We start from the raw sequence: 49,276 nt of genomic DNA on the forward strand, positions 1-49,276 counted from the left end.
CACCGCCCAGGAGGAGTTGATCTGGGCGATGGCCCCGCCGTCGAGCTCGAAGACGCCGTAGGCGGCGTCGTCGGCGGTGGCGTCGTAGGGCTTGCCGTTCTCGTCCCAGCGCTGCGGGATGTGGGTGGTGGCGACGGCCTGGACCGACTTCACCCGGCCGAACAGCTCGTGCAGGACGTACTCCCAGTGGGGGAACATGTCGACGACGATGCCGCCGCCGTCCTCGGCGCGGTAGTTCCAGGAGGGGCGCTGCGCCTCCTGCCAGTCGCCCTCGAAGACCCAGTAGCCGAACTCGCCGCGCACGGACAGGATGCGGCCGAAGAAGCCGCCGTCGATGAGCCGCTTGAGCTTGAGCAGGCCGGGCAGGAACAGCTTGTCCTGGACGACGCCGTGCTTCACGCCCTTGGCCGCGGCCAGGCGGGCCAGTTCCAGCGCGCCCTCGAAGCCGGTGGCCGTGGGCTTCTCGGTGTAGATGTGCTTGCCCGCCGCGATCGCCTTCTTGATCGCGTCCTCGCGCGCGGAGGTGACCTGCGCGTCGAAGTAGATGTCGACGCTCTCGTCGGCGAGGACCGCGTCCACGTCCGTCGAGACGTGCTCCAGGCCGTGCCGCTCGGCCAGCGCCCTGAGCGCGTGCTCACGGCGGCCGACCAGGATGGGCTCCGGCCACAGCACGGCGCCGTCGCCCAGGTCCAGGCCGCCCTGCTCACGGATGGCCAGGATCGAGCGGACGAGGTGCTGGCGGTAGCCCATGCGCCCGGTCACGCCGTTCATGGCGATACGCACCGTCTTGCGTGTCACGTCATTCCCTTCGTACGCGTCGTACGCGATCCGCGCGCCGCACACATCCCACCGGCCACTCGATGACTGATGAGACCACAGCAAGCGCTTTCTATCTGGTACGAAGCTAGCCTGTGCACGGTGGTCTGGACAAGACCGCCGCACGGAGCGAGTTGTCCGGGCGGCGGACGAGGCCGGCCGGGGGCCGTAGGGTCTGACCGGGAACAGCACCGCGGCGGAGCCGGCCGGCCGCGCCTGGTGATCGCTGGCGTGCGGATAGGGTCTTCCGTTCGGATCAGGCGAGGAACAGGCGGGATCGGGGAGCGGGGGCGGGCACCGTGCGTCGCGAGGCGGAGGAGGGCGCCATGGCGGAGCCACGGCGACCGGTGACGACGCGGCGAGGCGCGGTGCCGCAACCGGCGGGCCCGGCATGATCCGAACGAGAGGCCCGAGGGGCCCGAGAGGCGCGACCGGAGACCGGAGGACGAGGACATGACGGTGACCCTGGCGGACGTGGCGGCCCGCGCGCAGGTCTCCCCCGCGACGGTGTCGCGCGTACTGAACGGGAACTATCCCGTGGCCGCATCCACCCGCGAGCGGGTGCTGAAGGCGGTCGACGAGCTGGACTACGTGCTCAACGGGCCGGCGAGCGCCCTGGCCGCCGCCACGTCCGACCTGGTGGGGATCCTGGTGAACGACATCGCCGACCCCTTCTTCGGCATCATGGCCGGCGCCATCCAGTCCGAGATCGGCGGGCCCGGCGGGCGGGCGGGCGGCGAGCGCCTCGCCGTCGTCTGCAACACCGGCGGCTCCCCGGAGCGTGAGCTGACCTACCTCACCCTGCTCCAGCGGCAGCGGGCGGCGGCCGTCGTGCTCACCGGCGGCGCGGTGGAGAACGAGGCCCACAAGGCCGCCGTGGCGGCGAAGCTGCGCAAGCTCGGCGACGCCGGGACCCGGGTGGTGCTGTGCGGGCGCCCGCCCGCGCCGGACACCGAGGCGATCGCGCTGACCTTCGACAACCGCGGCGGCGGGCGGGAGCTGACCGAGCATCTGATCGGGCTGGGACACCGGCGGCTCGGCTACATCGCGGGCCCCGAGGAGCGCACCACCACCCGGCACCGGCTGGAGGGCCACCGGGCCGCGCTGGCCGCGCACGGCATCGAGGACGATCCGCGCCGCACGGTCCACGGCCGCTACGACCGCCGGTCGGGCTACGAGGCGACGCTCGAACTCCTGCGCAGGGATCCCACCCTGACGGCGGTCGTCGCGGCCAACGACTCCGTCGCGCTGGGCGCCTGCGCGGCGCTGCGGGAGTCCGGGCTGCGGATTCCGCGGGACGTGTCGGTGGCCGGGTTCGACGACCTGCCGTTCAGCATCGACGCGGTGCCCGCGCTGACGACGGTACGGCTGCCGCTCGCGGAGGCGGGCGCGCGGGCCGGGCGCATCGCGATGGGGCGCGAGGAAGCGCCGCCCGGGGGGATCGCCACGGTGCGGGGGGAACTGATGGTGCGGGGGTCGACCGGGGTGCCTCGGGGGGAAGGGGAGGCCGGGCGGGGGGCGGCTGCCGGCGGGTAGGGATGATCGGATGCCGGCGGGCGGGGGCGGACGCGCCGGGCGGGGGGCGGCTGCCGGCGGGTAGGGATCGGATGCCGCCGGACGGGGGCGGATGCCGCCGGTTCGAAGTCGGCGTCCGCCGGACGACCGACGCGGCCGGTCGCCTGCGGCCGGTGCCGGGAGCAGCCGCCGCGCCAGGGCGGAACCCCGGCGCGCGGCCCCCTTCGCGGCCGGTCCTCGGGTGGGCGCGACGCCCCCGGAGACCGGTGCGAGCGACGCGGGCGGTCACCGGCGCCCGGTGCCGGGGGCGGGCGCCCGGCACCGGCGGGTCTCAGGGGCCGATGGGCAGGCGGCGCTTGTGGTCGGTGAGGCGGTAGCGGCTGACGATCTTCTCGAAGGCCCGCTCGTCGACCGGCTTGCCTTCGAGGAAGTCGTCGATGTCGTCGTAGCGGACCCCGAGCGCGTCCTCGTCGGCCTTGCCCGGGTCGAGGGTCTCCAGGTCGGCCGTCGGGGTCTTCCACACCAGCTCGGCGGGGGCTCCCAGCGCCTCCGCGACGGCGCGCACCCGCCGCTTGGTCAGGCCGGCCAGCGGCACCAGGTCGGCGGCGCCGTCGCCGAACTTGGTGAAGAAGCCGGAGACCGCCTCGGCCGCGTGGTCGGTGCCGACGACCAGGCCCTCGTGCGCGCCGGCCACCGCGTACTGGGCGATCATGCGCTGCCGGGCCTTGATGTTGCCGTGGACGAAGTCCTCGTGGCCGGTGTCGCGGAAGCTCACGCCGGCGGCCCGCACGGCCTCGAGGGCGGCGTCGCTCGCGGGCTTGATGTCCACGGTCAGCACCTGGTCGGCCCGGATGAAGGAGAGCGCGAGCTGGGCGTCGTGCTCGTCGGCCTGGACCCCGTAGGGCAGCCGCATCGCGTAGAACCGCGCCTCGTGCCCGGCGGCCCGGGCCCGCTCGACGGCGAGCTGGCACAGCCGGCCGGCCGCGGTGGAGTCGACGCCCCCGCTGATGCCGAGCACCAGGCAGCGCAGTCCGGTGGAGGTGAGCCGCTCGGCGAGGAAGGCCACCCGGCGTTCGATCTCCCGCTCCGCCTCGAAGGTCTCGGCGACCTCCAGCTCCCGGGCGATCCGCTGTTGCAGGGCTATGGACGCCGGTTCGCTCACGTCTGCTCCTTGTTCCCGTCCGCGATGAGTCTGTGCCGCTCAGCGTACCCAGCCGGTCCCCGGCGATTCCCGGGAGCCGAGGGCGTCGAGGCGGTCGGCGCCGGCACCGAGGGCCACGGCACCGACGATTTCCGTGCCGCCCGCCGGTCTTCCTGACCGCAACACCCCGAACGGCAACACCCCGAACCGGGACGTCCCGGCCGCGGCATCGCGGCCGCGACGTCCCCACCCCGAAGCAGTGAGCGAGGAAACGAGTCCCATGCGCATCGTGATCAGCGAGTTCATCAGCCTGGACGGTGTCGTGCAGGCCCCCGGCGGTCCCCAGGAGGACACCGACGGGGGGTTCGCGCACGGCGGCTGGTCGCACGCGTTCTTCGACCCGGAGGTGGTCGGCGGGGCCTTCGACGCGGCGGTGGCGGAGGCGGACGCGCTGCTGTTCGGGCGGCGGACCTGGCAGGCGATGGCGCGGGCCTGGCCCGAGCGCGCCGGGGACCCGTTCGCCGACCGGCTGAACGCCCTCCCGAAGTACGTCGTCTCCCGCACGCTCGGCGAGGACGACCTGACGTGGGACAACACCACGCTCGTCCCCGGCGACGACCCGGTCGCCCGCCTGCGCGAGCTGCGCGCCTCGGAGGGCCGCGGCCTGCTGGTCATGGGCAGCCCGACCCTGGCCCGCACGCTGCTGGGCGAGGGCCTGGCCGACGAACTGCGGCTCATCGTGATGCCGGTGCTCCTCGGCGGCGGCAAGACGATCTTCCCGGACGACGGGGCGCTGCGGGCGTTCGAGCTGGTCTCCGCGGAGCGGGCGGCCACGGGTGCGCAGGTGTGCGTCTACCGGGCCGCGTCCCCCGGCGCCTGACCCGGCACGGCACCCCGGGCCGCCCCGTGCCGCCCCTTCGGCGGGGAGCCGACGGGCGGGACGGACTGCCGTGCCTCCGCGTGACGCACGAGTGAGCGCCGGGTGAGCGGGTAGGGTCCGTCGACATGAAGCTGGCGTTCTCCACCCTCGGCGTCCCCGGCCTGCCCCTGCCCGACGTGCTGCGGCTCGCGACCGCGCACGGCTACCACGGCATCGAACTGCGCACCCACCCCGAGGAGCCGGTGCACCCCGGCCTGACCCCCGCCGAACGGTCCGACGTGGCCGCCGCGTTCAAGGCGGCGGGCGTCGAGCTCCTGGGTCTGGCGGGTTACACCCGCGTCGCGGCACCCGGCGACGACGGCCCCGTGCTCGCGGAGATCCGCACCCTGCTGGACCTGGCCCGCGACCTGGGCGCCCCCTACGTACGGGTCTTCCCCGGCGGCGCGGACGGCCAGAGCCCCGAGGAGGCCGACGCGACGGCCGCCCGGCGGCTGGGCACGGCCGCCGAGCACGCCGCCGACCGCGGCGTGCGCATCCTGCTGGAGACCCACGACTCGCACCGCACCGGCGCCGCCGCGATGCGGGTCCTCGGCCTGGTCGGCCACCGCCAGGTGGGGGCGCTGTGGGACGTGATGCACACCTGGCTCGGCGGCGAGCAGCCCTCGGAGACCTTCGCGGCCCTCTCCCCGCACCTCGGTTACGTGCAGGTCAAGGACATCGCCTCCGCCGACGACACCACCCCGCTGCCGCTCGGCGCCGGCGTCCTGCCGCTGGCCGAGTGCGTGGAGGTCCTCTCCCGGCACGGCTGGGACGGCTGGCTGTGCTGGGAGTACGAGAAGCGGTGGTACGAGGCCGCCGCGCCGCTGACCGGCCTGCTGGACGCGGGGCGGGACCACCTGGCGCGCCTCCTCAACGACTCGGCGTGAGACCGGCCGCGCCCCGGCCGTCCTGACGGCCCGCGCCCCGCCCGCTGCGCGGGCCGTCCGCCGGGAACGTCACCGGACGTATTCCTCCGCCGCCACGGGAACCGGCCGGACGGGCTTCCCGGCGCCCTCGGCGTCGCGGTCCGCGCGGCCCCGGGCCCGCCGCCGCGCCGGCACCGACGTCAGGGCCACGCCGCCCACCAGCAGCGCCGCCGCGCACCACCGCAGCGGGCTCACCGACTCGCCGAGGAACACCGCGGCCGACGTCACGCCGAAGACGGGGACCAGGAGCGAGAAGGGCGCGACCGTGGACGCCGGGTGACGGCGCAGCAGCCAGCCCCAGGCGCCGAAGCCGTCGCCCACGACTGGGACATCGCGCCGCTGCCCGCCCCGGCCGGGGTGGACCAGGCGGTCATCGGGGACGACCCGTGCGACCTGGTGGTTCCCGAGGGGCATCCCTTCGCCGGGCGCGCGGGCGTACGGCGCGCGGAGCTGGGCGGGCAGCGGTGGATCTGCCAGCCGCCCGGCCGGGTCTGCCACGGCTGGCTGGTGCGCACCCTGCGCACCGCCGGGCACGAGCCGGACATCGTCCACACGGCCGACGAGAACCCGACCCTGGTCGCCCTGGTCGCGGCCGGCCTCGGCATCGCGCTCATCCCCCGCCTGGGGCGCGGCCCGCTGCCCTCCGGGGTGGTGGAGGTGCCGCTCGACCCGATGCCCGTACGGCGGCTGTACGCGCTGTGGCGCGCGGGGGCCGCCCGGCGCCCGGCCATCGCGGAGACCGTGCGCGCGCTGCGGGAACACTGGCCCCGCGTATCGGCCCACGCGCCCCGCTGAGCGGCCTCTCCGTGTCTCCTGTGCGTTCCCTTGACTGGCAGAAACTTCCCGGATATTGGTGACCTCTCGGAAGTTTCCTTCAGCGCGACGACGTTCCCTACGGCCATACAGCGACACAGCGACACAGCGATACGCAGCGGTTCCTCAGCGATCCCCGGTGATCCCCGCGTTCTCGCGCGGGTCACGCACTCCGGAACTCCGGAAGGAGCGCACGTGCCCGACAGCAGCACGGGAAGCAGCGCACAGCCCTCCAGACGCACCCTCCTCGCCGCCACCGCCGGCGTCACCGCGGCCCTCGCGGCGGCCGGCACCGCGTCCGCCCGGGACGCCCGGCCCGTCCCCGGCGACGACGGGCTCCGCGCCCTGCTCTCCCGGATGACCCTGGAGGAGAAGGTCGGCCAGCTCTTCGTCACGCGGGTCTACGGCCACTCCGCCACCGCCCCCGACCAGGCCGACATCGACGCCAACCTCAAGGAGCTCGGCGTCCGCACCGCCGCCGAGCTGATCGCCCGGTACCGGGTCGGCGGCATCATCTACTTCGCCTGGGCCCACAACACCCGCGACCCGCACCAGATCGCCGCCCTGTCCAACGGCGTCCAGAAAGCCTCCCTGGGGCTGCCGCGCGGCCTGCCCGTGCTCGTCTCCACCGACCAGGAGCACGGCATAGTGGCCCGGGTGGGCGAACCGGCCACGCTGTTCCCGGGCGCCATGGCGGTCGGCGCGGGCGGCTCGCGCTCCGACGCGCGCACCCTGGGCCGGATCGCCGGCGCCGAGTTGCGTGCCCTGGGCATCCGGCAGGACTACGCGCCCGTGGCGGACGTGAACGTCAACCCCGCCAACCCGGTGATCGGCGTGCGCTCCTTCGGCTCCGGCCCCGAGGCGGTGGCGGCGCTGGTGGCCGCCGAGGTCACCGGCTACCAGCGCGCGGGAGTCGCGGCGTGCGCCAAGCACTTCCCCGGGCACGGCGACACCGCCGTCGACAGCCACACCGGTCTGCCGGTCATCACGCACACCCGCGCCCAGTGGGAGGAGCTGGACGCGCCGCCGTTCCGCGCCGCGATCGAGGCCGGCATCGACTCGATCATGACCGCGCACCTGATGTTCCCGGCGCTCGACGCCTCCGGTGACCCGGCCACCCTCTCCCGCCCCATCCTCACCGGCATCCTGCGCGAGGAGCTCGGCTACGACGGGGTCGTCGTCACCGACTCCCTCGGCATGGAGGGCGTGCGGACGAAGTACGGCGACGATCGGGTGCCGGTGCTGGCGCTGAAGGCGGGCGTGGACCAGCTGCTCAACCCGCCCCGCCTGGACGTGGCCTGGAACGCCGTCCTGAAGGCCGTCCAGGAGGGCGAGCTGACCGAAGCGCGCCTGGACGAATCGATTCTGCGCATTCTGCGGCTGAAGGCGAGGCTCGGGCTGTTCCGCGAGCCGTACGCCGACCCGGACGGCGTGGACCGGACGGTCGGCACCCGGAGCCACCTGGCCGCGGCCGACCGGATCGCCGAGCGGACCACCACGCTGCTGGTCAACGAGGGGAACCTGCTGCCGCTGTCCCGGCGCCGGACGCCGAGGCTGCTGGTCGTCGGCGCCGACCCCGCCTCGCCGTCCGGCACGACCGGCCCGCCCACCGCCGTGCTCGCCGGGGCGCTCACCGAACTCGGGTTCACGGCCACCGCCCTGTCCACGGGCACCTCCCCGTCCGCGTCGGCCGTCGCCCGGGCGGTGGCGGCGGCGCGGCAGGCGGACGCGGTGGTGGTCGGCACCTACAACGTCACCGCCGGCAGCGCCCAGAGGACACTGGTACGGGAGCTGCTGGCGACCGGGAAGCCGGTGGTGGCCGTGGCCGTCCGCAACCCCTACGACGTGGCCCACCTGCCCGAGGTGCCCGCCTTCCTCGCCGCCTACTCGTGGACCGACGTCGAACTGCGCGCCGCCGCACGGGTCATCGCCGGACGGGCGGCACCGCGCGGCCGGCTGCCGGTACCGGTGACGCGGGCCGGCGATCCGGCCTCGGTGCTGTATCCGGTCGGGCACGGGCTGACGTACCGGCGCTAGGCACCGGGCCCGGCCCGCCGCACCCGGCCGGCGTATCCGACACATCCGCCGCGACCGCCGTGACGTGTCTGCGGCACACGCCGGTGGCGGGCTTCACCGAGGTGGCCCGCACCGCTGAACGGGCCGCCGCGCCCGGCCGGTGGGGGCGGGAGCCCGCACCGGCCGGGCGCGCGTGCGTGGCTTACGGGCGCAGCGCCGGTTCGCGCTCCGCCGTCCGCCGGTCGAGCCGGGCGTCGAACGCGGCCAGCGGCCTGGCCGCCGACGGGTCCTGCTGGACCGCCGGGGAGGCGACGCCCGCCCACTGGAGGATGCGGGCCGTGGCGAGGGCCTTCTGCTCGGGGACCAGGCCGGCGACGTTGGCGCCGTGGTTCATGCCGGGGGCGGTGAAGACGTAGGAGTCACGCGCCCCGGGGCCGAGGCGGAACGGTTCGGCGCCCCACGGGTCGTTCCCGCCGTAGACGAACAGCATGTGGCGGGCGTTGTGCCGCACCCAGGTGTCGATGTCGCGCATCGCCGACGGCTGGAACCTCATCGGGATCGAGCGGGGCACGTAGTTGCGCGGCGGCTGGTAGCCGTAGCGGATGTACTCCTTCTCGATGTGCGGGAACCGGATCGTGGGCGCGCCCAGCTGCGTGCCCGCCTGGTAGTAGTACGGGGTGTACGTGCTGAGCCCCTGGTCGGTGTAGGCGGAGAAGCCGGAGATCGTGTCGACGGAGTCCCAGATCTCCTCGTCGCTGGCGTTCGGCGCGTCGGCCGGGATGGAGTCGCAGTCCTTCAGGGTGCTGTACTGCCAGAAGCCCCAGACGTAGTCCAGGACGACCGCCTCGTAGGCCCGGTCCAGGCTGCCGACGGTGTCGAAGGTGTAGCCGTTGTCGGCCGCGTACGCCGCGTACCTGTTCTTCAGCGGCTCGCGGCGCACCAGCGCCTCGCGCTGCACCCCGTTCAGCCGGTCGCGGCACTCCGCGGTGCCGACGGTGGCGAAGAAGCGGTCGTAGGCCGAGTCCTCCTTGTTCACCACGTCGTTGGGGGCGACGTAGGCGACCACGCCGTCCATGTCGCGCGGGTAGAACCGCTCGTAGTACGTGGCGGTCATGCCGCCCTTGGAACCGCCCGTGGAGATCCAGTTCTCGGTGTAGACCGGCTTCAGGGCCCGGTAGATGCGGTGCTGGTCACTGGCCGCCTGCCAGATGTCCAGCTTGGACCAGTCGGCCGGGTCGGGCCTGGACGGAGTGAAGAAGCGGTACTCCATGGAGACCTGGTTGCCGTCGACGATCTGGGTCGGCTCGCGGCGGCTGGGCGTGGTGGAGACGTTGTAGCCGCCGGTGTAGAAGACCGTCGGGCGGCTGACGTCCTTGTGCAGCACGGTGATGCGCTGCTGGAAGGTCCCCTTGGACGGGTGGTGGTGGTCGACCGGCTGGGTGTAGTTGAGGACGAAGAAGCGGTAGCCGGGGTACGGCTTCTCCTCGATCAGGCTCATGCCCGGTACCGCGAGCAGCCTGTCCTTGATGTCGGTGGCCTCCGGCTGAGCGGCGGTGGCCGCACCGGCCGTGCCGACGGTGCCTATGAGCACCACCAGCGCGAGCAGCCATCTGAGCGCCTTGCGCATGCACCCTCCCCTGTGAGTCAGATGTGCGCCCGGAAGCTATCGGAGCAACTCGGCCGCGCACCAGGGGAGATGGAGAAATGGAGAAAATCGCCGAGCGGGGCGGGGGGTTCAGCAGAGGATCCAGCCCGAGACGACCGCATGGCGGCCCACCCTGCCGGTCACCCACACGCACCGCTGCCCGGCGTGCACGGTGACCGGCCCGGCCCGGTAGGCGTACCGCCCCTCGTCGACGACCGGCCGGCCGCCGCGCGCCCGCAGGCCGACCGACATCTTCTGCCTGGTTCCGGGCTTCTTGGAGACGGTGACGGCGCAGACGTAACCGCCGCGCCGGTGGACGAGGACCGATCCGGTGGCGAAGGGCAGCGTACGGACCGTGCGGCCGGGGCAGTTCGCGGCCGCACGGGCGTCCTGCGGCGCCGCGAGGGTGAGCAGCCCCGACGTGGTGAGCACGGCCATGCCGAGCGCCAGCCGACGTATCGCACCTCTGCCCACCGAAGTCCCTCCCGTCACGACGGTCGTCGTACGGGTGTACGGACGCAGGTCGTATGACGGATGGTTGCACGGCCGTCACCAAGGCGCCGTAACGGGGCGGCCCGCCCGCGCCCCCGGCGGCGCGCCCCCGGCCACACGTCACCGTTTCGCGCCGACCGGCTCCTCCGGCTCGCCCGCCCCGATGAAGGTGCGCCACAGCTGCGCGTACCGCCCGCCGCGCGCCAGGAGTTCCTCGTGGGTGCCGTCCTCCACGACGCGCCCGTGGTCCATGACGACGACCCGGTCCGCGCGGGCGGCGGTGGTCAGGCGGTGGGCGACCACCAGGGTCGTACGGCGCCCCGCGAGGCGGTCGGTGGCCTGGTTGACCTGGGCCTCGGTGGCCAGGTCCAGCGCGGCGGTCGCCTCGTCGAGGAGCAGGACGTCGGGGTCGACCAGTTCGGCGCGGGCCAGCGCGATCAGCTGGCGCTGCCCGGCGGAGAGGTTCCGGCCGCGTTCGGCGACCTCGTGGAGGTAGCCGCCCTCCAGCGTGGCGATCATCTCGTGGGCGCCGACCGCGCGGGCGGCGGCCTCCACCTCGGCGTCGGTGGCGTCGGGGCGGCCGTAGGCGATGGCGTCGCGCACGGTGCCCGGGAAGAGGTACGCCTCCTGCGGGACGACGCCCAGGCGGTGCCGGTAGGAGGTCAGGTCGAGCTCGCGCAGATCGGTGCCGTCGACGGTGACCCGGCCCTCGGTGGGGTCGTAGAAGCGGGCCACCAGCTTCACCAGGGTCGACTTGCCGGCGCCGGTCTCGCCGACGAACGCGACCGTCTGCCCGGCCGGGACGCGCAGGTCGATGCCGCCGAGCGCCTCGTCCTCGCCGCCGTAGCGGAAGCGCACGCCCTCGAAGGCGATCTCGCCCCGCAGGGAGCCAACCGGCCGGGCCCGCTCGGCCGCCCGGGTGGAGGTGGGCTCCCGCAGCAGTTCCTGGATGCGGCCCAGGGAGACGGACGCCTGCTGGTAGCCGTCGAAGACCTGGGAGAGCTGCTGCACGGGCGCGAAGAACAGGTCGATGTAGAGCAGGTACGCCACCAGCGCGCCCGTCGTGAGCGTGCCGTCGTCGACCCGGGCGCCGCCCACGACCAGCACGGCGGCGGCCGCGGCCGACGACAGGAACTGCACGAAGGGGAAGTACACGGAGATCAGCCACTGGCCCCGGATCCGGGCCCGGCGGTAGCTGTCGCTGCGCTCGGCGAACCGCCGCCCGCCGTCCCGCTCGCGGCGGAACGCCTGCACGATCCGCAGGCCCGACACCGACTCCTGGAGGTCGGCGTTGACGGTGGACACGCGTTCCCGCGCGAGCTCGTACGCCTTCACGCTCGCCCGGCGGAAGAAGTAGGTGGCGAGGATCAGCGGCGGCAGCGTCGCGAAGACGACCAGGGCGAGCTGCACGTCGAGGACGAGCAGGGCGACCATGATGCCGAAGAAGGTGACGACCGACACGAACGCGGTGACCAGCCCGGTCTGGAGGAAGGTCGACAACGCGTCGACGTCCGTGGTCATCCGCGTCATGATCCGCCCGGTCAGCTCCCGCTCGTAGTAGTCGAGCCCGAGCCGCTGGAGCTGCGCGAAGATCTTCAGCCGCAGCGCGTACAGGATCCGCTCGCCGGTCCGTCCGGTCATCCGGATCTCCCCGCTCTGCGCCGCCCACTGGGCGAGCACGGAGACCAGCGCCAGCAGCGACGCCGCCCAGACCGCGCCGAGCGCGAGCCGGGTGACGCCGTCGTCGATGCCGTGCCGGATCAGCACGGGCAGCAGCAGGCCCATCCCCGCGTCGACGGCGACCAGGCCCAGGCTCACCAGCAGCGGCAGCCCGAAGCCGCGCAGCAGGCGGCGCAGGCCGTACGACTCCTCCGGGCGCACGGCGCGCGCCTCGTCGACGTCCGGGGTGTCGGTGGCCGGCGGCAGCGCCTCCACCTGGGCGAGCAGCTCGGGGGTGGCCGGGCTGCCCGCGCGGGCCGCGTCGCGGGGCTCCCGCTCCCCCGCCCAGAGCCGGGGTGTGATGCCGCGCTCGGCGTCGTACTCGGCGTCCAGCTCCTCCCTCACCGAGGTGTCCTCGTGCGGTGCGGCGGGCTGGGCGTGCCCCGGCGAGACGCCGCCCAGCTCGTCGGGGTCGGTGAGCAGGCGCCGGTACAGGGCGCAGCGCTCCTGGAGCTCCTCGTGGGTGCCGATGTCGGCGAGGCGGCCGGCGTCGAGGACGGCGATGCGGTCGGCGAGGTTCAGGGTGGAGCGGCGATGGGCGATCAGCAGGGTCGTCCGGCCCCGCATGACCTCCTTCAGCGCCTCGTGGATCTCGTGCTCGACGCGGGCGTCGACGGCGGAGGTGGCGTCGTCCAGGACCAGCAGCCGGGGGTCGGCGAGGATCGCGCGGGCCAGGGCGATGCGCTGGCGCTGGCCACCGGAGAGGGTCAGGCCGTGCTCGCCGACGGTGGTGTCGTAGCCGTCGGGCAGCTCGGCGATGAACCGGTCGGCCTGCGCGGCCCGCGCGGCGGCCCGGATCTGCTCGTCGGTGGCGCCGGGACGGCCGTAGGCGATGTTGTCGCGGACGGTGTCGGAGAAGAGGAACGAGTCCTCGGGCACCAGCCCGATGGCGGCCCGCAGCGAGTCCAGGGTCAGTTCGCGCACGTCGTGGCCGCCGACGAGGACGGCGCCGCGCGTGGCGTCGTAGAAGCGCGGCAGCAGCAGGGAGACGGTGGACTTGCCGGAGCCGGAGGCGCCGACGACGGCGAGGGTCTCGCCGGGGCGGATCTCGAAGGAGAGCCCGTCGAGGACGGGGCCGGCCGTCCCGGAGGCGGTGTCGTAGCCGAACGACACGTCGTCGAACTCGACGGTGGCCGGAGCGTCCGCGGGCAGCTCCTTCGTGCCGTCCCGCATCGCCGGCTCGGTGTCGATCAGCTCCAGGACGCGTTCGGTGCCCGCGCGGGCCTGCTGGCCGACGGTGAGGACCATGGCGAGCATGCGGACCGGGCCGACGAGCTGGGCGAGGTAGGTGGAGAAGGCGACGAACGTGCCGAGCGTGATGTGCCCGCGCACCGCGAGCCAGCCGCCGAGCGCCAGCATGGCGACCTGCCCGAGGGCGGGTACGGCCTGGAGGGCGGGGGTGTAGCGGGCATTGAGCCGGATGGTCCGCAGCCGCCCGGCGAACAGCCGCCGCCCGGCCTCCCGCAGCTTCCCGGTCTCCTGCTCCTCCTGCCCGAAGCCCTTCACCACCCGTACGCCGCCGACGGCGCCGTCGACCACGCCGGCCACGGCGGCGGCCTGCGCCTGGGCGTACCAGGTGGCGGGGTGGAGCCGGGTGCGGCTGCGCTTGGCGATCCACCACAGCGCGGGCGCCACCGCGAGGGCGACCAGGGTGAGCGGCGGCGACAGCCACGCCATGATCCCCAGGGAGATCAGGAACAGCAGGACGTTCCCGATGGTCATGGGGAGCATGAACAGCAGGCTCTGGATGAGCTGGAGGTCGCTGGTGGCCCGTCCCACGACCTGGCCGGTGGACAGCTCGTCCTGGCGCCGCCCGTCCAGCCGCATGATGGTCGCGTACATCTCGGTCCGCAGGTCGTGCTGGACGTCGAGGGCGAGCCGGCCGCCGTAGTAGCGGCGGATGTAGGTGAGGACGTAGACGGCGAGCGCGGCGACGACGAGGAGCCCGGCCCAGGTGGCCATGGACCTGGAGTGGTCGCCGATCACGTCGTCGATGATCACCTTGGTGATCAGCGGGACCAGCGCCATGACGGCCATGCCCGCCAGGGAGGAGCCGAGGGCGAGGACGACGTCCCTCGGGTGGCGCCAGGCGTACTCCGCCAGCCGTCGCGCCCAGCCCTGCTGCGTTGTCACGCGGGTGCCCTCCGTTCGTCCTGTTCTGCCGGAAGGCACCAACGCGGGCGGAAGGGGATTTCATCCCTCCGCAACAATCGGGCTCAGACCCGCACCCGGAGGCGGTAGAACCGGGTCGTCTGCGTGTCGCCCTGGTTGTCGTCGCTGACCAGCGCCACGTCGAGGCGGCCCTGGGTCCGGCCGGTGACGGCCATGCCCTCGATGTTGTCGAGCAGCGGGTTGGGCTGGGGCTGCTTGGCGGTGGCGCCGAGGGAGGGGCAGGCGGCGAGGTCGGCGAGGAGCGTCTTGCGGACCGTCCGTAGGCCGTCCTGACCGGTCAGGTGGTCGATCCGGGCCGTGTCCGTGGCGTACCGGAGGTCGGCGAGGTAGAGGCGGACGGTGTTGCCGGCGCCGGCGGTGAAGCCGCGCTCCAGGACGAGGAGCCGGCCGTCGGGGGTGGCGGTGATCTCCGGGACGCCGAGGCCGGGGTCGGCGCGGTAGGCGTACTGCGCCGCGAGCCGGAACCTCCCGCCGGGGGTTCGCTGCCAGGTCTGCATACGGACCAGACCGGCGCCGTCACCGGCCAGCGCGTACTCCATCGACGCGACCAGCGTCCGGCCGCCGGGCAGCAGGGTCAGCCCCTCGAAGGTCCCGTTGCGCTGGGCACGCCCGGCCGGGGCGACGCGCAGGGCGTCCGGCACCGGCAGCCGGTCGAGGATCCGCCCGGCACCGGAATACCGGCGCACGGAGGGCTCGGTCTCGGAGGAGACCAGGTACGTGCCGCCGCCGTCGGCCACCAGGCCCTCGGCGTCGAGGGCGGCGCCGCTCTCGTCGGCGAGCGGCAGGACGCCCACCGGACGCAGGGTCCGCGCGTCCAGGCGGAACAGGGCCGAGCGGTCGGAGAGGGCGGCGAGGGTGCCGTGGCGGCCCGGGGCGAGGGCGGAGAGGTTGCCGACGAAGGTGCCCTCGTACGTCGTCTTGTCGAGGACGTCGGAGAAGCCGGTGAGGGAGACCGACGGCGAACAGGCGTGCGCCGGGCGGGGGGTCTTGGGGGCGGCCGGGGCCGGGGCGGCGGCGGTGAGGCAGCCGGCCGCCGCCAGGGCGGCCGTCGCGGTGGCGAGTGCGGTGCGTACGGTTCTCGGGCGCATGGGCGTCACCGTAGGGCCGGCCGGTGACGCCCGGTGGTCCGCGCCGTGAAGGATCAGCTCGCCGCCAGATCCCGGTGGACGGCCTTCGCGACGGCCTGGATCGTGGTGATGCCGTAGTTCATGGTGCCGTTGCCGTGGGTGAGCACCGTCAGCGTGTAGTCGTGGCCGCCGCCCTTGAAGGCGCCGACGCTGTGCACGCGCCAGCCGTGCGTGGAGCGCTGGAGCCAGCCGTTCTTGACGTGCACGGCGGTCCCCGCGGGCGCCCCGTACGGCGTTCCCCACCGCTGCGAGGCGACGACCTGGCCCATCAGCTTCAGGGTGTAGGCGCGGGAGTTGTCGCTGAGGACGGTGTTCTTCGCGGTGAGGAGGGCGAGGAGCTTCTGCTCGTCGGCGGCGGTGATCTGCGTCAGCCCCCAGTAGCCGTTGGCGCCGGGCTTGGTCTGCGTCATCTTCGCGGCGGTGAGGAAGCCCCGGATCTTCGTCATGCCGAGCTGCCTCCACAGGGTGGAGGTGGCCGCGTTGTCCGACTTCGTGATCATGGCCTTGGCGAGGGAGTTCTCGCGGTCGGTGAGATAGCGGCCGTGCTTCTTCGCGTCCCAGAGCAGCGTGGCGAGGACGGTGACCTTGACGACGCTGGCGGAGTCGTACGCGGTGCCGGCTCTGAGCGTGCAGGTGGTCTTCGTGGTGCGGTCGCGGAGGCCGACCGCGACGGTTCCCTTGCGGCCGGAGAGGGCCGCGGTGATGTCCTTCTTCAGCTTGGCGGCCAGGCCCGCCTTGGCGGACGTGCAGGTGACGGCCGGCGCGGCGGCGGTGGCGGTGCCCGCGGCCAGGACGGGTATGAGCAGTCCGGCGGCGAGCCCGGCGCCCGTCGCCAGGGCGCGGTGGGACGTACGGCGAGTCATGGAGGTTCCCCATCCCCTCGGTGGCGAGCACGCCCCTCGCGCGCTCGCTTGTTCGACTCGCCACTGGGGCGCCGAGTTGTACGGGGCGGAGCGGCGGAACTCGGCCGGCGGCAGGGGACGGCTCAGGGCGCACTCACCCGCGGCGGTGACCTCGGCCACCGAACAGTCCACCGAGCTTGATACGGACAAAGTGTGACCGGTTTGCACGTTGTTCGCCCTGCTCTAACCGGCAAGAATCCTGGAAACGATCGACGCGTCCGTCATTCCGGTACTTGTCATGTTTTACGGGTCCGCCAAGAGGCTGAGCGCGTGGATCTCTCACGCGCTCAGACGCGAACGGGATTGGTCGTGGGCACGTCGGGGGCCTGCCCGGCCGCGTCAACTCACCGTCCAGGCGCGGCACAAGCCTTCGTCACGGTGAAGCCCTCGATCGCGCCAGGGGCTCCGGCAGGGGGTCGGAGCCGGTACGGGAAACGCCGTCTGAACCGCACAACGGGGAGGGATCATGAAAGAGAAGCACACCGTGAGTTCGCCGGGCAGCGGCCGGCGCGCCACGGGCAGGTCGGGAAAGCGGAGGGTGGGAACGCTGCTTGCCGCCACGGCACTGGCCTTCGGCTCTCTGCTCCTCGGCGCGGGGGCGGCGCAGGCGGAGCCTCCGGTGGGCTCCCCCTGTCTGGCGATCACCGGTGCCACCGTCTGCTTCGAGACGTCGGGAGACGACTTCCACGTGGCCGACACCGCCACGGACGGCGCCTCGGCCAGGGCGAACTGGTGGGTCAACTACGAGCGCGACACTCCGCACTGCACCAACAGCAACGGGGCGAACACCTGGCACGAGTGCCGCTACGACATGCGCGAGGGCTATCAGGTGTGCTGGCGGCCGGAGGTCTACGACGGCAGCGAGGGGCGCCTCATCCGGTACGGCACCCACCGCTGCGTCGAGATCTAGTACCGCGGCAGGGGCGGAGGGCGCCCGCCCGGACCCCGGGGACGCCCGTCCCGAGCGACGACGAGTCACGGCCGGGAACGCGCACGGCCGTGGTCTCGCGCCCGCCGGTGCCCCCGCCCACCGCGGCGGGGGCACCGGCACGGCACCCCCGTGGCGCGCCGCCTCAGCCGAGGTGCGTCGGCGCGAACATCCGCAGCACCGCCGGGAGGACGACCACCGACGGCCCCGGCGCGGCCAGCGCCTTCGCCAGGTCGGCCTCCAGGGTCTCGGGGGACGTGCGCACGCCCGGCACCCCGAAGGACTCCGCCAGGGCCACGAAGTCCGGGCGGGTCAGTTCCGTCGCCGTGGCCTGGCCGAAGGCGTCCGTCATGTACTCGCGCAGGATGCCGTAGCCGCCGTCGTCGACGATGAGCCAGGTGACGTTCAGGCCGTACTGGCGGGCGGTCGCCAGCTCCGCTACGGAGTACAGGGCCCCGCCGTCCCCCGACACCGCCAGGACCGGGCGGGTCGGGTCCGCCGCCGCCGCGCCGAGGGCGGCCGGGAAGCCGTAACCCAGGCCGCCGGCGCCCTGCGCCGAGTGCATGGTGTTGGGGGACTTGGCGTCGAACGCCGACCAGGCCCAGTAGGCGAGGATCGTCATGTCCCAGAAGGAGGGCGCGTCCGCGGGCAGGGCCTTGCGGACCGAGGCGAGCACCCGCTGCTCCAGCCCCAGGTCCTGGGCGGCGAGGCGGGCGCGGACCCGGGCCAGCAGGTCGCGGACCCGCTCGGGCGCCGTGGGGTCCTCGCGCTCCTCGACCGTCTCCAGCAGGGCCTGGAGCGCCAGGCGGGCGTCGGCGTGGATGCCGAGGGCCGGGTGGTTGGACTCCAGTTTGCCGAGGTCCGCCTCGATCTGGACGACCCGGCCGCGCGGCTGGAAGGTGTGGTAGTTGGAGGAGAGTTCGCCCAGGCCCGAGCCGACGACCAGCAGGACGTCCGCGTCCTCCAGGAAGTCGGTGGTGTGGCGGTCCTCCAGCCAGGACTGGAGGGAGAGCGGGTGCTCCCAGGGGAAGGCGCCCTTGCCGCCGAAGGTGGTCACCACGGGGGCCGACAGCCGCTCCGCCAGCAGCCGCAGCTTGCCGGAGGCGTCCGCGCGGACCACTCCCCCGCCGGCGATGATCGCCGGGCGAGCGGCCCGGGAGAGGAGGTCGGCGGCCACCGCCGTCAGCTCCGGGCGCGGGACCAGCTCCTCGGGGGTCGCGTCGACGCCGGTCACCACCGGCAGCGAGGCGGGCGCCAGCAGGACGTCCTGCGGGATCTCCACCCACACCGGGCCGTGCGGGGCGGTCAGCGCCGACTTCCAGGCCGCGGCGATCGCGGAGGGGATCTGGGACTGGGCGCGGACCGGGTGGACGGACTTCACCACGCCGCGGAAGGAGGCCGCCTGGTCGGGGAGTTCGTGCAGATAGCCGTGGCGGCCTCCGCCGAGGCCGGCCGTCGGGACCTGGCTGCCGATCGCCAGTACGGGGGCGGAGGCCGCCGCCGCCTCCTGGAGCGCGGCCAGGGACGTCAGCGCGCCGGGGCCCGTGGACAGCAGCAGCGGGGCCGCCTCGCCGGTGATCCGGCCGTAGGCGTCGGCGGCGAAGCCCGCGTTGTTCTCCACGCGCAGGCCCACATAGCGCAGATCCGAGCGGCGCAGGGCGTCGAACATGCCGAGGGCGTGCTGGCCGGGCAGGCCGAAGACGGTCGTCGCGCCGAGCCCGGCCAGGGTCTCCACGACCAGGTCTCCGCCGTTGCGGCCGGGAGGAGGATTCAGCGCGGCCTCCGTCTGGGCGGGCGTGGGACGCAGCACCAGGTCGTGGTCGTGGGTCACTTGCCCTCGTTCTCCTCACGGGCCGCCGCGATCTGGCGGGACATGATGGTGGTCAGTTCGTACGCGGTGTGGGAGGCCGCCACCGACGTGATCTCCGCGTGGTCGTACGCGGGGGCCACCTCGACGACGTCCGCCGACACCAGGTTGCAGGATGCCAGGCCGCGCAGGATCTCCAGCAGCTCGCGGGAGGTCATGCCGCCCGCCTCCGGGGTGCCGGTGCCGGGCGCGTGCGCCGGGTCCAGGCAGTCGATGTCGATGGAGATGTACAGCGGGCGGTCGCCGATGCGCTGGCGGAGCTGGTCGGCGACCTCGTCGGCGCCGCGGCGGTAGACGTCCGCGGAGGTGACGATGCCGAAGCCCATCTTCTCGTCGTCGGTGAGGTCCTGCTTGCCGTACAGGGGGCCGCGGGTGCCGACGTGGGAGAGCGCCTCGGTGTCGAGGATGCCCTCCTCCACCGCGCGGCGGAACGGCGTGCCGTGCGTGTACTCGGCGCCGAAGTAGGTGTCCCAGGTGTCCAGGTGGGCGTCGAAGTGGAGCAGGGCGACCGGGCCGTGCTTCTTGGCCACCGAGCGCAGCAGCGGCAGGGCGATGGTGTGGTCGCCGCCCAGGGTCATCAGGCGGGCGCCGGTGCCGAGCAGGTCGTCGGCGGCGGCCTCGATCGTCTCGACGGCCTCGTTGATGTTGAAGGGGTTGACGGCTATGTCGCCGCCGTCCGCGACCTGCGCGAGGGCGAACGGGGAGGCGTCCTGCGCCGGGTTGTAGGGGCGCAGCAGGCGGGACGCCTCGCGGATGGCGTTGCCGCCGAAGCGGGCGCCGGGCCGGTAGGAGACGCCCGAGTCGAACGGCACGCCTACCACGGCGACGTCGGCGGTGCCGACCTCGTCCAGGCGGGGCAGCCGGGCGAAGGTCGCGGGGCCGGCGTACCGCGGGACGCGCGAGGAGTCGACGGGGCCGCGGGGCGTCTCGTTGCTGCTCATGAACTGCCTTCCTTCGTACGCTTCGTCGCGTATGTACTACTTGTTATGACCCGACTCTACTGGTGGGCCGGGGCCGGTTCGGGCGCGGTGTCGGGAGCCCGCCCGGCGAGCCGTTCGCGCCAGGCGGCGAGGACGGTCTCGTCGGTGGGCCTCGTCGCCAGGGAGACGGCGACGTAGGCGGCGAGGGAGGCCAGCAGGCCGTAGTAGACGGGCTCGTTGGCGAGGATGCCGTAGCCGGCCATCAGGCCGATGACGGCGAGGCCGCCGACCGCGACGGCGGCGAGCGCGCCCTGCGCGGTGCCGCGCTTCCACAGCAGGCCGCCGAGGATCGGGACGAGAAGGCCGCCGACGAGCAGGTTGTAGGCGACGGTGAGGGCCTCGACGACGTCGTTGAGCACGATGGCGGCGCAGATCACCGCCACGCCCATGATGAGGATGAAGGCGCGGTTGCCCTTGACCTCGTCGTGCGCCTCCCCTTGCGCCGACGGCTTCACCGCGCCCCGCAGCCGGGACCAGATGTCGTTGTTGGCGACGGTGGCGCAGGCGATGAGGGCGCCGGAGGAGGTCGACATGACGGCGGCCAGGGCGGCGGCCAGGACCAGTCCGCGCACGCCGATGGGGAGTTCGTCCTTGACGATGGTGGCGAAGGCGTCGTCGGGGCTGCCCAGCTTGGGGTAGATCACCTTGGCGGCCGTGCCGATGATCGCGCCGGCGACGGCGTAGGCGAGGCAGTAGGTGCCGGCGACGGTGCCGCCCCACTTGGCGGTCTTGTCGTTGCGCGCGGTGAAGACGCGCTGCCAGATGTCCTGCCCGATGAGCATGCCGAAGGTGTAGATCAGCACATAGGTGAAGATCGTCTCGCCGCCGACGCCCAGCGGGTCGAAGTAGGAGGTGGGCAGCTGGGCCCGCATCTCGCCGAAGCCGCCGGCCTTGACGACGGCGATGGGCAGCAGCAGGAGCAGCACGCCGATGGTCTTCACCACGAACTGCACCATGTCGGTGAGGGTGATGGACCACATGCCGCCGAGCGTGGAGTAGGCGACGACGATGGAGCCGCCGAGGACGATCGCGAGGGTGCGGTTGACGTCGAACAGGACGTCGAAGATCGTGGCGTAGGCGATGGTCGAGGTGACGGCCAGCATCAGCGTGTACGCCCACATCACGACACCCGAGATGACGCCGGCCCTGCCGCCGTATCTCAGGTCCAGCATCTCGGAGACCGTGTAGACCTTCAGCCGGGCGATGCGCGCGGAGAAGAAGACGGACAGGGCGAGGATGCCGAGGCCGATGGTGACGACCATCCAGGCACCGGACAGGCCGTACTGGTAGCCGAGGCCCACGCCGCCGATGGTGGACGCGCCGCCGAGGACGATCGCCGCCATGGTGCCGGAGTACATGGCGGGCCCCAGGCGCCGTCCGGCGACCAGGAACTCGCTCTTGGACTTGGCGCGGCGCATGCCCCACCAGCCCATGGCCAGCATGCCGGCCAGATAGACGACGATCACGATGTAGTCGACGGCCATGTGGGGCCCTCCTTCGCGCACTCTCGGTGGCGTGTCGTGCTGATGGGAGTCGTCCGGTGGCGCGTCGCGGGGACATCCGCCCGTACCCGCGGCTTCCGGTCTGGATTGACCCTAGGTGGCCGAAAAGCAACTGCGAAGTGTACGTTTCCTCCATTCACAGGACGGGGAATGGAGGAAACGTCCATGACACCCACGGCGTCCACGATGCCGGAGCCGGCGGTTCCGCCCACCCCCCTGGTGCCCCTCGCGGCCCTGCTGTCCCGCGAGGACCTCGCCCTGCGCCAGCTCGCCGGGCCCGCGGGGCCCGAGGTGACCATCCGCTGGGCGCAGACCTCGGAGATGTCCGACCCGTACCCGTACCTGCTCGGCGGCGAGCTGCTGCTGACCGCGGGCGTCCACATTCCCGGGGCGGCGGACTCCCGCCCGGGCGCGGCCGGGAGCCTGGAGGCGTACTTCGACGGTTACGTCTCCCGGATCGTGGCGGCGGGCGGCGCGGCGCTCGGCTTCGGCGTGGCGCCCGTGCACGACACCGTGCCGCGCGCGCTGGCCGCGGCCTGCGAGGCGTACGCGCTGCCGCTGCTGGAGGTGCCGCCGCGGACGACGTTCTCGGCGGTGGCCCGCGCGGTGTGGCAGCTGATGGCGCAGGCGCGGCTGGCCGAACTGCGCCGGGTCTCGGAGGCCCAGCAGAGCCTGGCCGCCGCGGCCTCCCGCCCCGACCCGGTGCCGTCGGTGCTGCGCCGGCTCGCCGCCCGCCTCGGCGGCTGGGCCGCGCTGTACGGACCGGAGGGCACCGAGATCGCGGCGGCGGGCCGCGAGCCGGACGCCGGGGCCCGCCAGGCGCTGGCCGGGCTCGCCCGGGTCGTCACCCGCGGCTCCTCGACCACCGCCAGCGACGCCGTCCCCGGCACCCATCTGTCCGCCTACGCCCTCGGCACCGGGCAGGGCTTCGTGCTCGGCGCCGCCGCCCCGCACCGGGAGCCGGGCGACCACACCATCGCCTCGGTCGCCGCCGTGCTGCTCTCCCTGCTCACCGGCGAGCACCAGAGCGGTACCGGCGCGGCCCGCTCCGCGGCGCTGGTCCGGCTGCTGCTGGGCGCCGCGCCGCAGGAGGTCGCGCCGCTGCTCGGCGAGGACCGGTGGTACGTGGTGCACGCGGCGCCCGACCGGGGCGCCCCCGACCCGGTGGCCGCCTCGGCGCTGGGCGCCGCGCTCGGCTCGCCCCTGGTCGACCCGGACCGGGACGTCGTACGGGTGCTCGTGCCGGCCGACCGGGAACCGGCGGCGCAGTCCGGCTGGACCCTGGGCGTCAGCGCCCCGGCCGGCGCTCCCGGCTGGCCGGCCGCCGACGCCCAGGCGGCCCGCGCGCTGGCCCGCGCCCGCGCCACCCGCGTGCCGCTGGTCCGCCACGGCACCCGGCGCGCCTTCACCGACCTGGTCCCCGCCGACGAGGCCGAGGCGCACGCCCGTACCCTGCTCGGCCCCCTCGGGGCGAACCCCGCCCTGACCGAGACCCTGCGCACCTGGCTGTCCCTGCACGGCAGCTGGGACCGCACGGCGGTCGCCCTGTCCGTGCACCGCAACACGGTCCGGCAGCGCGTCGCCCGCTGCGCGGCGCTGCTCGGCGCCGACCTGGACGACCCGGACGTACGGATGGAGCTGTGGTTCGCGCTGCGGCGGGAGTGGTCCGGGGGGACGTGAGGCGCGTCCCAGCGGGCGATACACCCGCAGACCGGCGGCGGCCCCTGCCCCACAATGGGAGCCATGCCGATACCCGGGACGCCCAGCCGCGCCGAACTCGTCGACCACCTCGTGAAGACCCGCATCGCGGGTGAGGTCGCCACCCCCCGCGAGAACAACCTCTCCCACTACCGGAAGCTGGCCAACGGCGACCGGAACTTCTGGCTCGGGCTGGAGCTCGGCGACCGCTGGACGGACGAACAGGACGTCCTCGCGGTGATGTCCGAGCGGGTCGGCGTCAGCGACGACCCCGACCACCGGTACGGACAGGACACCATCGACCCCGAGCTGACCGTCGCCGCGCTGGAGCGCATGGCCGGACGGCTGCGCAAGGCCGCCGACAGCGGGGAGCGCGTGCTGTTCGCGACCGGCCACCCCGGCGGGCTGCTCGACGTGCACCGCGCCACGGCCGCCGCGCTGCGCGCCGCCGGCTGCGAGATCGTCGTCATCCCCGAGGGGCTGGTGACGGACGAGGGGTACGTCATGCAGTTCGCGGACGTGGCGGTGCTGGAACACGGGGCCACGCTGTGGCACACCCACTCCGGGGAGCCGATGAAGGCGATCCTGACGGGCCTGGAGCGCGAGGGCCGCCCGCTGCCGGACCTCGTCGTCGCCGACCACGGCTGGGCCGGGTACGCCGGGCAGCACGGGGTGGACTCCGTCGGCTACGCCGACTGCAACGACCCGGCCCTCTTCCTCGCCGAGGCCGAAGGGACCCTCCAGGTGACGGTGCCGCTCGACGACCATGTGGTCAGCCCCCGGTACTACGACCCGATGACGGCGTACCTGCTGGCGGAGGCGGGGCTGAGCTGACGGGCCCGGCCCGGAGGCGGGCGGCGGCTCCGGTGCCGCCGGCCGCCCGTCACGGCCGGGGCCCGAGCCCCTCCGCCCGCCGCTGCGCGAACCCCGGCGTCGGGTCCAGGTAGACCCGGCGCACCGCCGGGACCGTCTCCCGCAGCCGCTGCTCGGCCTGTTCGCAGGCCCACTCGATCTGGGCCGCCGTCGACACGTCCCGGAAGTCGACCTTGGCGGCGACCAGCGCCTCGCGCGGCCCCTGCACCAGGGTCGTCAGTTCCACGACGGCCTCGATGTGCTCCACCGCCAGCAGCTCCGCCCGGATCCGCTCCCGCACGCCCCGGGGCAGCGGGCGCCCGATGAGGAACTCGGCGTTGGAGCGCCCGAGCACCCAGGCCACGTACAGCAGCAGCGCGCCGATGCACAGCGAGGCGGCGCCGTCCCAGACGCCGGATCCGGTGAGCTGCCCGCCGAGCAGGCCGCCCGCGGCGAGCACCAGCCCGGCCAGCGCGGCCGAGTCCTCCAGGACGACGGCCTTCACGGCGGTGTCGGGGGTGCGGCGCAGATAGCGCCCGAAGGGAACCTTGAAGCGGTGCGCCTCCCCGCGCGCCTGCCGCAGCCCGGTCCGCAGCGAGTAGCCCTCCAACAGGAAGGCGACGGCGAGGACGACGTACGACACCAGCGGGTCGCCGAGCTGCTCGCCCTCGACCAGGGTGTGGATGCCGTCGTAGAGGGAGAAGACGGCGCCGCCGACGAAGGTGGCGACGGCGGCGAGCAGCGCCCAGATGTAGCGCTCGGGGCCGTGGCCCAGGGGGTGGTCCTCGTCGGCGGGTTTCTCGCTGCGTTTGAGGGAGGCCAGCAGCAGCACCTCGGTGACGGTGTCGGCGACCGAGTGCGCGGCCTCCGACAGCATCGCGCTGGACCCGCTGATCACTCCGGCGACCGCCTTGGCCAGCGCGATGCCCAGATTGGCCAGGGCGGCGACGACCACCGTGAAGGCGCTCTCGCCGCCGGCCTGCCCGGGTGCCTCGTGTACCGCTTTCGCTGTTCCCGCTCGTGCCATGTCCCTCAGTGTTCCCGCGGGACGCGCACCACGCCTTCCTGGATCACCGTGATGGCCAGCCGTCCGTCCTGGGTGTAGATCCGCGCCTGGCCGAGGCCGCGTCCGCCGGACGCCGAGGGCGACTGCTGATCGTACAGCAGCCACTCGTCGGCGCGGAAGGGCCGGTGGAACCACATGGCGTGGTCCAGCGAGGCCCCGACGACGTCGCCGACGGCCCAGCCGCCCCGGCCGTGCGCGAGCAGCACCGAGTCCAGCAGGGTCATGTCGGAGACGTAGGTGGCGAGGGCGACGTGGAGCAGCGGCTCGTCGACGGCGCCCTCCAGCTTGCCGTCGGTGCGGAACCACACCTGCGAGCGCGGCTCGCGCGGCTCGCCGAACCGGCCGAACGGGGGGTCGTCGACGTAGCGCAGGTCCACCGCGGCCCGGGCCTCGACGAACCGCTCCACGATCCGCGGGGGCAGGTGCGCGTAGCCGCGCAGCCGTTCCTCGCCGGTGGGCAGCGTGGCCGGGTCCGGCGCGGGCGGCATCGGGGCCTGGTGGTCCAGGCCCTCCTCCTGCGTCTGGAAGGACGCCGACAGGCCGAAGACCGGCTTGCCGTGCTGCACGGCGACCACCCGGCGGGTGGTGAAGGAGCGGCCGTCGTGCAGCCGGTCGACGTGGTAGACGATCGGCGCGCCGGGGTCGCCGGGGCGCAGGAAGTACGCGTGCAGGGAGTGGGCGTGCCGGTCCGCGGGGACCGTGCGGCCCGCGGCGACCAGGGCCTGGGCCGCGACCTGCCCGCCGAAGACGCGCGGGACGACGGCGGACCGGGACCGGCCGCGGAAGATGTCCCGCTCGATCCGCTCCAGGTCGAGCAGATCGAGCAGGGACCGCAGTGCCTCGCTCATGTCCCGCGTCTTACAGGCCCATGTCCTTGGCGATGATCATCTTCATGACCTCGCTGGTGCCGCCGTAGATGCGGTTGACGCGGTTGTCGGCGTACAGGCGGGCGATCGGGTACTCGTTCATGTAGCCGTAGCCGCCGTGCAGCTGGAGGCAGCGGTCGATGACGCGGTGGGCGACCTCGGTGCAGAACAGCTTGGCGCTGGCGGCCTCGGCGGGGGTCAGCTCACCGGCGTCGAGCGCCTCCAGGGCACGGTCGGCGACCGCCTCGGCGGCGTCCACCTCGGCCTGGCAGGCGGCCAGCTCGAACTTGGTGTTCTGGAACGCGGCGACCGGCTTGCCGAAGACGGTGCGCTCCTGGACGTACTGCTTGGCGAACCGGACGGCGGCCTTGGCCTGCGCGTAGGCGCCGTAGGCGATGCCCCAGCGCTCGGAGGGCAGGTTGGCGCCGAGGTAGGAGAAGCCCTTGTTCTCCTCGCCCAGCAGGTCCTCGACGGGGACCTTGACGTCGACGAAGGCCAGCTCGGCGGTGTCGGAGGTGCGCAGGCCGAGCTTGTCGAGCTTGCGGCCGACGGAGTAGCCCTCGGACGTGGTGTCCACGGCGAACAGGGAGATGCCGTAGCGGCGGTCCTCGGCCGTGGGCGGGGCGGTGCGGGCGCAGACGATCACCTTGTCGGCCTGGACGCCGCCGGTGATGAAGGTCTTGGCGCCGTTGAGGACGTAGTGGGTGCCGTCCTCGGAGAGCCTGGCGGTGGACTTCATGCCCGCGAGGTCGGAGCCGGTGCCCGGCTCGGTCATCGCGATCGCCCACATCTCCTCGCCGGAGACGAACTTCGGCAGGTAGCGCTTCTTCTGCTCGTCGGTGGCGAGCATCTTGATGTAGGGCAGGGCGAGCAGGACGTGCACGCCGGAGCCGCCGAAGCTGACGCCCGCGCGGGCGGTCTCCTCGTACTGGATCGCCTCGAACTTGTGCGTGTCCAGGCCGGCGCCGCCGTACTCCTCGGGGACGTTGATGCCGAACAGGCCCAGCTCGGCGAGCTTGTAGTAGAACTCGCGCGGCGCCAGGCCGGCCTGGAACCACTCGTCGTAGACGGGTACGACCTCGGCCTCGATGAAGGCGCGAAGGGTCTCCCGGAACGCCTCGTGATCCTCGTTGAACACCGTACGGCGCACCGCGCCACCTCCGGACGTCTGTCTAAGCGCTTGCTCAGACCTCACCGTACCGGCGAGTACGGACAGGCGTCCAGAGCGGTGCCGCCGTAACGCTCGTCACTCCGAGGGGCATCCGGGCCCGCCCCCCCCCCCCCGCCCGGCCGTTCAGCCGACGCCGGCGTCCGTCCTGCGGTACCGGCGGAAGGCGCAGGTCTCCACCGTCCACGCGCCGAACGGCACCGAGTCCCCGAAGATGTACGGCTCCTTGCGGCTGTATCCGGCCTTGCACGGGTCGGAGTGCACCTCGATGGTGCCGGTACGGGGGTCGACGATCATGTAGTGGGGGATGCCCATGGCCGGGTAGTCGGCGAGCTTCTCGATGTAGTCGTTGTTGGGGTTGGAGGGGGAGACGACCTCGACGACCGCCAGCACCTGTGTCGCGTCGACGGCCAGGCCCTCCTCGTCGAGGACGGCCTCCGGGATGACGACCGCGTCGGGCAGCCGCATGCGGCCGATCGCGGGGTGCTCGATCTCGGGGCCGCTCGCGCAGATGTAGCCGGGGTGGGTGACGAGGAGCTGCCGGTCCAGCTGCTGGCAGACGCGGCGGATCGTGCCCTCGTGGCGCTTCGACGGGCACATCATGGCCAGTATCGGCCCGGACGGCCCGATCTCGACGCTCCAGGCCCCTTCCAGCCGCTCGGCGTAGGCCCCGAGTTCCTCGGCGATCGCGCGCATCTTCGCGTACTCCATGCCCATGGCCCCAGAGTACTGAGCGGAGGGCCCCCCGACGGGCTCGCCGGGGGGCGCTCGGCTCAGCCCCCCGCCGCCGCGAACGCCCCCCGTGCCATCCGGTGCAGCAGTTCCGCCGTCGCGGTCCGGCCGGGGAGGGAGCCGCGGCGGCCGAGGTGGGGGGTGGAGTTCAGCAGGCCGAAGACCGAGTGGACCGCCGAGCGGGCGGCCGGTTCGGTCAGGGCCGGGTACACCTCGCGCACCACCGCCACCCACAGTTCGACGTACTGCCGCTGCAACTGCCGCACCAGCTTGCGGTCGGCGTCCCGGAGGCGGTCCAGCTCGCGGTCGTGCAGGGTGATGAGCGGGCGGTCGTCGAGCGCGAAGTCGATGTGCCCCTCGATGAGCGAGTCGAGGACCGCCTCGGGGGCCGTCCGCCCGGCCTCCGCCAGGCGCCGCTTCGCACCCGTCAGGAGCTGATCGCTGATGCCGACCAGCAGCTCGGCGAGCATCGCGTCCTTGCCGGCGAAGTGCCGGTACAGACCGGGGCCGCTGATCCCCACCGCCGCGCCTATCTCGTCCACCCCGACCCCGTGGAAGCCGCGCTCGGCGAAGAGCCGGGCGGCCTCCTTCAGGATCTGCTCGCGGCGGGTGGGGGCGTCGGTTCTGGTGGCCATGGAGGCAATTCTAGACAGCGGGGTTAGCGGTCGTTAACCTGAGGAGATGCGTTAACGCTCATTAACTGGTGACCACTGGGTGAGGGGACCGCAGGATGCACGAGGCACCGGAGCTGACGAGCGCGGCCGATCCCGCGTCGGAGGCGTTTCGTGCCAACGAGGAGGCGCACCGCGCCCTCGTCGGGGAGTTGCGCGCCAAGCTCGCCGCGGCGCGGCTGGGCGGCGGCGAGAAGGCGCGGGCCCGGCACACCGCCCGGGGCAAGCTGCTGCCGCGCGACCGCGTGGACACGCTCCTGGACCCGGGCTCGCCCTTCCTGGAGCTGGCGCCGCTGGCGGCCGACGGGATGTACGACGGGCAGGCCCCGGCCGCCGGGGTCATCGCCGGGATCGGCCGGGTCGCGGGCCGCGAGTGCGTGATCGTCGCCAACGACGCCACCGTCAAGGGCGGGACGTACTACCCGATGACGGTGAAGAAGCATCTGCGCGCCCAGGAGGTGGCCCTGGACAACCGCCTGCCGTGCGTCTACCTGGTCGACTCCGGCGGCGCCTTCCTGCCGATGCAGGACGAGGTCTTCCCCGACCGGGACCACTTCGGGCGGATCTTCTACAACCAGGCCCGGATGTCGGGCGCGGGCATCCCGCAGATCGCGGCGGTGCTGGGGTCCTGCACGGCCGGCGGCGCGTACGTGCCCGCGATGAGCGACGAGGCCGTCATCGTCCGGAACCAGGGGACGATCTTCCTGGGCGGCCCCCCGCTGGTGAAGGCCGCCACCGGTGAGGTCGTCACCGCCGAGGAGCTCGGCGGCGGCGAGGTCCACGCGCGTGTGTCGGGGGTGACCGACCACCTCGCCGAGGACGACGCGCACGCCCTGCGCATCGTGCGGACCATCGTCTCCACTCTCCCCGCGCGCGGGCCGCTGGCCTGGGAGGTGACCGAGACGGCCGAGCCCAAGGCCGATCCGTACGGGCTCTACGGCGCCGTGCCGGTCGACCCCCGCACCCCCTACGACGTCCGCGAGATCATCGCCCGGGTGGCCGACGGCTCGCGGTTCGCGGAGTTCAAGGCCGAGTTCGGGCAGACCCTGGTCACCGGCTTCGCCCGGATCCACGGCCACCCGGTGGGGATCGTCGCCAACAACGGCATCCTGTTCGCCGAGTCCGCCCAGAAGGGCGCCCACTTCATCGAGCTGTGCGACCAGCGCGGGATCCCGCTGGTGTTCCTCCAGAACATCTCCGGGTTCATGGTCGGGCGCGACTACGAGGCCGGGGGCATCGCCAAGCACGGCGCCAAGATGGTCACGGCCGTGGCGTGCACGCGGGTGCCGAAGCTGACGGTCGTGGTGGGCGGCTCGTACGGGGCGGGCAACTACTCCATGTGCGGGCGGGCGTACTCCCCCCGCTTCCTGTGGATGTGGCCGAACGCCAAGATCTCGGTCATGGGCGGCGAGCAGGCCGCCTCCGTCCTCGCCACCGTCAAGCGGGACCAGGTCGAGGCCCGCGGGGAGGACTGGCCCGCCGAGGAGGAAGAGGCGTTCAAGGCGCCGATCCGCGCCCAGTACGACCGCCAGGGCAACGCCTACTACGCCACCGCGCGCCTGTGGGACGACGGCGTGATCGACCCGCTGGAGACCCGGCAGGTGCTCGGGCTGGCCCTGACCGCGTGCGCCCACGCGCCGCTGGGTGAACCCCAGTTCGGCGTCTTCCGGATGTGACAGGGGGACTGGATCCGATGTTCGACACCGTGCTCGTGGCCAACCGGGGCGAGATCGCCGTCCGGGTCGTCCGGACCCTGCGCGCGCTCGGCGTGCGCTCCGTGGCCGTCTTCTCCGACGCCGACGCCGGCGCCCGGCACGTCCGGGAGGCCGACACCGCCGTACGGATCGGCCCGGCGCCCGCGGCCGAGAGCTATCTGTGCGTGGAACGGCTGCTGGAGGCCGCCGCCCGCACCGGCGCCCAGGCCGTCCACCCCGGTTACGGCTTCCTGGCGGAGAACGCCGGCTTCGCGCGCGCCTGCGAGGCGGCGGGGCTGGTCTTCATCGGGCCTCCGGCCGAGGCGATCTCCCTGATGGGCGACAAGATCCGCGCCAAGGAGACGGTGCGGGAGGCCGGGGTGCCCGTGGTGCCCGGCGGACGCGATCCCGACCTGGCGCAGGCGGCCCGGGAGCTCGGGGCGCCGGTCCTGCTGAAGCCGAGCGCGGGCGGCGGCGGCAAGGGCATGCGCCTGGTGCGGGACCTGGACCGGCTGGAGGAGGAGATCGCCGCGGCCCGCCGCGAGGCCCGCGCCTCCTTCGGCGACGACACCCTGCTGGTCGAGCGGTGGATCGACCGGCCCCGGCACATCGAGATCCAGGTGCTGGCCGACGGCCACGGCAACGTGGTCCACCTCGGCGAGCGGGAGTGCTCCCTCCAGCGGCGGCACCAGAAGATCATCGAGGAGGCGCCCAGCGTGCTCCTGGACGAGGCGACCCGGGCCGCGATGGGCGAGGCGGCGGTCCAGGCGGCCCGCTCCTGCGGCTACCGGGGCGCGGGCACGGTGGAGTTCATCGTGCCGGGCGGCGATCCCTCGTCGTACTACTTCATGGAGATGAACACCCGCCTCCAGGTGGAGCACCCGGTCACCGAACTGGTCACGGGGCTGGACCTGGTGGAGTGGCAGCTGCGGGTCGCGGCGGGCGAGCCGCTGGCCTTCGGGCAGGACGGCATCACGCTCACCGGGCACGCCGTCGAGGCCCGCCTGTGCGCCGAGGACCCCTCCCGCGGCTTCCTGCCCTCCGGCGGCACGGTGCTCCGGCTGCGCGAGCCGCGGGGCGACGGGGTGCGCACCGACTCCGGGCTCAGCGAGGGCACGGAGGTCGGCAGCCTGTACGACCCGATGCTGTCCAAGGTGATCGCGTACGGCCCGGATCGCCCGACGGCCCTGCGCCGGCTGCGGGCGGCGCTGGCGGAGACGGTCACGCTGGGCGTGCAGACCAACGCCGGATTCCTGCGGCGGCTGCTGGCCCACCCGGCGGTCGTCGCCGGCGAGCTGGACACCGGGCTGGTCGAACGGGAGGTGGACGGGCTCGTCGCGGCCGGGGTGCCGCAGGAGGTGTACGAGGCGGCGGCGGCCGTCCGCCTGGACGCGCTGCGCCCGCGCGGGGACGGCTGGACGGACCCGTTCTCGGTGCCCAGCGGCTGGCGGCTGGGCGGCGAGCCGAAGCCCGTCGCCTTCCCCCTGCGCGCGGCCGGTGCCGACCCCGTGGTCCACACCCCGCGCGGCACCCACACCGTCACCGAGGAGGCGGTGTCGGTGGTCCTGGACGGCGTCCGCCACACCTTCCACCGGGCCGGCGACTGGCTGGGCCGCGACGGCGACGCCTGGCAGGTGCGCGACCACGACCCGGTCGCCGCCTCCCTCGGCCGGGCCGCCCACGCGGGCGCCGACTCGCTGACCGCGCCCATGCCGGGCACGGTGACGGTGGTGAAGGTCGCCGTCGGCGACGAGGTGAGCGCCGGACAGAGCCTGCTGGTCGTCGAGGCGATGAAGATGGAGCACGTCATCACCGCCCCGCACGCCGGCACGGTCACCGAACTCGACGTCACCCCCGGCACCACGGTCGCCATGGACCAGGTGCTGGCGGTCATCGCCCCCGAGGAGGCGGGCCATGACGACTGACGGTCTCCCCATGACCGTACCGGCGGCGGGTCTGCCCGCCCGGGTGCGCGTCCACGAGGTCGGCGCCCGCGACGGCCTGCAGAACGAGAAGGCGACCGTGCCCACCGAGGTGAAGGCGGAGTTCGTCCGCCGCCTCGCGGACGCGGGGCTGACCACGATCGAGGCGACCAGCTTCGTCCACCCTAAGTGGGTTCCCCAACTGGCCGACGCCGAGCGGCTGTACCCGCTGGTGGCCGATCTGCCGGTGGCGCTCCCGGTCCTCGTCCCCAACGCACGCGGCCTGGACCGGGCGCTCGGGCTCGGCGCCCGGCGGGTGGCCGTCTTCGCCAGCGCCACGGAGTCCTTCGCCAAGGCCAATCTGAACCGCACGGTGGACGAGGCGCTCGCCATGTTCGAGCCGGTGGTGGCGCGGGCGAAGGCGGAGGGCGTGCACGTCCGCGGCTATCTCTCGATGTGCTTCGGCGACCCCTGGGAGGGCCCGGTCCCGCTCCCCCAGGTCGTCCGGGTCTGCCGCGCCCTGCTCGACCAGGGCTGCGACGAGCTGAGCCTGGGCGACACGATCGGGGTGGCCACCCCGGGCCATGTCACCGCGCTGCTGGCGGCACTGGGCGATGCCGGCGTCCCGGTGAGCGCCCTGGGCGTGCACTTCCACGACACCTACGGCCAGGCGCTGGCCAACACCCTCGCCGCGCTCCAGCACGGCGTCACGACCGTCGACGCATCGGCGGGCGGCCTGGGCGGCTGCCCGTACGCCAAGTCGGCCACCGGCAACCTCGCCACCGAGGACCTGGTGTGGATGCTGCGGGGCCTCGGCATCGACACCGGGGTCGACCTCGGCCGTCTCGTCGCCACGAGCGTGTGGATGGCCGAGCGGCTGGGCCGGCCCAGCCCGTCCCGCACCGTGCGCGCCCTGGCGGCCACCGCCGCCTCCCCCGCCTCCCCGGCCTCCCACAAGGAGCAGTGAACCGATGGACCACAAGCTCTCCCCCGAACTGGAAGAACTCCGCCGCACGGTGGAGGAGTTCGCGCACGAGGTCGTGGCACCGAAGATAGGCGACTACTACGAGCGGCACGAGTTCCCCTACGAGATCGTCCGGGAGATGGGCCGCATGGGCCTGTTCGGGCTGCCGTTCCCGGAGGAGTACGGCGGCATGGGCGGCGACTACCTGGCGCTCGGCATCGCGCTGGAGGAACTGGCCCGGGTCGACTCCTCGGTGGCCATCACCCTGGAGGCGGGCGTCTCGCTCGGCGCGATGCCGCTCCACCTGTTCGGCACCGAGGAGCAGAAGCGCACCTGGCTGCCGCGGCTGTGCGCCGGCGAGATGCTCGGCGCGTTCGGGCTGACCGAGCCGGACGGCGGCTCGGACGCGGGCGCGACGCGGACCACGGCACGGCTGGACGAGAAGACGGACGAGTGGGTGATCAACGGCACCAAGTGCTTCATCACCAACTCCGGCACGGACATCACGGGCCTGGTGACGGTCACGGCGGTCACCGGCCGCTCACCGGACGGCAAGCCCCGTATCTCGGCCATCATCGTCCCGTCCGGCACGCCGGGCTTCACGGTGGCGCCGCCGTACTCGAAGGTCGGCTGGAACGCCTCCGACACCCGCGAGCTCTCCTTCGACGACGTCCGCGTCCCGGCGAGGAACCTGCTGGGCGAAGAGGGCCGCGGCTACGCCCAGTTCCTGCGCATCCTCGACGAGGGCCGCGTCGCCATCGCCGCGCTGGCCACGGGCCTGGCACAGGGCTGTGTGGACGAGTCGGTCAGGTACGCGAGGGAACGTCACGCCTTCGGCCGCCCGATCGGGGCGAACCAGGCGATCCAGTTCAAGATCGCCGACATGGAGATGAAGGCGTACACGGCCCGGCTTGCCTGGCGCGACGCGGCGTCCCGGCTGGTGGCGGGCGAGCCCTTCAAGAAACAGGCGGCGCTGGCCAAGCTCCACTCCTCCACGGTCGCCGTGGACAACGCCCGCGACGCCACCCAGATCCACGGCGGTTACGGCTTCATGAACGAGTATCCGGTCGCCCGCATGTGGCGCGACTCGAAGATCCTGGAGATCGGCGAGGGGACGAGCGAGGTCCAGCGGATGCTGATCGCGCGGGAGTTGGGGCTGGCGGGCTGAGGGCCGCCCGCCTTCGGCGCGTACCCGGCGGCTGCCGCGAGGGCCTCGCGGCGGCCGCCGCGCGCCCTGTTCGGCCGGCGCGGTGTGACCCCCGCCCTCTGGACAAGATCTGAGGTTAGGCTAACCTACCTTCGAATTGTCCGGCGGATGCTCCGCCCCGTTCGAAAGCAGTCACGCCCATGTCCAATGCCAGAGCTACCCACCTCACCCGCCGTGGAATCCTGGCCGCCGGCGGCGCCCTCGGTCTCGGTGCCGTGCTGGCCGCCTGCGGAGACGACGACGCGAACAGCGGTGGCTCGGGCAAGGAGACGGCTGCCGCGCAGTCCGGCCCCTGGTCCTTCAAGGACGACCGCGGCCAGACCGCCAAGGCCGGCAAGGTCCCCTCGAACATCGTCGCGTTCATCGGTGCCGCCGCGGCGCTGCACGACTACGGCGTCCAGGTGAAGGGCGTCTTCGGGCCGACCCGAACCAAGGACGGCAAGCCCGACGTGCAGGCCGGCGACCTGGACATCACCAAGGTGACCAGCCTCGGCAACGAGTGGGGCCAGTTCAACATCGAGAAGTACGCCTCGCTCGCCCCCGACCTGCTGGTCACCACCACCTTCGACGACGCGGGCACCCTCTGGTACGTGCCGGAGGAGTCGAAGGACAAGATCGCCGCGGTCGGCGCCCCGAGCGTCGCCGTCTCCGTCTACGACCGCCAGCTCACCCAGCCGCTCCAGCGCATGCTGGAGCTGGCCAGGACGCTGGGCGCCGACGTGACCTCCAAGAAGATCACCGACGCCAAGAAGCGGTTCGAGGACGCCTCCGCCCGGCTGCGCGCCGCCGCCAAGGCCAAGCCGGACATCAAGGTCATGGCCGGCTCCGCCAGCCAGGACCTGTTCTACGTCTCCGGCACCAACCTCTCCATCGACCTGGAGTACTTCAAGGCGCTCGGCGTGAACTTCGTCGAGCCGCCGGAGGAGGTCAAGGCCGAGGGCGGCTGGTACGAGAGCCTGAGCTGGGAGAACGTCGACAAGTACGGCGCCGACATCATCATGATGGACGACCGCTCCTCGGCCATCCAGCCCGCCGACATCGGCGAGGGCACCTGGAAGAAGCTGCCCGCGGTCAAGGCCGGCCAGGTCATCTCCCGCTCGCCCGAGCCGATCCTGTCGTACGACAAGTGTGTGCCGATGGTCGAGAACCTCGCCAAGGCCATCGAGAACGCCAAGAAGGTCAGCTGATCCCCCGTCCGTCCTGATCGTCAGGAGGCACCGTGACCACCGCCGTAGCCGCCGCGTTCCGTTTCTTCTCCCTCCAGGTCGTACGGACGAGGCGGCTCGGCCCGTCCCTGGTCCGTGTCACCTTCACCGGGCCCGATCTGCACGCCTTCCACTCCGACGGGCGCGACCAGTCGCTGTCGCTGTTCCTGCCGCACCCCGGCCAGAGCGAGCCGGCCGTCCCCGTCGAGCTGGGCGACGGCTGGTGGCAGGGCTGGCGCGAGCTCCCGGACGACGTGCGGGCGGTGATGCGGTCCTACACGCTGCGGGCGCTGCGCCGGGACGCCGACGGACACACGGCCGAGATCGACATCGACTTCGTGCTGCACGGTGTCGAGCCGGGGGCGGCCGTCGAGGCGGGCCCCGCCTCCCGCTGGGCCGCCCGCGCCGCCGCCGGCGACAAGGTGCTGCTGATCGGCCCCGCGGTCGCCGACAACCGGGCCATCCGCTTCCGTCCGCCCGCCGACACCGACCTCGTGGTGATCTGGGCCGACGAGACCGCCCTGCCGGCCGCCTCGGCGATCCTGGAGTCGCTGCCGGCCGGCACCCGCGCCCGGGTCTGGCTGGAGGTGCCGCACGCCGGTGACGTGCACGAGCCGGTGACCGCCGCGGACGCCGAGGTGACCTGGCTGGTGCGCGACGCGCGCGAGCGCCCCGCCGACGGCTCCCCTCTGGCCCTCGACGCCCTGCGCGAGGCCGACCTGTCCGGCGCCGAGCGGCCGTACGCGTGGATCGCGGGCGAGTCCGGCTGCGTGAAGCAGGTGCGCCGGCACTTCGTCGGCGAGCGCGGCGTCGACCGGCGCCGGGTGACCTTCGTCGGGTACTGGCGCCGGGGCCTGACGGAGGAGCAGCTGCGCGAGCAGGAGTGACCCCGGTCCGCCGCGACCCCGCCGCCGTGCCCGCATCCGCGGGGCGCGGCGGAACCCGCCTGCCTTGAAGCCCGCTTGAGGCTGCCTCGACGTGACGGCAGTCCCACCCGTGACGCCCTTGCCCCCTCATAATTAGGTTAGGCTAACCTAAGTTGAAATCAGGGCCCTGGCCCTGTCCCGTCCCTCACGGACCGTCCCACCGGAGGACTCCCACATGCGTTCGCACCTGCTCAACGACACCACCGCGGAGCGCTACCGCCGCTCCGTGACCGAAGGAGTCGAGCGGGTGGCCGCGAAACTCGCCACCACCGACCGTCCGTTCACCGGCGTCACCGTCGACGCCCTCTCGCCGCGCATCGACGCGATCGACCTGGACCGGCCGCTGCACGACACCACCGCGGTCCTCGACGAACTGGAGGACGTCTACCTCCGGGACGCGATCTACTTCCACCACCCCCGCTACCTGGCCCACCTCAACTGCCCGGTCGTCATCCCGGCCGTGCTCGGCGAGGCCGTGCTGTCCGCCGTCAACTCCTCCCTGGACACCTGGGACCAGTCGGCCGGCGGCACCCTCATCGAGCGCAAGCTGATCGACTGGACCGCCGGGCGCATCGGCCTCGGCCCGGCCGCGGACGGCGTGTTCACCTCCGGAGGCACCCAGTCCAACCTCCAGGCGCTGCTGCTCGCCCGCGAGGAGGCCAAGAGCGACGACCTCGGCAAGCTGCGCATCCTCGCCTCCGAGGTCAGCCACTTCAGCGTGAAGAAGTCCGCCAAACTGCTCGGCCTCGGCCAGGACTCCGTGATCGCGGTCCCCGTCGACCACGACAAGCGCATGCAGACCGTCGCCCTCGCCCGCGAGCTGGAGCGCTGCGCCGCCGACGGCCTCGTCCCCATGGCCGTCGTCGCCACCGCCGGCACCACCGACTTCGGCTCCATCGACCCGCTCCCCGAGATCGCCGAGCTGTGCGCCCAGTACGGCGTGTGGATGCACGTCGACGCCGCCTACGGCTGCGGACTGCTGGCCTCCCTGAAGTACCGGGACCGCCTGGCCGGCATCGAGCGCGCCGACTCGGTCACCGTCGACTACCACAAGTCCTTCTTCCAGCCGGTGAGTTCCTCCGCCGTGCTGGTACGCGACGCAGCCACGCTGCGCCACGCCACGTACCACGCCGAGTACCTCAACCCGCGCCGTATGGTGCAGGAACGTATCCCCAACCAGGTGGACAAGTCCCTCCAGACCACCCGCCGCTTCGACGCGCTCAAGCTGTGGATGACGCTGCGCGTGATGGGCGCCGACGGCATCGGGCAGTTGTTCGACGAGGTGTGCGACCTCGCGGCCGAGGGCTGGAAGCTCCTCGCCGCCGACCCGCGCTTCGACGTCGTCGTCGAGCCGTCGCTGTCCACCCTGGTCTTCCGCTACGTCCCGGCGGCCGTCACCGACCCCGCCGAGATCGACCGCGCCAACCTCTACGCCCGCAAGGCCCTGTTCGCCTCCGGCGACGCGGTGGTCGCGGGCACCAAGGTGGCCGGCCGCCACTACCTGAAGTTCACCCTGCTCAATCCCGAGACGAAGGCGTCCGACATCGCCGCCGTCCTGGACCTGATCGCCGGCCACGCCGAGCAGTACCTGGGAGAGTCCCTTGACCGCGCGTCCTGAAGCCCCGGAAACCCCTTACGACTTCGTGGGGGTCGGACTGGGCCCCTTCAACCTCGGCCTGGCCTGCCTGACCGAGCCCATCGCCGAGCTGAACGGCGTCTTCCTGGAGTCCAAGCCGGACTTCGAGTGGCACGCCGGCATGTTCCTGGACGGCGCCCACCTCCAGACCCCGTTCATGTCGGACCTCGTCACCCTCGCCGACCCGACCTCCCCCTACTCCTTTCTCAACTACCTGAAGGAGAAGGGCCGGCTGTACTCGTTCTACATCCGCGAGAACTTCTACCCCCTGCGGGTCGAGTACGACGACTACTGCCGCTGGGCCGCGTCCAAGCTGAGCAGCATCCGCTTCTCCACGACGGTCACCGAGGTGACGTACGAGAACGAGCTGTACGTGGTGCGCACGACGGGCGGTGACACCTACCGCGCCCGCCGGCTCGTCCTCGGCACCGGCACCCCGCCGTACATCCCGGACGCCTGCCGCGGCCTGGCCGGCGACTTCATCCACAACTCCCGCTATGTGCACAGCCGGGCGGAGCTGACGAAGAAGAAGTCGATCACGCTGGTCGGCAGCGGCCAGTCCGCCGCCGAGATCTACTACGACCTGCTCGGCGAGATCGACGTCCACGGCTACGAGCTGAACTGGGTGACGCGCTCCCCGCGCTTCTTCCCCCTGGAGTACACCAAGCTCACGCTGGAGATGACCTCCCCGGAGTACATCGACTACTACCGGGCGCTGCCGGAGGCCACCCGCTACCGCCTCACCGCCGAGCAGAAGGGCCTGTTCAAGGGCATCGACGGCGACCTGATCAACGAGATCTTCGACCTGCTGTACCAGAAGAACCTCGGCGGCCCGGTCCCCACCCGCCTGCTCACCAACTCGGCGCTCACCGACGCCCGGTACCAGGACGGCACCTACACCCTCGCCTTCCGCCAGGAGGAGCAGGGCAAGGACTTCGAGCTGCGCTCCGACGGGCTGATCCTGGCCACCGGCTACCGCTACGTCGAGCCGGAGTTCCTCAAGCCGGTCCGGGACCGGCTGCGCTACGACGCCCAGGGCAACTTCGACGTCGCCCGCAACTACGCCATCGACGTCACCGGCCAGGGCGTCTTCCTCCAGAACGCCGGTGTCCACACCCACAGCATCACCTCGCCCGACCTGGGTATGGGCGCCTACCGCAACAGCTACATCATCCGTGAGCTGCTCGGCAGGGAGTACTACCCGGTCGAGAAGACCATCGCGTTCCAGGAGTTCGGCGTATGAGCACCACCACCGGCATCGGATCCCTCACCTTCCGCCCCCTCGACCCCACCCGGGACGCCGAGCTGCTCCACGGCTGGGTCACCCACCCCAAGGCCGCGTTCTGGATGATGCAGGACGCCCGGCTGGAGGATGTCGAGCGCGCGTACATGGAGATCGCCGCCGACGAGCACCACCACGCCTACCTGGGCCTGCACGACGGCGAGCCCGCCTTCCTGATGGAGAAGTACGACCCGGCCCAGCGCGAACTGGTCGGCCTGTACGAGCCGGAGCCGGGCGACGTCGGCATGCACTTCCTGGTCGCGCCGGCCGAGCGCCCGATCCACGGCTTCACCAGGGCCGTCATCACCGCCGTGATGGAGTTCCTGTTCGCCGACCCGGCGACCCGGCGCGTGGTCGTGGAGCCCGACGTGGCCAACAAGGCGGTGCACGCCCTGAACGCGGCCGTCGGCTTCGTGCCCGAACGGGAGATACAGAAGCCCGAGAAGAAGGCGCTGCTGAGCTTCTGCACGCGCGAGCAGTTCGAGAAGGCGGTGTCCGCGTGAGCCTCGCCGACGCCGTCGCCCACCTGACCCCCGAGCGCTGGGAGAAGGCCAACCGCCTGCTGATCCGCAAGGCGCTCGCCGAGTTCGCGCACGAGCGGCTCATCACCCCCGAGCCGGACGGGGAGGCGTACGTCGTCCGCAGCGACGACGGCCTCACCCGCTACCGGTTCACCGCCGTCCGCCGCGCCCTGGACCACTGGCAGGTGGACGCCGCCTCGATCACCCGCCACCGCGACGGGGCCGAGCTCCCGCTCGCCGCCCTGGACTTCTTCATCGAGCTGAAGGAGTCCCTGGAGCTGAGCGACGAGATCCTGCCGGTGTACCTGGAGGAGATCTCCTCCACCCTCTCCGGCACCTGCTACAAGCTGACCAAGCCGCGGGTGACCTCCGCCGAGCTGGCGCGCGCCGGTTTCCAGGCCGTCGAGACCGGCATGACCGAGGGCCACCCCTGCTTCGTCGCCAACAACGGGCGGCTCGGCTTCGGCATCCACGAGTACCTGTCGTACGCCCCCGAGACGGCGAGCCCGATCCGCCTGGTGTGGCTGGCCGCGCACCGCTCCCGGGCGGCGTTCACGGCCGGCGCCGGCATCGAGTACGAGTCCTTCGTCCGCCAGGAGCTGGGCGAGGAGACCGTGGAGCGCTTCCACGGCGTCCTCACCGGCCAGGGCCTGGACCCGGCCGACTACCTGCTCATCCCGGCCCACCCCTGGCAGTGGTGGAACAAGCTCTCCGTCACCTTCGCCGCCGAGGTCGCCCGCCGGCACCTCGTCCTGCTCGGCGAGGGCGACGACGAGTACCTGGCGCAGCAGTCCATCCGGACCTTCTTCAACACCACCCACCCCGAGAAGCACTACGTGAAGACGGCCCTGTCCGTCCTCAACATGGGCTTCATGCGCGGGCTGTCGGCCGCCTACATGGAGGCCACCCCGGCGATCAACGACTGGCTGGCCCAGCTGATCGAGGGCGACCCGGTGCTGAAGTCGACGGGCCTGTCCATCATCCGGGAGCGGGCGGCCGTCGGCTACCGGCACCTGGAGTACGAGCAGGCCACCGACCGCTACTCGCCCTACCGCAAGATGCTCGCCGCGCTGTGGCGGGAGAGCCCGGTGCCCTCCCTGCGGGACGGCGAGTCGCTGGCCACCATGGCCTCCCTGGTCCACGTCGACCACGAGGGGGCGTCCTTCGCGGGCGCGCTGATCGAGCGGTCCGGGCTGACGCCGAAGGAGTGGCTGCGGCACTATCTGCGGGCGTACTACACCCCGCTGCTGCACAGCTTCTACGCCTACGACCTGGTCTACATGCCCCACGGCGAGAACGTCATCCTGGTCCTGAAGGACGGCGTGGTGCAGCGGGCGGTCTACAAGGACATCGCCGAGGAGATCGCGGTCATGGACCCCGACGCGGTGCTGCCGCCGGAGGTGTCCCGGATCCGCGTCGAGGTGCCGGACGAGCAGAAGCTGCTCTCCATCTTCACGGACGTCTTCGACTGCTACTTCCGCTTCCTCGCCGCGAACCTCGCCACCGAGGGCATCCTCTCCGAGGACGGCTTCTGGGACACGGTCGCGGAGGTCACCCGCGCGTACCAGGAGTCGGTGCCGGAACTGGCCGACAAGTTCGCCCGGTACGACATGTTCGCCCCCGAGTTCGCGCTGTCCTGCCTCAACCGGCTCCAGCTGCGCGACAACAAGCAGATGGTCGACCTCGCGGACCCCTCCGGCGCGCTCCAGCTGGTGGGGACCCTGAAGAACCCCCTCGCCGGGCGGTAGGCCCCGCGCGGGCGGACGGGCACCCCGGACGTACGGTCCGCCGGGGTGCCCGTCCGGCTTCCTACCCTTGCGCCGGCCAGGGCACCTGGGGCGACCGGTAGAACCCGATGCCCAGCGCCTCCCAGCGCGGCCCCTGCGCCGCGAGCCGCTCCTTGTAGGCGTCCCAGTCGTGCGTGGACGCCGGGGACCAGCCCAGCTCGGCGATGCCCGGCAGCCGGGGGAAGGCCATGTAGTCGATGTGGGCGGAGTTGTCGACGGCCTCCGACCACAGCGGCGCCTCGACGCCCCGGACCGCGGAGGCGGGCGCGCCCGGCAGGTAGGCGCCCGGGTCCCAGTCGTAGGACCGCCGCACCTCGACGTAACCCGCCCAGGACAGGCCGAGCGGGGTGTCCTTGGTGTACTTCATATCCAGGTAGGACCGGTCGGCCGGGGACAGGATCAGCCCGGTGCCGTTCTGCGCGGCCTTGGCCACCTGCGCCTTCTCCGCGGCGCTGGTGCGGTCCAGGCCCCAGTACTGGGCGAGCGCCCCCTCGGCCGGGACGGCGCCGGTGAGCTGGTGCCAGCCGATGACGGTCTTGCCGTACTTGGCGACGACCGGCTGGACCCGCTCCATGAAGGCCACGTAGTCGGCGTGGCTGGTGGAGTGCGCCTCGTCGCCGCCGATGTGGAAGTACCGGCCCGGGGTGAGGGCGGCGACCTCGCGGACGACGTCGTCGACGAAGTCGTAGGTGATGTCCTTGCCGACGCACAGCGAGCTGAAGCCGACCTTGATGCCGGTGTAGAGCGGGGGCGCCACGCCGTCGCAGTTCAGCTCGGCGTAGGAGGCGAGGGCCGCGTTGGTGTGGCCCGGCATGTCGATCTCGGGCACGACCTCCAGGTGGCGCGAGCCCGCGTAACGCACGATCTCCTTGTACTGCTCCTTGGTGTAGTAGCCGCCGGGACCGCCGCCGACCTCGGTGGAACCGCCGTAGGCGGCCAGGCGCGGCCAGGAGTCGACGGCGATGCGCCAGCCCTGGTCGTCGCTCAGGTGCAGATGCAGTTTGTTGATCTTGTAGAGGGCGATCTGGTCGATGTACCGCTTGACCTCGTCGACGGTGAAGAAGTGCCGGGCGACGTCGAGCATGGCGCCGCGCCAGGCGTAGCGCGGGGTGTCCTCGATGGTGCCGCCCGCCACCAGCCAGGGGCCCGGCTGGACGGAGTCCTTCTCGACGGCGGGCGGCAGCAGCTGCCGCAGCGTCTGGACGCCGTGGAAGAGGCCGGCGGGCTCGCGGGCGGTGATGGTGACGCCCGAGCGGCGGCTGTCGAGGCGGTAGCCCTCGGCGCCGTGGGGGCCGTCGGCCAGGCGCAGCCGGATGCCTCCCTCGCCGCGCGAGGTGACGGGCAGCCGGTAACCGGTCGAGGGCCGCAGCACCTCCGCGAGGTACTCGCCGACCCGGCGGGCCTCGCGGGTGCCGTCGACGCGGATGTGGGTGCCGCGCGTGACGCGGTACGGGGATCCGCCCGGGTCGACCGAGGCGGGGGCCGGTATCACCCGGTCCAGGGGGACGGGGTCCGCGGCGTCCGGTGCCGCCGCGGCGCCGGAGGCGGTGAAGGTGCCGGCGGCCACCAGCAGCAGGGTGCCGAGCAGCCGGGTCATGCGGGGAGTCGTTCTGTGGTGCCGTGCGTGCCGTCTCACATGCGCTCCCTTCGGCTCAACTCCGGGGCCCCGCAAGGGATCCCCGGACGGGTATAGACCACTCTCCCGCACATCCGGTGAAACAATCACCCCATGGCGGAAATCATCCAGAAGGACGGCACGTGGGTCTTCGACGGCGACGCCCTGCGGCTGACTCCGGGACGGGACAAGAACGTCGGCCTGCTGCGCAGAACCCTGGGTGAACTCACGGTCCCGCTGCGGGCGTTGGCGGGGGTGTCGTTCGAGCAGGGGCGCAGGTCGGGGCGGTTGCGGCTGCGCCTGCGGGACGGCGCGGACCCGCTGCTGCACGCCACCGGCGGCCGGCTGGCCGAGCCGCACGACCCCTACGGGCTGACCGTGGAGCCCGACCGGTACGGCGTCGCCGAGTACCTCGTGGACGAGGTCCGCAACGCCCTGCTGCTGGAGCAGGTGCCGGCCGGCCCGCTGGACGAGTACCTGCTGCCGGGGCCGGCCGTGCCGGTGTCGGTGTCGGCCGGGGACGGCACCGCGAGCTTCGACGGCGAGCAGGTCCGCCTGGAGTGGAACTGGAAGACGGAGGACGCCAAGGCCGCCGCGGGCACCCGCACGCTGGCCCTGGCCGACATCGCCGCCGTGGAGTGGCAGCCGGCGGTCGGCCTGGAGAACGGGCAGCTGCGCTTCACCGTGCGCAACGCGCCGACCGAGGCACCGGCCAAGTACGACCCCAACGCCGTGGAGCTGTGGGGATTCAAGAAGGACCCGCTCATGGCACTGGTCGCCGCCGCCGTGCAGGCCCGGCTGCCGCACCCGGCCCGCCCGGCCGCCGAGCGCCCCGCGCCGTCACCCGCGGGCGCGCCCGCCGCCGAGCCCGCGCCGGCCCCGGAGGACGAACACGACGCGCTGCTGCGGCGGCTGCGCGAGCTGGGCGACCTGCACCGCGCCGGCGTCCTGACGGACGAGGAGTTCGCGCTGGCCAAGCAGGCGGTGCTCAAGCGGATGTGAACCGGCCGCCTCGACTTCGGAACGACATATCCCCGCAAAACACCCGTAAAGCCGTGTCCGACGCGCCCACCGGCCGAATCCTGCCCGAATTCGGGCAGGATTCTTGCGAAACCGTCGGCGGTACCCCAGGATCTACCGGGTGCACGACGAACTCGTTGATCATCTGACGCGGTCGACGCCCCTGAGCCGGGGCGAGGCGCTGCGTGTGATCCAGGACGTGCTCGCCTACTTCGACGAGACGACCGAGAGTTACGTCCGTCGCCGCCACCGCGAGCTCCAGGCCCAGGGCCTGGTGAACGCTGCGATCTTCGAGCGGATCGAGGCGGACCTGAAATACCGGGCGGTGGCACCGCCGGAGCTGTCGCTCCGCCAGCTGCGCCGCATCGTCTACGGCTGAGGAATACGTATCTATGTGCGGAATCGTCGGATACATCGGGAAGCGTGACGTCGCTCCCCTGCTGCTGGAGGGCCTTCAGCGGCTGGAGTACCGGGGCTACGACTCGGCGGGCATCGTCGTCACCTCCCCGAAGGCGGCCGGCCTGAAGATGGTCAAGGCCAAGGGCCGGGTCCGCGACCTGGAGGCCAAGGTCCCGGCGCGCTTCAAGGGCACCACCGGCATCGCCCACACCCGCTGGGCCACCCACGGCGCCCCCTCCGACGTCAACGCCCACCCGCACCTGGACGCCGAGGGCAAGGTCGCCGTCGTCCACAACGGCATCATCGACAACGCCTCCGACCTGCGGCGCAAGCTGGAGGCGGACGGCGTGGAGTTCCTCTCCGAGACCGACACCGAGGTCCTCGTCCACCTCATCGCCCGCTCGCAGGCCGAGAAGCTGGAGGACAAGGTCCGCGAGACGGTGCGCCTGATCGAGGGCACGTACGGCATCGCCGTGCTGCACGCCGACTTCCCGGACCGCATCGTCGTCGCCCGCAACGGCTCCCCGGTCGTCCTCGGCATCGGCGAGAAGGAGATGTTCGTCGCCTCCGACATCGCAGCCCTGGTCGCCCACACCCGCCAGATAGTCACCCTCGACGACGGCGAGATGGCCACCCTCAAGGCCGACGACTTCCGCACCTACACCACCGAGGGCACCCGCACCACCGCCGAGCCCACCACCGTGGAGTGGGAGGCCGCCTCCTACGACATGGGCGGCCACGACACCTACATGCACAAGGAGATCCACGAGCAGGCCGACGCCGTGGACCGCGTGCTGCGCGGCCGCATCGACGACCGGTTCTCCACCGTGCACCTGGGCGGCCTCAACCTGGACGCCCGCGAGGCGCGCCGGATCCGCCGGGTGAAGATCCTCGGCTGCGGCACCTCCTACCACGCGGGCATGATCGGCGCCCAGATGATCGAGGAGCTGGCCCGCATTCCCGCCGACGCCGAGCCGGCCTCGGAGTTCCGCTACCGCAACGCGGTCGTCGACCCCGACACCCTGTACGTCGCCGTCTCCCAGTCCGGCGAGACCTACGACGTGCTGGCGGCCGTGCAGGAGCTCAAGCGCAAGGGCGCCCGGGTGCTGGGCGTGGTCAACGTGGTCGGCTCCGCGATCGCCCGCGAGGCCGACGGCGGCATCTACGTCCACGCCGGGCCCGAGGTCTGCGTGGTGTCGACCAAGTGCTTCACCAACACCTGCGTCGCCTTCGCGCTGCTCGCCCTGCACCTGGGCCGGGTCCGCGACCTGTCCGTCCGGGACGGCAAGCGGATCATCGAGGGCCTGCGCCGGCTGCCCCAGCAGATCTCCGAGATCATGGAGCAGGAGGAAGAGGTCAGGAAGCTGGCCGAGCAGTTCGCCGAGGCCCGCTCGATGCTCTTCATCGGCCGGGTCCGCGGCTACCCGGTCGCCCGCGAAGCCTCCCTGAAGCTCAAGGAGGTCTCCTACATCCACGCCGAGGCGTACCCGGCCTCCGAGCTCAAGCACGGCCCGCTCGCGCTGATCGAGCCCGCGCTGCCGACCGTCGCGATCGTGCCGGACGACGACCTGCTGGAGAAGAACCGCGCGGCCATGGAGGAGATCAAGGCCCGCAGCGGCCGGATCCTCGCCGTCGCCCACCAGGAACAGGCCAAGGCCGACCACACCATCGTCGTGCCGAAGAACGAGGACGAGCTGGACCCGATCCTCATGGGCATCCCGCTCCAGCTCCTCGCCTACCACACGGCGCTGACGCTGGGCCGGGACATCGACAAGCCGCGCAACCTGGCCAAGTCGGTGACGGTGGAGTAGATCCCCGTATCCCGCCGGACCCGCGCGACCCCCTGTGCCATCCGCACAGGGGGTCGCTCCCTTGGGCGGGGCCGTCCCTGCCCCGGCCCGGGGGGTGCCGGCCGGTGGCCGTCACCCCCCGGCCGGCGGCGCGTGCGGGAAGGCCGCCTTCCCGTCGTGCGCGGTGGTGCATCGACCGGTATATGCCCGTCGCACAGGCGCGAACACACGAACGGAGGGGCGAATCGAACGTCCTCGCGCGGTAGTTGGCGTCCTCGGCGCGGGGGCGGGGAGCTCCAGAGGGCTCGGGGAGCCCGGGGAGCTCAGGGAATGACGACGACGGGCCGCTGTGCCCGCTTGGCGAGCCGGCCGGCGACGGAGCCGAAGATACGGCCCACGATCCCGTGCGTGGAGCCGACGACGATCGCGTCCGCCTCGTACTCCCGTCCCACCTCTTCGAGCTCGTGGCAGATGTCGCCGCCGCGCTCGACCAGGATCCACGGCACCTCGGTCAGGTAGTCGGCGCACGCCAGCTCCAGGCCCAGCACCTCGGTGCGGTGGTCCGGCACGTCCACGAAGACGGGGGGCTCGCAGCCCGCCCACACGGTGGTGGGCAGCCGGTTGGCCACGTGGACGATGATCAGGCCCGACCCCAGCCGCCGGGCCATGCCGATCGCGTAGGCGAGGGCGCGCTCGCTGGAGAGCGAGCCGTCGAAGCCGACGACCACGCCGTGCCTGAAGGCGGGATCGCACGCGTGGTGAAGCTCTTCCGCCGCCAGGGGGTCGGCCGCCGTAGGGTCGGCGACCGGCCGCTTGCGGTCCGCGGGTTCGAAGAATTCGTGACCGGCCATGGCTGTCTCGGCGTTGTGATCCTTTATGGGTGGGACATCCGTGTGCGGCGGAGCTGTGTCCGGGAATGGTCTTCCCGACCCCATACCCGCAAGGGTACGGCGGCACGCCTCCTTAGCCCAGATCCCGCGCACTCTCCGTGGCGGTTCCCCGGAGCATGCACGAGGGGACGCCCGTAACGCAATGGTTGCTGCGCTGTACAGGCGGTTTGCGGGGTATTTGATTCCCCCTGGGAGTGACGTCGCGGGGGTCGCGCGGAGACGGACAGTGACCGACGGATGCGGCGGCCGTTGATCCCCGTGGACCACCGCTGATCCCCGTGGACCACCCGCCCCAGGAGCCTCCCATGCCCCAGCCGCACGACCCCGCCGCGTCCCCCGAGACACCTCCCCGGCCGCGCCGCGCCGAGGCGCGGGGGCTCGACGGCATCACCGATCTGGTCCGCTGGGCCGCGTTCAGCTGCGTCCTCGTCCCCGTCGTGCTCCTGTGGTGCGGCACCTCCCTCGCGGGCGCCGCCGGCACGGCCCTCGGCCTGGCCGCCGTCACCGGCGCCTGCCGGGTGCTCCTGCGCCGGTCGGAACGGTGCGCGGGCGGCCCGCCCGCGGGGCACGGGGACACCGCGCCGGGGGCGCGCGGGGGCGGTCGGCGGGGCAAGGGGAGCGCACCGGTCGGCTGACCGGTTTCCGTGCACGCCCCCGCTTCTTTTCAGCCAACTTCTGCATGGTGCGCTTCCCTTGCCCGAACCACCCCCCAACCACCGTTCCACCTGCACAAAAAGGGTCTGGGCGGCCCCGCGCACCCTATGGGGATTGGCCACTGCCACAAGGCGCACTTCCCTGTGGCGCCCGCGAGTGCAACGCTTCGTGATCGAATGCTTCACGCCAAGTTGTCATGTCGACAATGTGCCGCGTACCGAACCGGCCACGTCGGCGTGACGGAACACAGTAGATTCGATCATGACCGTCTACGGCGGGGGACTCGTGCAGGACCGAGGGGAAACGTGCAGGAGCGACACAACCGAGGAGCCGCGACCACCGAGGGGGGCTTAGCAGGATGAGCCACGACTCCGCTGCCGCGCCGGACATCACGGCCCGGAAGCTGTCCGGGCGACGCCGCAAGGAGATCGTCGCGGTGCTGCTGTTCAGCGGCGGCCCCATCTTCGAGAGTTCCATACCGCTGTCGGTGTTCGGGGTTGACCGCCAGGACGCCGGCGTACCGCGCTACCGCCTGCTGGTGTGCGCGGGCGAGGAGGGCCCGCTGCGCACCACCGGGGGCCTGGAGCTGACCGCGCCACACGGCCTGGAGGCGATCTCCCGGGCCGGCACCGTGGTGGTACCCGCGTGGCGATCGATCACCTCGCCACCGCCCCAGGAGGCGCTCGAAGCCCTGCGCCGGGCCCATGAGGAGGGTGCCCGCATCGTCGGGCTGTGCACCGGTGCCTTCGTACTCGCCGCGGCGGGCCTGCTGGACGGCCGCCCCGCGACCACGCACTGGATGTACGCGCCCACGCTGGCCAAGCGCTACCCGTCCGTGCACGTCGACCCGCGCGAGCTCTTCGTCGACGACGGGGACGTGCTGACCTCGGCGGGCACGGCGGCCGGCATCGACCTGTGCCTCCACATCGTGCGCACCGACCACGGCAGCGAGGCGGCCGGCGCGCTGGCCCGGCGACTGGTGGTGCCGCCGCGCCGCAGCGGCGGCCAGGAGCGCTACCTCGACCGGTCTTTACCGGAGGAGATCGGCGCCGACCCGCTCGCCGAGGTCGTCGCCTGGGCGCTGGAGCACCTCCACGAGCAGTTCGACGTGGAGACGCTGGCGGCCCGCGCGTACATGAGCCGCCGTACGTTCGACCGCCGCTTCCGCTCGCTGACCGGCAGCGCGCCGCTGCAATGGCTGATCACCCAGCGGGTGCTCCAGGCGCAGCGG

General features: G+C 72.8%; 39 protein-coding genes and 2 pseudogenes (1 of these 41 running past the window's edge). 23 read left to right on the forward strand and 18 right to left on the reverse strand.

Annotated elements, in window-relative coordinates; translation table 11 throughout:
- Positions 1–798 carry the 5' portion of a Gfo/Idh/MocA family oxidoreductase gene (locus AB0L74_RS03570; RefSeq protein ID WP_365645162.1) on the reverse strand. It extends 354 nt beyond the left edge of the window, so 798 of the gene's 1,152 nt are visible here — the first part of the coding sequence; its start codon is at positions 796–798; the stop codon falls past the left edge of the window.
- A 471-nt stretch (positions 799–1,269) separates the two neighbouring features.
- Between AB0L74_RS03570 and AB0L74_RS03575 the strand changes: the two genes are divergently transcribed.
- A complete protein-coding gene (locus tag AB0L74_RS03575; RefSeq protein ID WP_365645164.1) occupies positions 1,270–2,352 on the forward strand; it encodes a LacI family DNA-binding transcriptional regulator in 1,083 nt (360 codons plus the stop codon).
- Positions 2,353–2,662: 310 nt separating this feature from the next.
- Here AB0L74_RS03575 and nadE read toward each other — a convergent pair whose 3' ends face one another.
- Positions 2,663–3,493, reverse strand: a complete 831-nt coding sequence (nadE, locus tag AB0L74_RS03580; protein ID WP_365645166.1) for an ammonia-dependent NAD(+) synthetase — start codon at positions 3,491–3,493, stop codon at positions 2,663–2,665.
- Between the two features lie 259 nt (positions 3,494–3,752).
- Between nadE and AB0L74_RS03585 the strand changes: the two genes are divergently transcribed.
- Both AB0L74_RS03585 and AB0L74_RS03590 read left to right on the forward strand, forming a co-directional pair.
- Positions 3,753–4,352 carry a dihydrofolate reductase family protein gene (locus AB0L74_RS03585; RefSeq protein WP_365645168.1) on the forward strand — a complete coding sequence of 200 codons (600 nt, stop codon included), beginning with the start codon at positions 3,753–3,755 and terminating at the stop codon, positions 4,350–4,352.
- Between the two features lie 125 nt (positions 4,353–4,477).
- On the forward strand, positions 4,478–5,278 hold the full coding sequence (locus tag AB0L74_RS03590; RefSeq protein ID WP_365645170.1) for a sugar phosphate isomerase/epimerase family protein: 801 nt from the start codon (positions 4,478–4,480) through the stop codon (positions 5,276–5,278).
- 69 nt (positions 5,279–5,347) lie between these two features.
- On the opposite strand, the pseudogene AB0L74_RS03595 reads toward AB0L74_RS03590, so the two are convergent.
- A pseudogene (locus AB0L74_RS03595) lies at positions 5,348–5,629 on the reverse strand (EamA family transporter); the annotation flags it as partial.
- On the opposite strand from AB0L74_RS03595, the pseudogene AB0L74_RS03600 reads away from it, so the two are divergent.
- A pseudogene (locus AB0L74_RS03600) lies at positions 5,630–6,112 on the forward strand (LysR substrate-binding domain-containing protein); the annotation flags it as partial.
- Positions 6,113–6,325: 213 nt separating this feature from the next.
- Entirely contained in the window at positions 6,326–8,167 is a 1,842-nt protein-coding gene (locus AB0L74_RS03605; protein ID WP_365645172.1) for a glycoside hydrolase family 3 protein, read from the forward strand.
- A 181-nt stretch (positions 8,168–8,348) separates the two neighbouring features.
- Here the strand turns inward: AB0L74_RS03605 and AB0L74_RS03610 are convergent, their stop codons facing one another.
- The 5 genes from AB0L74_RS03610 to AB0L74_RS03630 all read right to left on the reverse strand — a co-directional run bounded on the left by AB0L74_RS03610 (position 8,349) and on the right by AB0L74_RS03630 (position 16,164).
- Entirely contained in the window at positions 8,349–9,773 is a 1,425-nt protein-coding gene (locus tag AB0L74_RS03610) for a S28 family serine protease (RefSeq protein WP_365645174.1), read from the reverse strand.
- A gap of 108 nt (positions 9,774–9,881) precedes the next feature.
- Positions 9,882–10,265, reverse strand: a complete 384-nt coding sequence (locus tag AB0L74_RS03615) for a hypothetical protein (RefSeq protein ID WP_365645536.1) — start codon at positions 10,263–10,265, stop codon at positions 9,882–9,884.
- A gap of 138 nt (positions 10,266–10,403) precedes the next feature.
- Positions 10,404–14,135 (reverse strand): ABC transporter ATP-binding protein, encoded by a 3,732-nt coding sequence (locus AB0L74_RS03620; protein ID WP_365645176.1) that lies wholly within the window; start codon positions 14,133–14,135, stop codon positions 10,404–10,406.
- Between the two features lie 83 nt (positions 14,136–14,218).
- A complete protein-coding gene (locus AB0L74_RS03625) occupies positions 14,219–15,262 on the reverse strand; it encodes an esterase-like activity of phytase family protein (RefSeq protein ID WP_365645178.1) in 1,044 nt (347 codons plus the stop codon).
- A 53-nt stretch (positions 15,263–15,315) separates the two neighbouring features.
- Positions 15,316–16,164: a serine hydrolase gene (locus AB0L74_RS03630; protein WP_365645180.1), complete on the reverse strand. Its 849-nt coding sequence runs from the start codon at positions 16,162–16,164 to the stop codon at positions 15,316–15,318.
- Positions 16,165–16,741: 577 nt separating this feature from the next.
- Between AB0L74_RS03630 and AB0L74_RS03635 the strand changes: the two genes are divergently transcribed.
- Positions 16,742–17,113: a hypothetical protein gene (locus tag AB0L74_RS03635; RefSeq protein ID WP_365645182.1), complete on the forward strand. Its 372-nt coding sequence runs from the start codon at positions 16,742–16,744 to the stop codon at positions 17,111–17,113.
- 163 nt (positions 17,114–17,276) lie between these two features.
- On the opposite strand, the gene AB0L74_RS03640 is transcribed toward AB0L74_RS03635, so the two are convergent.
- From AB0L74_RS03640 to AB0L74_RS03650, 3 genes are read right to left on the reverse strand one after another with little or no spacing between them, the layout of a single operon-like run.
- Positions 17,277–18,962 carry a thiamine pyrophosphate-binding protein gene (locus tag AB0L74_RS03640; RefSeq protein ID WP_365645184.1) on the reverse strand — a complete coding sequence of 562 codons (1,686 nt, stop codon included), beginning with the start codon at positions 18,960–18,962 and terminating at the stop codon, positions 17,277–17,279.
- Complete coding sequence (gene speB / locus AB0L74_RS03645) at positions 18,959–19,939, reverse strand: agmatinase (protein WP_029385615.1); 981 nt, start codon at positions 19,937–19,939, stop codon at positions 18,959–18,961. The genes AB0L74_RS03640 and speB overlap by 4 nt, the downstream gene beginning before the upstream one ends.
- A 56-nt stretch (positions 19,940–19,995) precedes the next feature.
- Positions 19,996–21,462 (reverse strand): sodium:solute symporter, encoded by a 1,467-nt coding sequence (locus AB0L74_RS03650; RefSeq protein ID WP_365645186.1) that lies wholly within the window; start codon positions 21,460–21,462, stop codon positions 19,996–19,998.
- A gap of 204 nt (positions 21,463–21,666) precedes the next feature.
- Here AB0L74_RS03650 and AB0L74_RS03655 point away from each other — a divergent pair, with 204 nt between their 5' ends.
- Both AB0L74_RS03655 and AB0L74_RS03660 read left to right on the forward strand, forming a co-directional pair.
- On the forward strand, positions 21,667–23,160 hold the full coding sequence (locus tag AB0L74_RS03655) for a helix-turn-helix domain-containing protein (RefSeq protein WP_365645538.1): 1,494 nt from the start codon (positions 21,667–21,669) through the stop codon (positions 23,158–23,160).
- A 63-nt stretch (positions 23,161–23,223) separates the two neighbouring features.
- Positions 23,224–24,012 carry a phosphatase gene (locus tag AB0L74_RS03660; RefSeq protein WP_365645188.1) on the forward strand — a complete coding sequence of 263 codons (789 nt, stop codon included), beginning with the start codon at positions 23,224–23,226 and terminating at the stop codon, positions 24,010–24,012.
- A 49-nt stretch (positions 24,013–24,061) separates the two neighbouring features.
- On the opposite strand, the gene AB0L74_RS03665 is transcribed toward AB0L74_RS03660, so the two are convergent.
- The 5 genes from AB0L74_RS03665 to AB0L74_RS03685 form a co-directional block, all read right to left on the reverse strand.
- A complete protein-coding gene (locus AB0L74_RS03665; RefSeq protein ID WP_365645190.1) occupies positions 24,062–25,057 on the reverse strand; it encodes a cation diffusion facilitator family transporter in 996 nt (331 codons plus the stop codon).
- 5 nt (positions 25,058–25,062) lie between these two features.
- Positions 25,063–25,944, reverse strand: coding sequence for an acyl-CoA thioesterase II (locus AB0L74_RS03670; protein ID WP_365645192.1), 882 nt, complete (start codon positions 25,942–25,944; stop codon positions 25,063–25,065).
- Between the two features lie 10 nt (positions 25,945–25,954).
- Positions 25,955–27,112: an acyl-CoA dehydrogenase family protein gene (locus AB0L74_RS03675; protein ID WP_365645194.1), complete on the reverse strand. Its 1,158-nt coding sequence runs from the start codon at positions 27,110–27,112 to the stop codon at positions 25,955–25,957.
- A gap of 144 nt (positions 27,113–27,256) precedes the next feature.
- The gene (locus tag AB0L74_RS03680) at positions 27,257–27,841 is read right to left on the reverse strand and encodes a Uma2 family endonuclease (protein WP_365645540.1); all 585 of its coding nucleotides are present in this window, start codon (positions 27,839–27,841) and stop codon (positions 27,257–27,259) included.
- 62 nt (positions 27,842–27,903) lie between these two features.
- Positions 27,904–28,497: a TetR/AcrR family transcriptional regulator gene (locus AB0L74_RS03685; RefSeq protein ID WP_365645196.1), complete on the reverse strand. Its 594-nt coding sequence runs from the start codon at positions 28,495–28,497 to the stop codon at positions 27,904–27,906.
- A 95-nt stretch (positions 28,498–28,592) separates the two neighbouring features.
- Between AB0L74_RS03685 and AB0L74_RS03690 the strand changes: the two genes are divergently transcribed.
- The 10 genes from AB0L74_RS03690 (at position 28,593) to AB0L74_RS03735 (ending at position 41,638) form a co-directional block, all read left to right on the forward strand.
- The gene (locus tag AB0L74_RS03690; protein WP_365645198.1) at positions 28,593–30,209 is read left to right on the forward strand and encodes a carboxyl transferase domain-containing protein; all 1,617 of its coding nucleotides are present in this window, start codon (positions 28,593–28,595) and stop codon (positions 30,207–30,209) included.
- Positions 30,210–30,226: 17 nt separating this feature from the next.
- Positions 30,227–32,152, forward strand: a complete 1,926-nt coding sequence (locus tag AB0L74_RS03695) for a biotin carboxylase N-terminal domain-containing protein (RefSeq protein WP_365645200.1) — start codon at positions 30,227–30,229, stop codon at positions 32,150–32,152.
- Positions 32,142–33,116 carry a hydroxymethylglutaryl-CoA lyase gene (locus AB0L74_RS03700; protein WP_365645202.1) on the forward strand — a complete coding sequence of 325 codons (975 nt, stop codon included), beginning with the start codon at positions 32,142–32,144 and terminating at the stop codon, positions 33,114–33,116. The genes AB0L74_RS03695 and AB0L74_RS03700 overlap by 11 nt, the downstream gene beginning before the upstream one ends.
- Positions 33,117–33,120: 4 nt before the next feature.
- On the forward strand, positions 33,121–34,281 hold the full coding sequence (locus tag AB0L74_RS03705; RefSeq protein ID WP_365645204.1) for an acyl-CoA dehydrogenase family protein: 1,161 nt from the start codon (positions 33,121–33,123) through the stop codon (positions 34,279–34,281).
- Between the two features lie 179 nt (positions 34,282–34,460).
- The gene (locus AB0L74_RS03710) at positions 34,461–35,507 is read left to right on the forward strand and encodes an ABC transporter substrate-binding protein (protein ID WP_365645206.1); all 1,047 of its coding nucleotides are present in this window, start codon (positions 34,461–34,463) and stop codon (positions 35,505–35,507) included.
- A gap of 32 nt (positions 35,508–35,539) precedes the next feature.
- Entirely contained in the window at positions 35,540–36,412 is an 873-nt protein-coding gene (locus AB0L74_RS03715) for a siderophore-interacting protein (RefSeq protein WP_365645208.1), read from the forward strand.
- Positions 36,413–36,626: 214 nt separating this feature from the next.
- Positions 36,627–38,069: a lysine decarboxylase DesA gene (gene desA, locus AB0L74_RS03720; protein WP_365645210.1), complete on the forward strand. Its 1,443-nt coding sequence runs from the start codon at positions 36,627–36,629 to the stop codon at positions 38,067–38,069.
- Positions 38,053–39,330, forward strand: a complete 1,278-nt coding sequence (locus AB0L74_RS03725) for a lysine N(6)-hydroxylase/L-ornithine N(5)-oxygenase family protein (protein ID WP_365645212.1) — start codon at positions 38,053–38,055, stop codon at positions 39,328–39,330. Before desA ends, AB0L74_RS03725 begins: the two co-directional genes overlap by 17 nt.
- The gene (locus AB0L74_RS03730) at positions 39,327–39,872 is read left to right on the forward strand and encodes a GNAT family N-acetyltransferase (protein ID WP_365645214.1); all 546 of its coding nucleotides are present in this window, start codon (positions 39,327–39,329) and stop codon (positions 39,870–39,872) included. The genes AB0L74_RS03725 and AB0L74_RS03730 overlap by 4 nt, the downstream gene beginning before the upstream one ends.
- A complete protein-coding gene (locus AB0L74_RS03735) occupies positions 39,869–41,638 on the forward strand; it encodes an IucA/IucC family siderophore biosynthesis protein (protein ID WP_365645216.1) in 1,770 nt (589 codons plus the stop codon). Before AB0L74_RS03730 ends, AB0L74_RS03735 begins: the two co-directional genes overlap by 4 nt.
- 61 nt (positions 41,639–41,699) lie before the next feature.
- Here the strand turns inward: AB0L74_RS03735 and AB0L74_RS03740 are convergent, their stop codons facing one another.
- Positions 41,700–43,274 (reverse strand): beta-N-acetylhexosaminidase, encoded by a 1,575-nt coding sequence (locus tag AB0L74_RS03740; protein ID WP_365645218.1) that lies wholly within the window; start codon positions 43,272–43,274, stop codon positions 41,700–41,702.
- A 132-nt stretch (positions 43,275–43,406) separates the two neighbouring features.
- Here AB0L74_RS03740 and AB0L74_RS03745 point away from each other — a divergent pair, with 132 nt between their 5' ends.
- The 3 genes from AB0L74_RS03745 to glmS all read left to right on the forward strand — a co-directional run bounded on the left by AB0L74_RS03745 (position 43,407) and on the right by glmS (position 46,522).
- Positions 43,407–44,294 carry a DUF4429 domain-containing protein gene (locus AB0L74_RS03745; RefSeq protein WP_365645220.1) on the forward strand — a complete coding sequence of 296 codons (888 nt, stop codon included), beginning with the start codon at positions 43,407–43,409 and terminating at the stop codon, positions 44,292–44,294.
- A gap of 139 nt (positions 44,295–44,433) precedes the next feature.
- Positions 44,434–44,691: a hypothetical protein gene (locus AB0L74_RS03750; protein ID WP_029382126.1), complete on the forward strand. Its 258-nt coding sequence runs from the start codon at positions 44,434–44,436 to the stop codon at positions 44,689–44,691.
- Positions 44,692–44,704: 13 nt separating this feature from the next.
- Complete coding sequence (glmS, locus tag AB0L74_RS03755) at positions 44,705–46,522, forward strand: glutamine--fructose-6-phosphate transaminase (isomerizing) (protein WP_365645222.1); 1,818 nt, start codon at positions 44,705–44,707, stop codon at positions 46,520–46,522.
- A gap of 302 nt (positions 46,523–46,824) precedes the next feature.
- Here glmS and AB0L74_RS03760 read toward each other — a convergent pair whose 3' ends face one another.
- Complete coding sequence (locus AB0L74_RS03760; RefSeq protein WP_365645224.1) at positions 46,825–47,352, reverse strand: universal stress protein; 528 nt, start codon at positions 47,350–47,352, stop codon at positions 46,825–46,827.
- A gap of 344 nt (positions 47,353–47,696) precedes the next feature.
- Between AB0L74_RS03760 and AB0L74_RS03765 the strand changes: the two genes are divergently transcribed.
- The gene (locus AB0L74_RS03765) at positions 47,697–48,026 is read left to right on the forward strand and encodes a hypothetical protein (protein ID WP_365645226.1); all 330 of its coding nucleotides are present in this window, start codon (positions 47,697–47,699) and stop codon (positions 48,024–48,026) included.
- A gap of 377 nt (positions 48,027–48,403) precedes the next feature.
- The coding region (locus tag AB0L74_RS03770) for a DJ-1/PfpI family protein (protein ID WP_365645228.1) at positions 48,404–49,276 on the forward strand (873 nt) is incomplete at its 3' end.

This window comes from Streptomyces sp. NPDC052020 (genome assembly GCF_040680575.1).
Lineage (GTDB): Bacteria > Actinomycetota > Actinomycetes > Streptomycetales > Streptomycetaceae > Streptomyces.

Bases quoted from the DNA above. Each gene is read 5' to 3' on its own strand.
- AB0L74_RS03575 (WP_365645164.1), top strand. From the start codon at position 1,270: ATGACGGTGACCCTGGCGGACGTGGCGGCCCGCGCGCAGGTCTCCCCC.
- AB0L74_RS03585 (WP_365645168.1), top strand. From the start codon at position 3,753: ATGCGCATCGTGATCAGCGAGTTCATCAGCCTGGACGGTGTCGTGCAG.
- AB0L74_RS03590 (WP_365645170.1), top strand. From the start codon at position 4,478: ATGAAGCTGGCGTTCTCCACCCTCGGCGTCCCCGGCCTGCCCCTGCCC.
- AB0L74_RS03610 (WP_365645174.1), bottom strand. From the start codon at position 9,773: ATGCGCAAGGCGCTCAGATGGCTGCTCGCGCTGGTGGTGCTCATAGGC.
- AB0L74_RS03625 (WP_365645178.1), bottom strand. From the start codon at position 15,262: ATGCGCCCGAGAACCGTACGCACCGCACTCGCCACCGCGACGGCCGCC.
- AB0L74_RS03630 (WP_365645180.1), bottom strand. From the start codon at position 16,164: ATGACTCGCCGTACGTCCCACCGCGCCCTGGCGACGGGCGCCGGGCTC.
- speB (WP_029385615.1), bottom strand. From the start codon at position 19,939: ATGAGCAGCAACGAGACGCCCCGCGGCCCCGTCGACTCCTCGCGCGTC.
- AB0L74_RS03650 (WP_365645186.1), bottom strand. From the start codon at position 21,462: ATGGCCGTCGACTACATCGTGATCGTCGTCTATCTGGCCGGCATGCTG.
- AB0L74_RS03655 (WP_365645538.1), top strand. From the start codon at position 21,667: ATGCCGGAGCCGGCGGTTCCGCCCACCCCCCTGGTGCCCCTCGCGGCC.
- AB0L74_RS03660 (WP_365645188.1), top strand. From the start codon at position 23,224: ATGCCGATACCCGGGACGCCCAGCCGCGCCGAACTCGTCGACCACCTC.
- AB0L74_RS03665 (WP_365645190.1), bottom strand. From the start codon at position 25,057: ATGGCACGAGCGGGAACAGCGAAAGCGGTACACGAGGCACCCGGGCAG.
- AB0L74_RS03670 (WP_365645192.1), bottom strand. From the start codon at position 25,944: ATGAGCGAGGCACTGCGGTCCCTGCTCGATCTGCTCGACCTGGAGCGG.
- AB0L74_RS03680 (WP_365645540.1), bottom strand. From the start codon at position 27,841: ATGGAGTACGCGAAGATGCGCGCGATCGCCGAGGAACTCGGGGCCTAC.
- AB0L74_RS03685 (WP_365645196.1), bottom strand. From the start codon at position 28,497: ATGGCCACCAGAACCGACGCCCCCACCCGCCGCGAGCAGATCCTGAAG.
- AB0L74_RS03690 (WP_365645198.1), top strand. From the start codon at position 28,593: ATGCACGAGGCACCGGAGCTGACGAGCGCGGCCGATCCCGCGTCGGAG.
- AB0L74_RS03695 (WP_365645200.1), top strand. From the start codon at position 30,227: ATGTTCGACACCGTGCTCGTGGCCAACCGGGGCGAGATCGCCGTCCGG.
- AB0L74_RS03700 (WP_365645202.1), top strand. From the start codon at position 32,142: ATGACGACTGACGGTCTCCCCATGACCGTACCGGCGGCGGGTCTGCCC.
- AB0L74_RS03705 (WP_365645204.1), top strand. From the start codon at position 33,121: ATGGACCACAAGCTCTCCCCCGAACTGGAAGAACTCCGCCGCACGGTG.
- AB0L74_RS03710 (WP_365645206.1), top strand. From the start codon at position 34,461: ATGTCCAATGCCAGAGCTACCCACCTCACCCGCCGTGGAATCCTGGCC.
- desA (WP_365645210.1), top strand. From the start codon at position 36,627: ATGCGTTCGCACCTGCTCAACGACACCACCGCGGAGCGCTACCGCCGC.
- AB0L74_RS03730 (WP_365645214.1), top strand. From the start codon at position 39,327: ATGAGCACCACCACCGGCATCGGATCCCTCACCTTCCGCCCCCTCGAC.
- AB0L74_RS03740 (WP_365645218.1), bottom strand. From the start codon at position 43,274: ATGACCCGGCTGCTCGGCACCCTGCTGCTGGTGGCCGCCGGCACCTTC.
- AB0L74_RS03745 (WP_365645220.1), top strand. From the start codon at position 43,407: ATGGCGGAAATCATCCAGAAGGACGGCACGTGGGTCTTCGACGGCGAC.
- glmS (WP_365645222.1), top strand. From the start codon at position 44,705: ATGTGCGGAATCGTCGGATACATCGGGAAGCGTGACGTCGCTCCCCTG.
- AB0L74_RS03760 (WP_365645224.1), bottom strand. From the start codon at position 47,352: ATGGCCGGTCACGAATTCTTCGAACCCGCGGACCGCAAGCGGCCGGTC.
- AB0L74_RS03765 (WP_365645226.1), top strand. From the start codon at position 47,697: ATGCCCCAGCCGCACGACCCCGCCGCGTCCCCCGAGACACCTCCCCGG.